Here is a 57,671-nt window from a genome sequence, read left to right as displayed (position 1 = left end):
GGTCAGCGCGGTCAGCTCCGCAGGGGATGCCACAACCGCCTCACATGCCGCAAGCCGCTCGAAGATGATGCGTGCCAGATTTTCTGCCGTTGGATTCACCCCATCGTGAAACGGAGGAAGATCGTTCAGATAGTAGTGATCGAACTCGTCCAATATTTCGGCAAGTGCCTTTTTCGCAATCTTGAAGTCGATCAGCATTCCGAGTTCATCGAGCTGCGTTCCCTGAAACGTTGCCTCAACCACCCAGTTGTGCCCATGCAGGCGGTCGCATTTGCCTGGATAGTTCACGACACGGTGCGCGGCCTCGAATGCGCCCTCGACGCATAATGTATACATAATTGTTCTCCTTTTATTGAAAAGAGACTGCTGCACTCATGCAGCAGCCCCTTTGTTATTTCACGTCGCTCATGACCTCATCCATGCTCATGGCGCGCGTATGCTTCGTATGGCTCCACTCGTGCTCGTTGCGGTGGATGAATCCGAGGAAGATGATCGGAATCCACGAATAGATGAACACCGGGTAGAGCAGCAGATAAAACCATGCCTTCAGCTTCGCACGCACCTTGATGAGGATAATCATGGGCAGGACGTACTGCCCGATCATAATCGCGGTCATGAGCTGCGACGGCAGGAACTTATAGATGCTCGTATAGAACGGCGGGAATGCCAGCTGCACATAGCTGATGATGATGAAGAACGTCGACATCATCAGGAAATGTGGCTGCAGCAGATAGATGCAGCCGTCCCAGATGCGGATGTCGCGACGCTTCCAGCCCTCGCGGATCATCGTCGGGATGAAACGGTGCGCCACGTCAAACTGCCCCTGTGCCCAGCGGCGGCGCTGATTCCACGCCTGCTTGAACGTCAGCGGCTTTTCATCATAGACGATGGCATCATGTGCCCATGTCGTCTTGATGCCCTCCGCGAGCAGCTTCATCGTGAACTCCATGTCCTCCGTGAGACAGGTCGCACGCCAACCGTGCCGTTTCAACACATCTGTCGTAATGCACATGCCCGTGCCGCCAAGACACGCCGAGAGCCCGATGTTCGTCTTGGCGAGATGGGAGATGTGGTCAATGACCCAGAACGCAATTGCAAACGTCCCCGCAACCCAGGTGTCGTAAGGGTTCTTCGCATCGAGAAACCCCTGAATGACCTTGTCGCCCTTGAGCAGGCGATTATTCATCTCCTTGAGAAAATTCGGATGAACGAGGTTGTCTGCGTCGAAGATCGCAATCGCATCATATTCCTTGTCCATCTCGAAGAGACGTTCAAACATCCATTCGAGGGCAAAGCCTTTACTTTTTTTCGTCGCATGTGTACGCACACACACGATTGCACCGTGCTTGCCCGCAATCTCTGCCGTTTCATCCGTACAGTTGTCTGCGATGACATAGATGTCATACAGCTCCTTAGGATAGTCGAGACGGTTCAGATTCTCGATCAGCTGACCGATGACCGCCGCTTCATTGTGTGCGGCAACCACAACGGCAAACGTCTTTTCGGGGGTCAGGATCTTCTGCTCCCTCCGCCGCCAGAGACAGCAGAAGCCGATACAAAAGAAATAGAGGGTAAAAAGTAGAAGAATAATCTGCATCGGCACCATAATGATGTCGAAGATATGTGCCGGAAGATAGTGCGAAACAAATTGAACGAACTCAGTCATGTGGGTTCAGCCTTCCTTTGCACGCGCCATAACGGCAATCGCATGATTAACAATCCCAAAGAGTGCATAGGTCGCAAAGATGCCGGCAAAGACAGAGGGCAGGATCGCTGCGCTGCCGAAATAGAGGATTGCAACGAATATGAGAAGCGCAAAAATTTTGGAGACCATATAGATTTTCTCTCCGCCCCCCTTGAAATCAGGATAGTGCACATGACTGACCATCAGATATGCAGTCACAGCAACGGCGATCGGGTAGACCAGTCCGAACGAGGTCGGATCGACCTTGAGCTCGAGAAAGAGCCACGTCGACATGGCGACGAGATTGCCGCCCGCCGGAATCGCAAGCCCCATAAAGTAGCCGTGCACAACACTCGCATTCACGTTAAAACGCGTCAGCCGCCACATGCCGCAGACAGCGAAAAAGATCGTTACGGCGATGCCGAGAAAACCATAGTTATGCAGGGCAAGCGTCCATGCAAGGATCGCGGGCGCAACGCCAAACGAGCCGAGGTCACAGAGCGAGTCCATTTCCTTTCCGAATTCGCTGGACACGCCGAACGCGCGTGCAATACGCCCGTCCAGACCATCTGCGATGAGCGCGCAAAAGATGAAAATTGCGCCCCAGTCAAGATGTCCCTCAACCGTCGAAAGAATCGAGCACATACCAAAGACAAGATTCATTGCCGTACACAGATTCGGCAGAAACCGTCTGTAATTCATTCGCTTTCGAGCCTCCCCAGAACGGTCTTGCCGCCCTGCACCTTTTCGCCCTTTTGCACCAAGATCGCTGCGCGCTCGGGCATGACGATCTCAAGGCACGAGCCGAAACGGATCATGCCGTAGATATCCCCCTGTCTAAGCTTGTCGTCGAGCGTCACCCACGAAACGATGCGGCGCGCAAGAATGCCCGCAATCTGCTTCACCGTGATGCGCAGATCGCCGCGGTCAATGCCGATCAGGTGGTGCTCGTTCTCAAAGCCGACCTCGTCCTTATACGCAGGCTGAAAACGTCCGCAGTAGTATCGCTGCAGCTTGATCTCGCCATTGATGGGGCTGCGGTTGACATGGACATTGAACACCGACATAAAGATGACGATCTTATTGCACTTCTCCCCCACGAAGTCGTCCATCCCGACGGATGAGATCTCCGTGACCGTTCCATCCGCAGGTGAGAGAATGTGGTTCATATCCTGCACAATCTCACGCGCAGGACTGCGGAAGAAATATGCGAAGTAGCACGCGAGCACGACAAATGGAATCGCCGCGTACGGATGTGCAAAAAATCCGAGAATAACAGCCAAAATAAGCGCCGCGCCGATAAACTTATAGCCCTCGCTTACAATGACCATGCGCATCCGCCTCCTTATAAAAATTCTGAGCCAGATTGTACTCCTAAGCAAACCCTAGTGAAGCAAACGGGAAAAGTACACGTTCTGCCCCCTGCGGATTTTATTCGTTCAAGCGAAGCGCGTTTGGAATCCGCAGGTATTTAGGCAGATAAGTGTACGACCGTTTGCGTAACGAGGTGTTTGCGAGGAGTACATAGGCGTGTTACACTTGCATCAATTATAATGGAAAGCCTATTCTTTGTCCACAGATACGGCTTTTATTTTCGCGAGGCGTGTACCTTCAGCACGAATTTCGGCAGAGCAAGCAATCGCCCCGCACGCTTCGGCTGAAGCATCCCGCGAAAGAGCCATTCGAGCTTCGCCTTCTGCATCCAGCGCGGCGCGCGCTTCATCACGCCCGCCATCACGTCGAGCGTCCCGCCGACACCGATGGCAACGGGCACGCCAAGCTCCGCCAGATGTGAGGCAATCCACTTCTCCTGCTTCGGCACGCCAAGTGCCACAAGCAGGAGGTCAGGCTTCGCCGCCTTGATCTCCTCGATGATTGCCGCATTGTCCTCCGGCTTGAAATAGCCATCGCGCACACCAACAATCTCGATGCCGGGGTACAGCTTCTCTGCCTTTGCCTTTGCCTTCTCCGCAACGCCGGGCGCAGAGCCGAAGAAGTAGACGCGCCGCCTCTCTGAGGGTGCCGCACGCAGCAGTTCCTGCGCGAGATCATAGCCCGCCACACGCTCGGGCATCCGATGCCCGAGGTGGCGCGCCGCCCAGACCGTCCCCGCCCCGTCCGCCACGACGAGTGCCGCAGCATTGAGGATGTCGCACAGTTCGGGGTCATGCGTCGCACGCATAATCATCTCCGCGTTCGCCGTGGCAATCATCACACCCGCACGCTCGTCCATATAGGAACGCACGGCGGCAACCGCCTCCGTCATCGTGACCGCATCGACATGCACGCCCAGTATATTGACACGCTCGCTCAAGGGCATTCCCCTCCCACATCGTGAAAAGAGAGCGTCTCTCTCCGGACGCCCTCTATTTTTACTCGTTACTGCGCGGCATTATCCGCCTTTTTCTTCGGCACAGCCGTACGGATATAGAGCTCACGCAGCTGCTTCTCGTCGACCGGCGACGGTGCTTCGCACATGACATCCGACGCACTCTGCGTCTTCGGGAACGGAATGACATCGCGGATACTGCGGCGTTTCGCCATAATCATGACGAGGCGATCCAGACCGAACGCAAGTCCGCCATGCGGCGGCGTGCCGTACTCGAATGCATTCATCATAAAGCCGAAACGCTCACGCGCCTCCTCCGGTGCAAAGCCGAGCGTCTCAAAGACCTGCTCCTGCAGATCGCTGCGATAGATACGCAGGCTGCCGCCGCCGATCTCGACCCCGTTCAGCACCATGTCATAGGCATTCGCCTTGACACGCCCGGGATCGGTCGTGAGCAGCGGAATGTCCTCGTCGCGCGGTGCGGTGAACGGATGGTGCATCGCCTTGTAGCGCTTCTCCTCCACACTGTACTCAAACATCGGGAAGTCCACGACCCAGAGGAAGGACAGTTCATCGGGATTCATCAGATTGCGGCGGCGGCCCATCTCAAGGCGCAGTTCGCCGAGTGCCTGTGCCACGACGGCGGGCTGGTCGGCGACAACGAGCAGGAGGTCACCCGTCTTTGCCCCAACAGCGTTCTTGATCGTCTCGAACGTCTCATCCGAATAGAACTTCTTGAAGGGCGACTTTACACCCTCCTCTGTGTACTGAATCCACGCAAGCCCCTTCGCACCGTAGTTCTGCACATACAGCACGAGCTCATCGAGCTCACGGCGCGGGATGTTCGCATAGCCCTCGACATTGATGACCTTGACGCGTCCACCCGCCTCCATGACGGCGTTGAAGACCTTGAACTCCGATCCGCCGACGTAGTCCGTGATGTCCTGCAGCTCCATGCCAAAGCGCAGATCGGGCTTGTCTGAGCCGAAACGCTCCATCGCCTCGTCCCAGCCCATGCGGCGGAACGGTGTTTCAACCTTGATGCCCATGCTCTTCTCGAAGAGCTCCTTTACCATCTCCTCCATCAGCGTGAGGATGGAGTCCTGATCCATAAAGGACATCTCAATATCGAGCTGCGTGAACTCGGGCTGACGGTCGGCACGCAGATCCTCATCGCGGAAACAGCGTACAATCTGGAAATACTTCTCGAAGCCCGAAACCATGAGGAGCTGCTTGAAGATCTGCGGCGACTGCGGCAATGCGTAGAACTCGCCCGCATTGAGGCGGCTCGGCACGAGGAAGTCACGTGCGCCCTCGGGCGTGCTCTTGCAGAGCATCGGGGTCTCGATCTCAAGGAAGCCGTTCCGATCGAAGAAATCGCGCATGATTTTCGTCACGCGGTGGCGCAGCATGATATTCGCCTGCATCTCGGGACGGCGCAGGTCGAGATAGCGATAGCGCAGACGGATCATCTCATCCACGTCAATGCCGTCCTGAATGTAGAACGGCGGTGTCTTCGCCTTGTTCAGAATCCGCAGCTCATTGACAACGACCTCAATCTCACCCGTCTCCATGTTCGGGTTCACCGTCTCCGCGCTGCGAGCGCGCACCGCACCGCGCACACAGATGACGAACTCCGAGCGCAGCGTCTCCGCCTCGTGGAACGTCCCCGCTGCCATCGCTGCCTCGTCAAAGACGATCTGCACAAATCCCGAGCGGTCGCGCATATCGACAAAGATCAGCCCGCCATGGTCACGGCGGCGCGACACCCAGCCGCACAGCGTTACCTCTCCGCCGACCTGCTCCTTGCGGAGCGTGCCGCAGTCATGTGTCCGTTTAAGTCCCTGCATCGTTTCCATCTCAGCCCTTCACCTCAGAAATCAATCGTTTTACCATATCTTCAAGAGTATATGTCTCCTGCGTACTCTCAGCCATGTTTCGCACGACTGCCTCATGCCTTGCAAGCTCGTCCTCGCCGAGAATGACGGCATAGCCCGCACCGGACTTGTTCGCCTGCTTCATCTGCGCCTTCATGCTGCGCCCCGCATAGTCCATCAGTGCACGCACACCGCCCTGCCGCAGTTCGTGCAGTAACGGAAACGCAGCCGCTGCCGCAGCCTCCCCGAGTGCGATGAGAAACACATCCGCCGCAGGGGGACGCTCGGGCAGAAGATTCTGCTGTTCGAGCGCGAGCAGAACGCGCTCAAGCCCTGCCGCAAATCCGACCGCAGGTGTCGGATTCCCGCCGAGCTCCTCGACAAGACCGTCATAGCGTCCACCGCCCGCAACGGCACTCTGTGCACCGAGGGGCGGATAGGCGATCTCGAACGCCGTCCGCGTGTAATAGTCGAGCCCGCGCACGAGACGCGAATCGAGTTCATAGGATACGCCGGCCGCCCGCAGATGATTCTGCACCGCCTCAAAATGTGAGGAACATTCCTCGCAGAGGCAGTCCGTAATCGCAGGTGCTTCCGTCATAAACGGCTGCTCCGCATCCGCCTTGCAGTCGAGAATCCGCATGGGTCTCACGGTATAACGACTTTGGCAGTCATCGCAGAGCGACGCCAGATGCTCCTTGAAATACGCCTGCAGACGCTCCCGATAGACGGGACGGCAGGTCGGACAGCCGACCGAATTCAGCTTCAGCGTCAACCCCGTAAGACCCAGTGCCGTGAGAAAATCGTACGCGAGGAGAATCGCCTCGGCATCCACAGCAGGGCTCTCCCCACCGATTGCCTCCACACCGAACTGGTGAAACTCGCGCATACGACCCGCCTGCGGGCGGTCATAGCGGAACATCGAGCCGATGTAGAAGAGCTTTTGCAGCCCTCCATCCGCATAGAGCTTGTTCTGCAGGTAGGCACGCACGGCGGATGCCGTATTCTCCGGGCGCAGCGTCAGACTGCGCTCCCCACGGTCGGTAAAGGTATACATCTCCTTGTCCACGACATCCGTGCCGTCGCCGATGCCGCGCTGGAAGAGCTCCGTGTGCTCGAAGACAGGCGTGCGGATCTCATAATAGCCATAGCGGGCACAGAGCTCGCGGATGACATTCTCCACATATGTCCACGCCCCCACCGCATCGGGCAGTATATCCTTTGTCCCCCGTGGCGCATTCGTCAGCATCAGGGTGTTTCCTCCTCGTATTCCGCGTGCAGAAGCGCACGGCGTTTTTCAATGTAGATATCAATATCGCGCAAATAGGTCACAAGATCTTTTGCGTTGAATACAGAGCGCATGCGGCCGGTGCGAATACCGAGCACCTTCGTCGTGGCGGCACCGCCGATGCCAATGATCGTCTGGTGCTCCTCCATAATCTGAATGTTGTAGATACTCTCGGCACCTGCGCGGGCATAGCCGACGTTCTCGAGATCGCCGCTCATATAGCCCTGCCGATAGAGATAGTACGGACGATAGCCCGCCTCCTCCACCGCGCATACAGCAGCTTCACTCATGCGCCTGGTCTCCGCATCGGACGGCAGTTCGACGTGCTCCGTCTCCATTTTCAGCCGAAGATTCGAGCCGCGCTTCAAAGCAAGTGCATGGAGCGTGATATCGTCAGGCGCAAGTGCCGTCACCGCCGCCATCGTCCGCGCCACATCCTCTGCTGTTTCTCCCGGCAGCCCGAGGATCACATCCATATTGATGTGCACGTTCATTGCCGCGCGAATCTCATGCACCATACGCACGATGTCCTCGGGGCTGTGGTGACGACCGATGCGTTCCAGCGTCGCCACCTGCATCGACTGCGGATTGACGCTCACGCGCGTTACCGCGTGCTCTTTCATCGCAGCAATCTTCTCCGCACTCATGCTGTCGGGACGCCCTGCCTCTACCGTGAACTCCGCGATATGCGATCCATAAAACGCATTATATACCATTTTGAGCATTTCGGCAAAAAAATCATTTGGAAGACTGGTCGGCGTTCCTCCGCCGATGTAAATGCTCTGCACCGTAAGCCCTAAAGTACGCACATCCTCCGCCGCCGCATTGAGGTCGCGCGCGAGCACATCCATAAAGGCGCGCAGCTTCTTCTCCGAGGGAAGCAAATTCGACGGAAACGAGCAGTACAGGCAGCGCGAAAGACAGAACGGAATGCCGACGTAAATGCTCACAGTCCGCGCATCCCCCTGCGCGAGAAACGGCAGCTGACGCACGGCAACATCCGTAATAAGACGCGCTTTGTCCGCACTGCAATCGTAGTCCTCGCCGAGACGCGCAACAATTTCCTCGGAGCTCATGCCGCTGCGCAGCCAACGATGCACAATTTTCGTCGGACGCACCCCGTGGAGGATGCCCCACGGCGCAGGCGGCACAGCGAAGCGTATGCGAAAGAATGCGTAGACATTCCGCTTGATGGCACGATGAACAGCGGCACGCGGCACTTCATCCTCCTTGCCATCTGAAACAAAATAAAATTTTTCGCACGCGCCATCATGCGCAAAAAGAAAAACCTCGGTCATGACAGAAGGCGGCTCACAGCCCGACTGCCGGTTCACCACCGATAGCTGGGCGTAATCCGCCTCCCCAGTCCGCCCGACGATCTCCACCTTGAAGAGCGTCAATACCTCGCGGACAATTTTGACTATGACCTCGGCTCTGCTGTTGATCGTAAGCGACCGAACCTTCACGCCTTTTACTGCTTCTCCTGACATTTCCTGCAGACGCCGAAAAATTTCGCCTGATGATTCTCAACCTTGAAGCCCGTCTTCTTAAAGATATCCTCTTCCAGATGATCGAGCATATCCTCCTCGAACTCCGAGATCTCCTTGCACTCCGTACAGATAAGATGGTGGTGAAAGTGCTGGTTCGGATCAATCGGGTTCAACTCGTAGGAGTACGAGCCCTTGTTGCGCTTGTCAAACTCCTTGCCGAATTCGATCTTCTGCAGGATCCCGAGTGACACCAGAATCTCAAGGCTGCGGTAGACCGTCGCAAGCCCGATCTCCGACTCCGTGCCGCGCAGGATGTCGTAGATCTTCTCCGCGCTCAGATGCTCGCTCGGATGATCCAATATTACCTGCAGAACAATCTGACGTTGCGGCGTCATCTTGCGCTGCGTTGCCTGCAGACGTTTTTTCAGATCTTCCATCGTATAGGTCTCTGCCATACTTTTCCCTCCGCATGTTATTATATAATAACTCTCCAATATATAATCACAATCAATGAGAATAGTATAGCACAGTCCACAACTTTTTTCTATAGAGATGAAAAACTAATTGAGAATATCCGTTTATTCCTTCTCCTGTGCAATACGGCGCAGGGTTCCCATCAGCAGTTTTGCCTCCGGCACAATCGTCGCGACCTCGACACGCTCGGCGGGTGTGTGAATGCCCGTCGTCGTCACGCCGATGGACACCATGTCCAGCTCCGGATTCTTCGCTGCATGCCAGCTGGTCTCAAGGCCTGCGTGGATGCTCTCAATCTTCATCCCCGCACCGCCATTCTGCGCGGCATAGACCTCGCCCATGAGCTTCGCGAGGACGCTGTTCTCGCGCTCACGCCATGCGGGCGACTGCGAGCCCACCGTGAGGTTGAAATTCGTACGCTCTGCCATCGTCCGCGCCATCACAATGATTTCGTCCAGACGCTCATTCACCGAGGAGCGCGGGAAGAACTGAACGTGCACATCGTTTTCGTCCATACGGAGGACGCCGAGGTTTGCCGAGGTCTCCACCTTATCCACATGCAGATGCGACATATCATGCACGCCCGTACGCAGGAGCGTGAGCAGGTCGATGAGGTCACGTTCCTCTGCTTCGCCGATGACGCGCCCTGCATTCTCCACCGTAGTAAATGCAAACTTCATTCCGGGATCGGCCGTGCCATAGAGCGCATGGAAACGCTTCTCCTCCGCGACCAGTACATTGACAATCTCACGCTCGTTAATACCTGTCCGAATGACCGCCTCTGCCGTCGGAGGGATGGCGTTGCGTGCCGTACCGCCCGTGAATGTGACAATCTCAATTTTACCATGTGCCTCAAGTGCCTGCAGTGCAAGGGCAAGCGTGCGGATCGCGTTGCCACGCCCGTCGCCGATGCGCTCCCCCGAATGTCCGCCGAGCAGGCCCTCCACCGCGATACGGTAGGCGGGCAGCTCCGACTCCCTGCGCGAGAGCGTACGTGAAAAGTCAAGGTTGACACTGCCCGCACTGCCAACCGTCATGATATGATAATCTTCCGAGTCACAGTTGATCAGAAAACGCGCCTCCGCGAGATGTGCCGCATCCAGACGGCGCGCTCCCGTCATCCCTTGCTCCTCATCGACCGTGATGATGGCGCGCAGTGCGCCGTGCTCCTCCGTGTACTGCATTGCTGCGAGGATTTCTGCAACACCGATGCCGTCGTCACCGCCGAGGCTCGTACCGTCCGCCGTCAGAGACTCCTCCGTGCGCAGCATTTTGATTGGATCGTTCAGAGGATCGTAAGTCACACCCGGATTTGCGACACAGACCATGTCCATGTGCCCCTGCAGGATCGTGCGCGGCGCAGCCTCGCAGCCCTTCGTTGCAGGAAGTTCCGCAATGATGTTCAGGGATTCGTCCTGCGTCACCGTGCAGCCAATCTCCTCAAATCGTTTCTTCAGATAGTCGCTGACGGCTTTCTCATGTCCCGACGGACGCGGAATGTGCGTCAGTGCCTCAAACTCGGTAATGACCGTCTCCAATAATTTTGCATCGTCTATCATATGATTGCCTCCTGAGTCTAACTATCTTCCCTATTGTACCACAGACAAAAAGAAGTCGCCATACAAGATGTATAACGACTTCCATTTTATCCGTATACGATTTACTTCTTCGCCGCTTCGACCGCCTTTGCGACCGCCTCGTTAAACTGGTCGTAGCTGACGGTTGCGCCCGCGATGGCGTCGACCTTCGCGAGATCTTTCTTGCTCTCAAGCTGGCTTGCATAGGAGTTGATCGCCTTGTAGGCATTCTGCGCCTTCTTGCGAACGCCCTCGGGCTTATCCGCGCCGTAGTTCTCGTCCTTCTGCTTGCCGTCCTTGTCAAAGCCCGTGTGGACGACCTTCGTGATCGCACCGCTTTCAATCGTAAGCTCTACGTGCGAATAACCAAGCTGGTCATGCTTGGCACTGTCCGCCGCAAACGTGCCGTCCTTCGCGCCCGTCAGATCGACGGACACCGCCTGTGCAGCGGGTTTTGCCGCATCCTTCGGCGCCTCCTTTTTCTCATCGCCGCAGCCGACGATCATAACGCCGATCGAGAGGAGCACCGCGACTCCCAGAACTGTTTTCTTCATGCTCATGCCGTCCTTTCACGCATACGCCCGTGCTCGATGATGACGCAGCGCTGCGCCTCATCGCCGACCTCGGCGGAGTGGGTAACAGTCAGGATCGTATGCCCCTCATCGTGCAGCTCATGGAAGATCTTCATGACGAGCTTCTGGTTCTGCTCGTCGAGGTTGCCCGTCGGCTCATCTGCAAGGATGAGGACGGGATAGTTGATGAGGGCACGCGCGATACAGACGCGCTGCTGCTCGCCGCCCGAGAGCTGGCTCGGCAGATGACTCGCGCGGTCAGCAAGTCCGACGCGCTCGAGTGCCGCCATCGCCTCGTCACGGTCGGGCATACTGTGGTAATACTGCGCAACCATGATGTTCTCGACCGCCGTGAGATACGGGATCATGTGGAACTGCTGGAAGACGATGCCGATCTTATCGCGGCGGTAGCGCGTCAGCTCCTCCGGCGTCGCATCCGTCAGCACCTCGCCGTCGAGGATGACCTCTCCGCCCGTCGCACTGTCCATGCAGCCAATGATATTCATGAGGGTCGACTTGCCCGAGCCGGAGGGCCCCATGACCGCAAGCCATTCGCCTTTTTCAACCTTGAGATTGACATCGTCCAGAGCAAGCACCTTTTCATTGTATGCCTTGGAAACGTGCCGCAGTTCAAGCAGACTCATTCGTTATACCTCCTCATTCGCCGCGCAGGATGATCGCGGGATCCACATTCGTCGCAATGCGCACGGGCAGGAGCGATGCAAGCCCCGTCACAAAGACGGACATGACGAGTGCAACGACAACAATTGTCGCCGAGAACTCGATGCCGCGCCCGAACACGTTGACGCTGACACTCTGGGCAAAGAGATAGCCAAAGCCCGAGCCGAGCACGCCGCCAAGCGCACCGAGCAGACAACCCTCGCCGAAGAACTCCGCAACAATGTGGCGGTTGTCCGCGCCAAGTGCCTTCTTGAGACCGATCTCGCGGCGACGCTCCGTCACAATTGCCATCATTGTCGTCGAGACGCAGATAAGCGTGAGAACAAGAACGACGATGGTAACAATCAGCACGAGTGCTTGGAGCTTTCCGAGCACCGTCCCCTCGGACTGTGCGATCTGCTTGACCAGCTGCGGCTCAACGCCGGGCACATCCGTGCGGATCTTCTCCTCCGCACGCGTCAGCTCATCCTTCCCCGCGACAACGGAGACCTGTGCGAGGCTCAGCTCGCCGGGGCGCTCCTTCATCTCCTGCAGATTGGGCAGCGAAACGAAGACAAAGTTTTCCTCGTTCCCGCCCGTGCGGACAATGCCGGACACGCGGTAATCGCTCACAATCGTGCCCTCACCGCCCGAGACGGTGATTGTATCGCCGGGGTTCACACGCAGCTTCGCCGCGAACTCCGCGCCGAGCAGGATCTCCTTCTCCCCTGCCGTCGGCCATTCACCGCGAATCTGCCAATACGGGCTGACCTCCTGCAGCACGGCAAAGTCCGTGCCGCCCGCCATCACCGTCTGATGGTTAATGAGAAGCGTATCATAAAGGAACGGTGTGATGCCGACGATCTCATAGCCTGAGAGCGATTTACGCACAGCGGCAATCGAATTCTCCTGAATCATGCCCGTGTCCGTGCCCGGCAGGATGAGAAGGTTCGCCCCGTACGCGCGAAACGCGCGTCCCATCTGCTCGGGGACTTCCTTGTAGACCGTAATCATGCCCGAGATGATCGTCGCCCCGATGGCGACGGCGAGCAGAGCGATTGCCATACGTGCACGCCGACGCAAGAGGGAATTGGCGACCATGATAAAGAACATTTTATATCGATTCATCATTCATCACCTGCCATAGAGAACCTCTGCCGGCTGCAGCGACAGAAGCATACGGATCGCGGGCACACTCCCGATGATCAGCACGAGCGACATGAGCACGGCAATGATCGGAATGACATACGGATTGACCGCAATGCCCGAGCCAAAGACATTCTCGCCGATGAGCTGCGCAAAGCCAAGCCCCACGACATAGCCGAGGATGCCGCCCATAATCCCCGCGATAAAGATCTCCGCAAGCACGGAGAGCACAACCGCAAGATTCGTCGCGCCGAGGGCCTTGAGAAGTCCCAGCTCACGGCTGCGCTCCATGATGTTCGCACTGATGAGATTGCTGACACCGAGGCTCGAGGAGAGCAGCGACAAAACCGTAATCAGCAGCATAAGGAGCTGCGTCTTGCCGAGAATCTTGCCCTCGGACTCTGCGATCTGGCGCACGGGATGCGCCGCCGCATTCTGCATGACCTCCTCGATCTGATAGGCGATCGAGCCGACATATGAGGTGCAGTACCAGATGTCATACTCCGCCTGTGAGAGCGACTTCGGGTTCTCTGCCGCCTTGCGCGCAAGATCATTCTCCGGTGTCGTCATCGCACTAACCTCAACCTGATCGATCTTCCCCGCAGCGTTTGCAAGATTCTGCGCGAGAGCAAGTGAGCCGACAATCTGATTCTCCTCATCGCCGCCGCCCGAAAGGATGCCGGTGACCGTCAGCGTGCCATCCGAGCCGTCCGGCTTCTTGTACGAGAGTGTACTGCCCGCCGACACGCCGAGCTTCTGTGCAAGCTTCGTACCCACGAGTACCTGATCCGTCTGCGTATCGTCCGCCCAGTCACCATCGACGTGCCACCACGACTTCATGAACTTCACACCTGTGGTGTAGACCTCATCCGTCGGCAGCGTGAGCGTGTGCTCAAACCACGTGCCGAAGAGCGGAACGGTCTCACCGTCCGCAAGCGTCATATTCGTCGTCAGTGATGGCGCAAATGCAACGATGTTGTTCGTCCAAAAAATCGTCTTGATATTGCCGAGATCCGATTCTTCGAGGTATTCACGATGTGTACTCTTCGTGGTTTCCACGCCGTAAAGATCCTTGAGCACCATTGAGTTGCGCGGTGTTACGGTGATGTTCGCACCGAATGCCTTCAGCTCCTGATTGACCTTCTCGCCGATGTCGAACATGACATTCAGCATGGCAGTCGCGAGCGAAACGCCAAGGGCGACCGTCAGGGCGATGAGGATGAACCTCCCGCGCTGACGGATGAGCGCCCCTTTTACCATTTGCCAAAACATGGCTTTCCTCCTCTCATGCTGTCAGCGGAAGTGAATGCGCGCCGCTTCAAGCGTATCCCCTGCGATCTGCACCGCACCGTTTGCCACGCGGTACTCCACGGGGATCGGGTTACACCCGCCGGGAAGGCCGATCGTCGCCTTGTTCATGACGACATCGCAGAGGCGGCAGACGATCTGTCCGTCGCGCTCGAAATACCCCGTCGGTCCGCAGATCTCACACGCATCAAGCCCCACGCCGAATGCAGAGCCGCCCTTCTGTACGATGATGACACGCACCTCCGTCCCATCTGAGGCACGGAAGGCATAACGGTGAAGATGTCCGTCCGAAACCTCCTCGAGCGGAATCTGCACAAGGCCGTCCTCCGCCTTGACTGCAACAGCAGGCACAAGAGATTCCTTCTTGTTCGCATACCAACCGCCGACGCTCGATATGAGGATTGTCAAGACGAGCATTGCAAGAAGTCCCGATCCCCAGCGCTTGCGCCGAATCGCGCGAGCGAGCAGCTGGCGGTACTGCGCGGGATTTGCCCAAGCGGGACGCTCGGGACGCGGCTGCAGAAAGAGCGTGACAGGCACGAGAATCGACACAAAGTAAATCGCATAGATGATCTTGTTCTGGTTGTCGATGAACGATGCCATGAAAGAGATGAGGCTCTCTGCACCGAACACCTGCCGCGCCATCAGGACCGTCATGACAAATATAACCTGCTGCACGGCCGTCGCCGCAATCTGCACAGTAAAGACGAAAACAAGACGTCCGTGGTTGAGTGCTGCAGCCGCATGGTACGCCAGATACCCTGAGAGGAAGCCGAGGAAGATCCCGCTGAAAAAGCCGAGCATCTTCACGAAGAAGGTCAGTGTGAAATAATCCCCCATCGCAACCTGAACCGTAGCAACAGGAATCAGCCAAAGCTCCAACCCATGATAGAGGAAGATGCCAAGCGCGAGCGCCCCGGTTCCAAGGCGGAAGACGCGTTCCTCCCCCGCCGTCCATTCGCGGTGCAGGCTGCGCAGGAGGATCGTACATAGAACGAGCGCGCCCACGAGATCGACACCGATTGCCATGCTCTCGAAGATCTCGCGGTTGACTGCGGACTTTGTGCCGACACGCACGGCAGTCATAAAGAGCGAGAGGAAAAAGCCCCATTTCAAAACGCGCACAAACGTATGGCGGATGCTTTGATTCGGCAGGGGCAGAATGATTGCAAGCAGAATACCGAGCGGCACGGCGAGCTTGATGCTCTCTTCGAGCGCCGGTACCAATTGTTGTAGAAACGCCTGTAACATTGTAATAACCCTTTCCTACTAGAAAAGCCGCCGTCCCCGAAGGACGGCAGCCATTCTAATTCCGGCAGGACAGTGTGCGGCACAGGAATCCCGCGCCGTCATTGTCCGGGAGTAGCTGAAATTACCACTTACGCGGAACGTAGTTGAACACCCAGCTCATCTTGACCGGCTCGGTCCAGAGATGACCCGGAACGCCCGTCTCCTTATCGGTGTGGAGCATGTAGTTCTGACGTGCGGGGCTGTCGATCGAGAACTCGCAGTCATAGATGCCCGCGCCGAGCATCTTGACATTCGCGCCGTAGTGCGGGCCGTCGTCTGCGCTCATCGGCATGAATACGCCCTCGAGGCTCTCGCCCGTCTCACGCTTCGTGAACTTGTAGTGCACCGTCAGATAGGGAATCCACTCGCCGACACCAAAGCCGCACTCGTTGCCCTCGGTTGCATGGATATCCGTCTCAATGTGGATATCCGCCTGATCTGCCGGGAGGCTCATGCCGGCAGGCTCCATCGTAACCGGCTGGAAGTACACGAGCGCAACCTTGAAGTGGTTCGTCGTATCCTCAATCTCGTCGCCGATCGGGAACTCCTCGAACGCAGCTTCGCTGACATTCGCATTGATCGCAAACGTAGAGAATGCGACGGCGCCAACGGCAAGCGCCTTCTTGAGCATGCTGAGACCGGATTTCTTCATGGGATAATCCTCCTTACAAAGATGAAACACTGCTCCCTCTTGCGGGGAAAACTCACGCCTCTGCCGCAGCAGAGCGTTTTCTATATGATACCATCGCAACCGCCGCTGCAATCAGCAGAATCTGCGGCACAATGGTTTCATAGGTGGGATAAAGCCCGAGCAAGTCGATGCTCGGCACGGGAACCGCCTCGATGACCGAGGTGGAGATCACATCGGCCTCCTGTAGTTCCTTGAGTCCGCCGCCAAGGAACGTAACGGCGAGAATGAACATGAACGCGCTCGTCACCTTGAAGAACGGACCGATCGGGATGCGCAGCGCACCACGCTGCATGAGGAAGAAGAGCAGGGCAAGCGCAGCACAAGCAGCGACAAAGCCGCCCCAAATCATATCGACATCGCCGATGGCGTTGTTGAAAAGTGCCTGATAGAAGAGGATAACCTCTGCACCCTCACGATAGACGGCAAGGAATACGGCAAAACCGAGCGCACGTGATTTCCCCGTCGAGAGTGTCAGCTTCACCTGCTTGTCAATGTAGGATTTCCACGCCTTCGCGTTGGACTTTCCGCCCATCCATGCAGATGTGCCGAGGAGGACAAGCACGGCGAAGAGTGCCGTACAGCCCTCGATGATCTCACGTCCGGAGCCCGTCGTCGCCGTATTATCAAGAACTTCAACGAAGAGATAAGCTGAGATAAAGCTTGCAATAACGCCTACAATCGCCCAGTTATAGACCGTGGAGAGTTCCTTCTCATGTCCGGCACGCCCAAGGTAGGCGATGATGCCGACGAGCACGAGGATCGCCTCAACGCCCTCACGCAGAAGGATCAGGAACGCCTGCAGGAACATGCCCCAACCGCCCGACTGCACGCCCGCTGTCTCAAGGGTTGTCACTTCTGCCTGAACCATGTCGAGAAGTTTTTTTCCCTCGGCTTCTACCTCAGACTGCGGTGCACCCGAGCGGATCGCCTTTTTCAGTGTGTAGAACTGGTACTCCGTGAGGTTCGCGCTCTTGGAGGAGATCCCGCTGCGCACAGCACTCTCCAGACCGTCCTTTTCATAGATACCGTAGTAGATATCATTGACGGCATCCTTTGCCCCCTCCGCATTGCCTGATTGGTAGATCGTGTAGACATTATTCATCTCAGCGGCAATATGGTCGTGGATCTGCTGCCACGTCTGCGCAGCATTCGTGGATGCTGCAGGCAGGAACAGAACGAGTGCCGCAATAAATGCAAAGAGTTTTCTCATGAGATTGCTTGTTTCCTCCCCTTCTCATACGCGCTATTTAATCTTGCGCGTGGGTTTCATATTGAAATAAACAGGACACTGCATATCGGATTCCATCGCCTGTCCGTTGCGATCCTTTGCAGGTTCAAATTTCCACTGTTTCTCGACAATACGGCGTGCCATGCGGTCATAGAGCATATTGCCCGACGAGATCTGTATCTTCGTCCACATGACCTTTCCATCCGCTCCAATATGTGCTGAAACGGCGATACGCCCCTTGAAGTCAATCACACCGTAGGGCGGCTGCTCCGCATGGAGAATCTTGCCGGGCTGACCGATCTGCTTGCCGGAGTCCGAGGTAAGCACCTTCGGCTCTTCCTTTTCCGGTGTCTCCTCGACTTCCTTCAGAATCTCCGTGATGGCTTCCTCCGGGATCTCTGCCTCAACTACCGCAGGCTCTTCTTCGACCTGTTCCGGTTCAGGCGGCGGCGGTGGCGGCGGAGGAGGTTCCTCTGCCTGTTCCTCCTCGGGAGGCCCCGGATCATCCGCGAGTTCGACCCACTCCATCGGCTCCTCCTGCGAAGGTGCTTCAAGTGCTTTGAACACGTGTGGAATCAGGATCGTTAGAAAGAGCCACGCAATGATGTGAAAGAAGAACGCGAGAACAAAGGCGAGGCGCCAATGTGTCTGATACTGCACTCAGACCCCTCCCGTCTCCGTTGCGATGGACACATGGCGCGTCCCCGCCTCCTTGAGCGCGTCAAAGACGGTGACAACAAACTGATAGTCTGCCTTGCGGTCGCCGCGTACGACAAAGACCGTATCGGGATCATCTTCGAGCTGTGTCTTGACCCGCGCTGTGAGTTCCCGCGTCGGTTCCTCATCGCGGTCGAAGAGAACCTTGCCGTCCTCTGTCACCGTGATGGAGACAATGTGCGGACGCGTATCCTGCTTGGCGCTTGCCGCTTGTGGGAGACTGACCTGCACTGTGCTCGCGTTCACCATATACATCGTACTGAGCATGAAGAAGACGAGCAGGAAGAGCATAATGTCGATCATCGGGATAATCATGACGAGCGGTTCGCGCACATCATGAAAGTTACGACGCATGAGAACGCCCTCCATCATTTGCGGCAAAGCCCGCAAGCATGGTATTCATCGTCTTTTCGAGCAGCGTCAGCATCGTGTCCATGCGCTGTGCATAGTAGGTGTGCACAACAAGCGCAAAGATCGCGACGAGAAGGCCCGTTGCCGTTGCAATCAGAGCCTCGCCGATGCCGCCTGTAATCGCCATCGGCTGACCCGCCTGCAGGTTGAACACGCTGAACGACTGAATCATACCGGAGATCGTACCCAGAAGCCCGAGCAGAGGAGCAAGTGTGACGATCGTCGAGAGATAGTTGAGACGTGCGCGCAGAAGCATTGCCGCCTCACCATAGGCCGCCTCCAGCGTCATGGGGACATCCTCCCCCGCCGCACGCGCATCGACCGCGCTCTGTACGAGGTGGGCGACCATGTTGTCCTTCCCCTTCACGGCGGGTGCTACCTCATCCAGCTTCTTCTTGCGAAGCGCGGCGGCAACATCCGCCTCAAGTGCGCGTGCCCCCTGCGACGCACGTCGATAGAGCAAGAAACGGTCGATGGCAATCGCTGCCACTGTGAGTGAGCACAGGAGCAGCAGGTACATTACCGGTCCGCCTTTTTCAAAGAGTTCAGCACTGGTCAAAAAGAACACCTTCCTTATCAAACGCACGAAAACGCGCGTAATTCCCGATAGACTCGTGGTATATCATTCGATAATGATAACCCTTGCAATGTGTAAATCGATATTAAGTATAGCTCTGAGGAGAGTGATTGTCAATATAGATTTTAACGAAATTGTTATTATCGAACTTCATTCATGTATTTTATTATATGATTCTGCAAGTTTCCGAAAATGCGGCAATGCGCGTTCAATCATCGCCGTGCGTACACAGTATGCTGCGCGGAAGTAGCCAGGGCAGCCGAAGTCCGCGCCCGGTACAAGGAGCAGATCGAACTCCCGCGCGCGTGCGCAGAACGCCGCATCGTCCTCCTCCAATGCCTTCGGGAAGAGATAGAACGTCCCCTGTGGACGCATACATTCAAATCCCGCTGCCGTCAGGCCGTTGTAGAGTAGGCTTGCATTGTGTGCGTATGTGCTCAGATCTGCGGATTTTCCCGCACAGCGTGCAATGACGAGCTGCCAGAGGGAGGGTGCATTGACGTGTGTAAGGACACGCGCTGCGCCCGCCATCGCACCGTAGACGCGTGCAAAATCTGCAACGCTGTCCGGCACAACGATGTAGCCGATGCGCTCGCCCGGCAGGGAGAAGGATTTGCTGTAGGAGTAGCAGACAATTGTGTTCTCGTAGAGCAGAGGAATGCACGGAACGCTCAGACCATCATAGACAATTTCACGATAGGGCTCATCGGCGATGATAAAAATCGGGTGCCCGTACGTCTGCTCCTTTGCATGCAGGAGTTCTGCAAGCTGACGAATGGTCGTCTCACGGTAGACCGCGCCGCTCGGATTATTCGGCGAGTTGATGATAACGGCTTTCGTGTGCGGCGTGATTGCCGTCTCAAGTGCGGCAAAGTCAATCTGAAAATCATCCGTCTTTGCAGGCACAACGACAAGTTTCCCGCCACACGCCTCAACAAAAACACGGTACTCGGGGAAGAACGGTGCAATCGTGACGAACTCATCTCCCGGCTCCGCAAGTGCCTTGAACGCAATCGTCACGGATGCCGCCGCGCCCGCCGTAAGAAAAAGATTTTTTCCCGAGAGTTCCATGCCGAATCGCTTTTTTAGGTCCGCAGCAAGGATCTCGCGGACCTGCGGTTTTCCGGGCGCAATCGTGTAGCCGTGCACCTCCATCGGGTCGCTGTGTGTCAGGATGTCCACCGCCGCGTCCCGAATGAAGTCGGGGGTCGGCACACTCGGATTGCCGAGGCTGAAGTCAAAGACATTCTCCGCGCCGACCTCCGCCGCACGCTTCTGCCCGTATTCAAAGATCGTGCGAATCGTGGATTTCTTTGTACCGAGAGTATACATCTGTTCCGATACCATACCTGTACTCCCTTTCCTAAAAGAAATGATGTCCCTGCCGCCATCTGACGGCAGGGACATACAATATTTTCAATCCCTCACGCATTCCGCAGGAACACGTCATAGCCCTTCTTCATCTCGTAGATGTCAACCTTGCTCGTGACCTCCCACGGTGCGTGCATACTCATCACCGCAACACCGTTGTCGATGACATCCATGCCGTAACGTGCCATGATATAGGCAATCGTGCCGCCGCCGCCGAGGTCGACGCGCCCAAGTTCCGCGAGCTGATAGCTGACGCCATTTTCGTCCATCATGCGGCGCAGCTCGCCGAGGTACTCTGCACTCGCATCGCTCGATCCGGACTTGCCGCGTGCACCCGTGAATTTGTTGAACACCATGCCGCGCCCGAGATATGCGACATTTTTCTTCTCGAACGCATCCGCATAGAGCCCGTCGTACGCGCTCGACACATCCGAGGAGAGCATCTTTGAGCGTGCAAGTGTGCGGCGCAGGGCGATCTCCGTATACTGCCCGCAGGCAGAGAGCACCTCTGCGACCATGTTCTCGAAGAAACGCGACTGCATCCCCGTCGCGCCGACGCTTCCGATCTCCTCCTTATCCACGAGAAGACAGCACGCCGTGCGCTTTACCGCTTCCGTCTCGAGCATAGAGCAAAGTGCAGTATAGGAGCAGACGCGGTCATCCTGCCCGTAGCCGAGCACCATGCTGCGGTCAAAGCCGAGCTCGCGTGCACGTCCCGCCGGAACGAGCGTCAGCTCCGCCGAGTTGAAGTCCTCCTCGGCAATGTCATAATGCTCTTTGAGGAGCGCGAGAATCCCGTCCTTGACGGATTCCTTTTCGTCTTTTTTCAGCGGATATCCGCCGATGAGCACATCCAGCTTCTCCCCCTCGATGACCTTTGATGCCTTTTTCTCAAGCTGTTCCTGCGAGAGATGTACGAGGAGGTCCGTCACGCAGAAGACGGGGTCGTCCGCCTTCTCCCCGATGGTGATCTCGACAACCGTGCCGTCTTTCTTCACGACAACACCGTGAAGTGCAAGCGGGATCGTCACCCACTGATACTTCTTGATGCCGCCGTAGTAGTGCGTGTCAAAATACGCCAGACCATTGTCCTCATACAGAGGGTTCTGCTTCACATCAAGGCGGCAGGTGTCGATATGCGCGCCGAGGATGTTCATGCCGTGCTCCATCGGCTCCGTCCCGATATGAAAGAGTACGATCGCCTTCTTCATATTGACGGCGTAGACCTTGTCCCCCGCCGCAAGTGTCTCCCCATTCGCGATGACATCCGCAAGGTCACGGTAGCCCGCTGCGCGTGCGCGGCGCACTGCCTCCGTCACGCTCTCGCGCTCCGTCTTGCAGTCCGAGAGGAAATCAATATAGCCGTGCGCAAGTACATCGACTGCGGCACGTTCCTCCATTGTGTATTTCGACCAGATCGAGGTCTTCTTATCGTCACTCATAATAGTTCCTTTCATATCTCCCACGCTTCGCGCAAAATGCATACAAACTCCTCACGCGATGCCGCACGATTGAATCGCTCGCGCAGCTCCGCACTGCCTTTCAGCCCGCGTGTATACCATGCCGCGTGCTTTCGCATCTCGCGGATGCCAATGTATTCGCCTTTATAGCCGACGAGGAGATCCAGATGCCGCAGGATGATCTGTGCACGCTCCGCGAGGGTCGGCGGGGGCAGTTCCTTCCCCGTGTGCAGCCAGTGAATGAGCTGCGGAAAAATCCACGGATTCCCCTGCGCCCCGCGTCCAATCATCACCGCATCTGCACCTGTGATGTCGAGTGCACGCGCAAGATCGGCGGGACGGCGGATGTCACCGCTCACAATCACGGGAATATTGACGGCACGCTTCACCTCGGCGATCGCCGCATAGTCCGCATTGCCGCTGTAGAACTGCTCACGCGTGCGCCCGTGCACGGCAACGGCATCAACACCGACTGCCTCTGCCATCCGCGCAATCTCCACGGCATTGCGCGAGGTATCGTCCCAGCCAAGCCGCATTTTCACCGTAAACGGCAGCTTCGTTGCGCGGCGAATCGCGGTTAATATCTCCTCCGCCTTTTTCGGCTCGCGCATCAGTGCCGAACCCTCGCCATTCTTCACAACTTTCGGCGCGGGACACCCCATGTTGAAGTCCAGAATGTCCGCCGTCCCGATCTCCTCGATGTAGGCGGCAGCCTCCGCCGCCATCGACGCAGATTTGGCAAAAATCTGCATCGCAATCGGACGCTCGCCCTCCTCCGTGCGGAGCATCTTCATCGTATGTTCGTTGCGGTAGTGAATGCCCTGACTGCTCACCATCTCTGCAAACGCGAGCGGACAGCCCATGTCGTGCGCGATCACGCGGTATGCCGTGTCCGTCACCCCCGCCATCGGTGCGAGAAAGACGGGATCATCGAACGTGAACGCTCCTATTTTCATTGGCTTCACGGCTGGTTTCGCTCATAGAGAACGCGCAGCCCCGTGAGCGTCAGGAAGTGATCGACCTTGTCGATCGTCTGCGATTCCTTTGCTACCATGCGTGCAAAGCCGCCCGTCGCGACCACCTTCATCTCCATTGCAAGCTCCGCCTTGATGCGTCGAACGATCTCGTCGATCTGCCCGACGTAGCCGTAGATGATGCCCGCCTGCATGCCTTGGATCGTACTGCGGCAGACGACCGTCTTCGGCGGTACAAGCTCGATACGCGGCAGCTGCGCCGCACGCTGAAAGAGCGCCTCTGAGCTCGAGCCAAGCCCCGGCGCGATCACACCGCCAAGGAAGTCCCCGTTTTCCGCCACAATGTCGAACGTCGTCGCCGTCCCAATGTCGATGACAATAAGTGGCCCGCCGTATTGCTCATGCGCGCCGATGACGTTCACAATGCGGTCCGCACCAATCGCACGCGGATTTTCATAGTTCAGGCGTATTCCGGTACGTATGCCGGGTCCTACAATCAACGGACGGATGCGGAAATACCGTTCGCACATCTTGCGCAGGGGCACGACGAGCGGCGGCACAACCGACGAGATAATGATCGCCTTGATATCGGACATCTCAATGCCCTGATAACGAAACAATTCATTGAATAAGATGCCGTATTCATCGCCCGTCTTCTGCCGATCCGTCGAGATACGCCAATGCCGCAGAAGTTTTTTCCCCTCGTACGCGCCCATGACGATGTTGCTGTTGCCAATGTCAAGTACTAGTAGCAAGTTCTTTCCTCCGTACTATCTCTTCGGGCGGATGGACACATCCCCCGCCAACACACGCCGCTGCCCCTGCTCCGTATCGATGAGCAGTGCGCCCTCCGCATCGATGTCTGCCGCGACTCCTTCGAACTCCTCGCCCGCAGGCGCAATCACGCGGACGATCTGGCCAAGTGTCACAGCGTATTCCCGCCACGCTGTGAGCACAGAAGCGAAGCCATCGCACTGCACGTCCGCATAGAGCGCATCCAGTGCACGCAGGAGTTCCTGCAAAAAATCCACGCGCGACAGCGGCTCGCCCTTCATCTGCATCAGCGAAGTCGCAACTGAACGCAGCTCCTCGGGGAAATCCTCAGGTGCAATATTCACGTTAATACCGATGCCAATCACAACGTAGTTCACGCGATCCATCTCCGCGCTCATCTCCGTGAGGATACCGACCAGCTTACGCCCATCGTACATGATGTCGTTCGGCCACTTGATCGCCGCACGCAGTCCGAACTCCTCCATCGCACGCGCCACCGCGACCGCCGCCATCAGCGTACATTTCGGGGCGTCCTGCGGCAGGAATGTCGGACGCAGGAGGATGCTCACCCAGATCCCCTTGCCGGGCGGCGAGAAAAACGCACGCTCCATGCGCCCGCGCCCCGTCCCCTGACTGTCGGCGACCACCACCGTCCCGTCCTCCGCTCCCGCACGCGCGAGATCCTTGAGGACAAGATTTGTCGAGTTCACGGCATCATAGCAGATCACCTTTTGCCCGATGAGCCGTGTCGCGAGCCCTCGTGTGATTTCTGTCTCGATCAGACGGTCGGGAGACGAACGCAGCACATAGCCACTGCGCGGCGCACTCGAAATATCATAGCCTGCGTCGCGCAGTGCCGCAATCTTCTTCCACACCGCCGCACGCGTCACGCCGAGCCGCTCCGCCATCTTTTCGCCCGAGATATAGCCGCCCGCCGCACGCAGGAGCTCCAACACATCGCTGCTCATATACACCATCCAATCGAAAAGCCGTTATCTGCCCCATTATAGCGCAGATAACGGCTTCCTGCCACAAAAAAAAGAAAAATACAGAGAATCGCTGATATGTGTGCCTTATTCACGTATTGCACGGAGCAGCCACTGGAATGTGTCCAGATCTTCCGGATTTACATGAACGCTGCGGAGTGAGAGAATTTCTTCACGGAATTGCATCCCTTCTTCAGCAAGGGGCAATGTCTTTGATCGCATCTCATCAATGATAAGATCCGCTCCTTCAAACAGATTGATAATCTCATATTTCGTAAAGAAACGGAGATGTGTGCGGTCAAGCAGACCCATATCCTCATACGTCCAGCGTCCGCAGAGCATTTTGTAAAGATTGCTGATATGTGCCACATTCGGGATGCTTGTAATGATCGATCCTCCGGGGACAAGGAGTTCCCGCATATTCCGCACTACCGTCCATGGTTCCACGAGATGTTCGATCACATCCCCCATGATGATATAGTCGAACCGCTCCGGAATATCCGCAGGGTCAAGATGTTCCACATTCGTCGTAAGAATCTGTGCAAATGGAGCGGCAATCGCCGCAGCGTTCTCGTTCAGCTCCACACCGTAGAGTTGTGCTGTGGGATTTCGACTTCCGATCTCACGCAGCGTCCCACCACACGCACAGCCAATCTCAAGAACGCGCAGCCCCTCACGCGACAGATCCATCAATGGGAAAAGATCCATGCGTATATCGAAAGAATACTTGAGCGAAACTCCCCATTTTGCATGAAAAAGATCCAAGTCCCCCCGCTCCTGTTTTTTACAAACATGGAAATCATTTACGCTCTCATCGTGATGCACATAGACATTGGGCAGTGACGCAATTCCATACCCCGCACGTGTCATGCGAACCGTATAGTCATATGAGGCAAGTACCGGCATCTGATACTGCTCATCCAGAAATCCCGCTTCCTCAGCGACATCCCGACGAACCATCAGTGCAATCATCTCAGCAAGGATCTCCGGGTGTGGCTTTCCCCCACCTGATCGAATCTCATCTGCTACAGCGACAAACTCAGCCCATGACCGGTAATCCTTCGTTGGGAGAAACTGCGCCCACATATGGGTGCGCGGAGCAACGGCAGTCACGGCACCTGCCATGGGATGCTCAATCAGTGCATCCAGCATATCCTCTACGGTATGCCGCGCAAGCAGGATATCTGCATGGAGGAAGAGCAAAACCTCCCCCGCAGAGGAGCGAATGCCCGTATTCACTGCATGAGAAAAGCCCCGATGCGCCGCACTCCGAATCACGCGGACATCATCCCCCGCTGCGGAGACTTCGACGCGCTCATCTGCCGAGGAGCCATCGTCAACGATAATCACCTCATACGGCAGCCGCACAGTCTTCCGTATCGTCGACAGACATTGATTGACCTGCGCGTTCATGTTATATACGGGGATGATAATACTCAGCTTTGCCATATACTTCTCATCTTTCTACAAAATGAAGACCATCGTCCCTATGAGCACTTGATGACTACCACAGCTTCCATGGGGCATTTCCCGTTTCCCAGCGCTGTTCCAGCCGGAGCTTATCCCGCTGTGTATCCATGCACTGCCAAAACCCCGTATGTTTGTAGGCATGAAGGCCACCACGGCGTGCTATCGTCTCAAGCGGTTCCGTCTCAAAGACGCACAAGTCATCATCACGCAGATACTCGAATACCGCCGGCTCTACCACCATAAAGCCGCCGTTGATCCAGCCGCCGTCCTCCTTCGCCTTTTCGACAAAACGGCAGACCTCATTCGTCGAGGATTCGATATCCAGCACACCAAACCTGCCGCCGGGTTGAATTGCTGTCATTGTGACAATCGCCTGTCCCTTTTTCGCCTCATGCGTGGTGATGAGCGCATTCAGATCCACATCGCTCACGCCGTCACCATAGGTCAGCAGAAAGGGCTCATTTCCTATGTATTTCTGAACACGCTTGATACGGCAGCCCGTCTGAGCATGAAGGCCTGTATCGACGAGCGTCACCTTCCACGGCTCCGAGACATTGTTGTGTACCGTCATGTTGTTGCCCTGTGTGAAGTCAAAGGTGACATCCGAAGTGTGCAGGTAGTAGTCGGCAAAATACTCCTTGACCATATAGCCCTTGTAGCCGAGACAGATCACAAATTCATGAAACCCATAATGCGAATAGATCTTCATGATGTGCCAGAGAATCGGCTTCCCTCCGATCTCAATCATGGGCTTCGGGCGGAGCGCGGATTCCTCGCTGATCCGTGTGCCAAGACCACCCGCTAAGATAACAACCTTCATCTGTCTGCTCCCTTCGACATCATGCCCACATAATGATAATGGGTTTCTCCTACATCTCCCTAGGTTTTCGCTCCAACCCCGGTAAAATCCTGCCAACACGCCACAGAACGATAATTTCACTCTTTCGGTAGGGATGCCGCTCCAATCGACAGGCATCTTTTTGCCCAAACTTTGCTCTCAAGACTCCACATAGTCCTTGCAATACGTTCGGCTTACCTCCTTGTACGGACGAAAAATTTTACGCCAATCGGAGGGTCTGTTTTATCCGTGATTCCTATGCTTTATGTATGCAGAGGACAACAACGTCCCCAGAAAAAAACTGTTGCAAATAAACACGATCATTCTCCATTGTCCCAAGAGCAGCACAGATACTCATGACAACACTTTCCTCGTTGGCAAAATGATGTACACCTGTTATATAGCCGACCTGCACTGCCTCTTCGCTAAATTGCTTACGTAGTGCCGGGACAAGGCGCGCTACAGGGTATGTCCGTCGTCCGTCGAGCGGCATGACAGTATCATAGGCAAGATGCGGAATCGAGTTCGGCAAACTCTCCATCGTATGCTCAAGGCTGTTGTAGTTGCGTAGCGAAGCATAGACAAAACCATACGGGCGCAGATACTCATGACAGCTTTGGAAGAATGGGAGGATGCGGCGGATGGGCAGGTTGTTAAGCGGTGCACCAACGATGATGATGTCATAGGGCTCATGCACATCCTCTGCGAGATGATCCAAGGTATCTGTCTGTAAAACATTGTCTGCCATAGAACGTACATCCAACAGATAGCGTGTATCGGTCACAAGAGCATCAATCGCCACCTTTTGCTTCCGTTTGCGAAAATAATTACGAATGGACAGAAGCCCCTCGCCAAACATCGGCTCAATGACGAGAACGCGCACAGGAGAAGAATCTGCCGGCAGTTCCTTCAAGAACGCATCCATAAAGTGCAGATGTCCACGCGACTCCCATGGGTCGACCTTCCACTTTCCGTGGAACACAGGACGCATGGAAACGAGACTCTTATAGTTCCCGCGCTTCGTTCGTACCTCATTCAGTGTCACGCCGCCAAAGTGATGGACAAAGGTATCCTTTGCAAGAATCTGACGAAAGCCCGCGCGGCGGAGGGTTGCTGAGAAATCATCATCCTCGAAATCGCACATGATGTAGCGGTAGTCCGCACGAATCTCTGGCACATCGAAGAGATTCGGCACGACACTCACAAACGGCATCAGAACAGCCCGCTCCTCCCAGAGAAGCGGGTTCGACACATTGTTGCGGGCGGCAAACACCTGCATCTTCGCCATATCTTCGAATGTATTCTCATAGTCCACAGGAATCCCCTGATAGTTGGAAATACACTCTTCGTTGCAGGTCGGCACGACCCAGAAGACATCCTGCTCCGCTGCGTGAACGGCGAGCAGATTCTCAAGCCAGTGCTCTGTCGCAACGGCATCGTTCGAAAAGTAGACGACGTATTCCCCCTCGGCGATGTGGCGTGCAATCCCCCAACCGAGGTGGTTATAGACGTTGTGCTTCAGATTGATCTTCTTCGTGTGCGGGAGGCTGTTAAAATACGCCTCCGTCTCGTCGGACGAGCCGTCATTGATCGTGATGAGCTCAATGTCTCCACGCGAAAAATCCGTATAACGAAAGAGGCTCTCGATCGCACAACGCGAAAACTCCACCTTGTTGTAAGCAGGTACGATGATTGAAACGCGATACTTGAAGTCTGTGCGGCGCGGACGTTTACGCGCCACCTCGAATGTCGCCAGCGTCTCGGTGAGATACGCCTCCTCCCGCTCCGGATGCTGGAGGATATTATATTCGAGATCAAGCTGATAGCGCAGATCGAGAACAAGCGGGCGCACTTCGTAGGAAAAAAGTTGTCGCGCCTCTTCCGGTGTATGCGCGGCGAGCGTTTTGTCTGCCGAATGTGCAGCGTTCAACGCGTAGCGGCGGCATTTCTCGACGAGTGTTCCCTTCTCGCGTGACAGATAGTCAGCAATGCTGTCCATCACCGCACCAAAATCAGAAAGCACCTGCCGCGCCTCATCTGTAAATGTCCCCGCATCCAGTACGGAGCCGACATAGTCAACTGCCGTCTGCGCTGTCTCCATGATCCCCTCATACCACTGCATAGGAACTCCTCTTTGCATCTCTGATCGTCCTGTATGACACAACAAATCTCTTAAGGAATCGCTGATAAAATGAAGTCTGTCAGATTGGCGTAGATTTTTTCGTCCGAACAAGGAGGCAAACCGGATGCATAGCCAAAGCTATGTGGAGGATCGCAGGCACAGTGCGGGCAAAAAAGATGCGCCAAGATGACGGTGCTGAATTTATCAGTGCTTCCTTAATCATATCGTCAAAAGATTGCTGTCCCTAAAGAAAAGGCACTGCCGCATTCTCACTCCTGCGGCAGAGCCTTCGTCTTGTCTCCTATTTATTCCACTGGGTCACGTTGAATTTCGGCTCTGTCGTCGGAACAGGCGCAGGGCGTTCCTCAGCAGCACGCTCCGCCTCCTCGCTCGTCTGCGTGGAGTCGTCAATCACGACATCAACAGGGATCGGCAGAGGCTTTCCTGTATCATCCGACTCGTCATCCTTCGTGTCCTTACCGCTGATCGAGCCTTTCGTCATCAGTTCCTCAAGCTCCGCCGCATTCAGCGTCTCACGCTCAAGGAGGGCTTCGGCAATCCGATCGAGTTTTTCGCGATTCTCCGTGATGAGGACACGGCACGCCTCGTACGCCTCCTCGATGTAGCGGCGCACCTCGCGGTCGATCTCGCCTGCGACCTCCTCGGAGTAGTTGCGGTCACGGTTGAAGTCGCGCCCGAGGAAGACCTGATGATTTTCCTCACCGTAGGCAATGGGGCCGATCGTCTCGCTCATACCGTACTGCATAATCATGCTGCGGATGATCTGTGTCGCCTGCTGAATGTCACTCGATGCGCCCGTGCTGATCTCGCCGAGCACGACCTCCTCCGCGACGCGTCCGCCAAGCGCAACCTTGATGCGGTCAAAGAGCTCGGAACGCGTACGATAGGAGCGATCCTCCTTCGGCAGAGACAGCATGTAGCCGCCCGCACGCCCGCGCGGGATGATCGTGACCTTGTGCACAGGATCGGCATGCTTGAGCAGCAGCCCGACAAGCGTATGCCCCCCCTCGTGATAGGCCGTGAGACGCTTCTCCTCGTCCGTCATGACGTGGGACTTGCGCTCGGGGCCTGCCAGCACACGCTCGATCGCCTCCTCCATCTCCGCCATGAAGATTTTCTTCTTGTTGCGGCGTGCGGCAAGAAGAGCCGCCTCGTTCACAAGGTTGCTGAGATCTGCGCCCGTAAAGCCGGGCGTACGGCGTGCAAGCACGTCCAGATTCGCATCCTCCGCGATGGGCTTTCCCTTCGTATGCACCTTGAGAATCGCCTCGCGTCCCCGCACGTCGGGCTTGTCCACGACAATCTGACGGTCGAAACGGCCGGGGCGCAGGAGCGCAGGATCGAGCACGTCGGGGCGGTTCGTCGCCGCGATAATGATGATCCCTTCGTTTGAAGCGAAGCCATCCATCTCGACGAGCAGCTGGTTGAGCGTCTGCTCGCGCTCGTCGTGTCCGCCGCCGAGCCCGGCCCCGCGCTGGCGTCCGACCGCATCGATCTCATCGATGAAGACAATGCACGGCGCAGACTTCTTCGCCTGTTCAAAGAGGTCGCGCACGCGCGACGCGCCGACACCGACAAACATCTCGACAAAGTCCGATCCGCTGATCGTGAAGAACTGCACGCCCGCCTCACCTGCAACTGCCTTTGCAAGGAGGGTTTTGCCCGTACCCGGAGGACCAAAGAGCAGGACCCCCTTCGGAATCCGCGCTCCGAGTTCGTTGAATTTATCCGGCGTCTTCAGGAATTCGACCACTTCTTCGAGTTCCTGCTTCGCCTCATCCGCGCCCGCAACATCGGCAAACGTCACCTTTTTCTTGTCGCTCACCATCAGGCGTACACGGGATTTTCCGAAGTTCATCATGCGCCCGCCGCCCATCTGGGATTGCTGCATGATAAAGAACCAGAAACCAATGAGGATCGCAATCGGGATGAGTGAGGTCAGCATCGTCTGCCACCACGGCGGCTCGGGCGGATTCTCCGCCGAGATATTGACCCCCTTGTCCGCGAGACGCGCATAGAGTTCCTGATCGCTGTTCGGCGCATCGGGCGCAATGGTCGTGAACTCCGTCCCATCCGTCAGCGTGCCGCGAATGTTGTTCTGGACGAGGACAACCTTATCCACCTCACCCGCCTTCACCTTCGCGTTGAAGTCACTGTAGCTGAGCGCCGTCGCCTGCGGTGGCTGATGGCTGCCCGACATATAGTCGGCGACCGTCCACACGACAAAGAACATAAGCGCATAGAACGCAAGATTTCTAAGGATTGATTGATTCAATTCTTCCCTCCCGTTTATTCGTACACAGAACGCTTAAGCACCCCGATATAGGGCAGGTTCCGATATTTCTCCGCATAGTCCAGTCCGTATCCCACGAGGAACTCATCGGGAATCTCGTACCCAAGATAGTCGATCTCCACAGGTGCAACACGGCGCGAGGGTTTCGACAGGAACGCACAGATCTTGATGCTCTTCGGGTGTCGTCCCATGAGCATCTGCTTCAGATAGTGCATGGTTGTTCCCGAGTCGATGATATCTTCGATAATGATGACGTGCTTGCCCTCGATCGAAAAGTCGAGGTCCTTCAGAATCTTGACCTGTCCGCTTGAGACGGCGGCATCGCCGTAGCTGGAGACGATCATAAAATCAAAAGCGACGGGATGGTCGATGGCGCGGACAAGATCCGTGAAAAAGACCGCGGCCCCCTTGAGTATCCCAACGCAGTAGACCGTCTCGAGAGCATCGCCGTAATCCCGCGCAATCTCCGCACCGAGTTCCTGCACACGCGCACGAATCTCATCAGCGGAAAAGGTGATGCGCTCAATATCCGTGTTCATCATTCGACTGTCGTCTCCTTCACATATACAATACGCAAAATATCCGTACAGGATTCTGTCACAGGCGCAAGCGTACTGCGCCGTCCGCCTGCAATCCAGAAAATCTCCTGTGTATCCGCAAGCGCAAGCAGGGGAATGGCGTCCCGCTCTTCACGCGGAATTTTGTCGTCAATCAGGATGTCCTTGATTTTCTTTCGTCCGATCGGGAGCTGCATAAAATCTCCCGCGCGTCGGGTTCGCAGTACGAGCGGCGGCAGCTGCGCACGATCGGCATAGACAGCTGCATGGTGCTCCATTCGCACGCAATCGTCCGCCGTCATACAGGACAGATGTCGGAACTCAAACTGTATGCCCTGAAAATTTATTATACCATATTCGGCGGTGAAAGAAAGTATAATTTCTTTATTTTGTGCGCTTGCCTGTGCGGGGCGCATCAACGTCAGTACGCCACGGCGCACGGCAGCATACCATCCGCTCTGCATCTCGGCGCGTGCTGCACCCTCGGCAAAGATGAGCGCACGCATCCGCTCCTCGTGGAGATAGGAAAAATCCCGCACCGCGCCTGTCTTCTGTGCCCAGAAGAGACGCAGAACACGCCGCTGCATGGCGGGATGAAGCGTACGCAGAACAGCAAGTAAAAGTCCCTCGGGATGTGCGGCACGCTCAAATTCCGTGCGTGCAAGCGCACTGAGGAAGTCATCCTCCTCGGCGGCAAGCACACTCAGACGCGTGAGTGCATCGCGCACGGCAGGATTGTATGTACGTACAAGCTGCGGCAGGAGCTCATGGCGGATGCGGTTGCGTCGTGCGTCCATCACATCGTTCGTCACATCGTGGCGCGGCATCAGCCCCCGCTCAGCTGCATACTGCTCGATCTGTGCACGCGTGACAGTAAGGAGCGGCCGCAGATGCCGACCGTCCCATTCCCGCATTGCCGCAAGCCCCTGTGTCCCTGTGCCGCGCAGGATACGCAGGAGCACCGTCTCCGCAAGATCATCCGCGTGGTGTGCAAGGACAAGCGCATCACAGCCATGTTCCGTCTGCACGCGATGGAGAAAGTCATAACGGCAGACACGCGCCGCCGTCTCAAGCGAAAGTCTATGTGCACGCGCATAGACGGGTACATCCCCCGCCTCGCAGACAAAGGGAATCACACGCGCGGCACAGAACGCTTCGACGAAACGCGCATCCGAAAGGGAATCCGCACCGCGCATCCCATGCTCGTAGTGTGCGCAGACGAGCTCTGCTCCACCCGCCGCCCGCAGGATATCCAGGGCATCCAGAAGGGCAAGCGAATCCGTCCCGCCGGAACAGGCAACAAGGAGTGTACGCGCGGGGCGAAAAAAATCATGCGCACGCAGAACGCGTTCCACAAGTTTCTGCACAATCATCTCCATGAAAAAGGGCACTCCGAACGGAGTGCCCTTTGTTATCCTCATATGGACAGGTGCGCTGCGCGCACAGTCACTTTGGCATCAGCACATCCCTGTTTCAGCCACGGCGCGAGCCGCGTCCGCCGCGCTTGGAATCCGTCTTGCGGCGCAGATCGGTCAGCCGCTCATCGCTGTCCTTCAGGAAGCGCGACAGCTTGTCCTCGAAGGAAGGAGAGCCCATCTGCCGCGAAGCAGCTGTGCGGCGCAGGTCGCGCGGGGGGCGCGGCGGACGTGCAGGAGCGGCAGCCGCCTGTGCCGATACTGCCGGCTTATCCTGAAGAGCCTTGATCGAAAGTCCGATCTTTCCACGGTCATCCACGGTCAGCACCTTGACCTTGACCGTATCCCGCTCACGCAGGAAATCGTGCACATCGTTCACATAGACATCGGCAACCTCTGAGATGTGAATCAGTCCCGTCTTTCCCTCGGGGAGTTCGACAAAAGCGCCAAAATTGGTGATGCCCGTTACGACGCCCTCTACTACACTGCCAACTTCGATGGCCAATACAATTCTTCCCTTCAACTACAAACCGACGGGGTTGCCCCCAGTATCATTACCCGCTCATTATACAGGGGAGATGTACGCTATGTCAAGGAGTTCTCAGTTGCTGTTTGCACGCTTTCCGGGCGCATACGGAAGCTCGCCCGCCCCCGTCATCCCCAGCTCCTCGCGTGCCAGCTTCTCGATGTAGGGCAGCTCGCCCAGCCGCTCCTTCTCCTTTCGCAGTCGATCATTCTCCGCCTGTGCCGCCGCGAGCCGATCCGACGCGAGTCGCTGATCCTCATGCACGTGGGAGAGATAGAGCCCCTGCGATACGATCATCGATCCGAAATACCCCAGAATGAGCAGAACCGTGATGACAAACCAACGCGGCCTCCTAGCGTTCCTTCTCTGTGCCATACGCGACGCCTCTCTTCCTTGTCAGGATCTCTGTCAGACGTTCCGCCACATGCTTCGCCGCATCCGGGCGTGCGCAGTCATGTGCGGCCCTGCGCATTTCCGGAATGCGGTGTGCGAGGATTTCCTCCACCGCAGCTGCCATGTCCTCTCCGGGGTGCAGCCACACGGCAGCCCCGCGCCGCGTTGCATAGACGGCATTCTCCGTCTCAGGTCCCGGGATGGGGTCATGCAGGAGGAGCGGCAGTCCTGCCGCAAATGCCTCACTGATCGTCAGTCCCCCCGGCTTCGTGATGAGGAGATCCGCCGCGCACATCAGCGCGGGGATCTCATCGGTGTAGGCAAAGACGTGGATCTCGTGGTGCGATGTATGCGCTACCGTGCGTGCGTGTTCCTCAAGTACGGCATTGCGCCCGGCGACAACAAGGATGGCAAGTCGCCGCTCGACCTGTTCAAGAGTCGCGAGCGTCCGATCCATCCCCCCAAGCCCCAGACCTCCGCCCATGAGAAGGAGTGTCGGCAGATCCTCGGTCACCCCCGCACGCTCCTGCGCTGCACGACGCTCCAACCCATAGTCCGCGTGCGCGATCGGTATGCCCGTCGCGTGCACCATACGCGCATCAAAACCGCGTGCTGCCATTCCCTCCGCCATCGCCTCCGTCGCAACAAAGTAGACATCCACGCCGGGGACGAGCCAGATGGCATGCAGGGCATAGTCCGTCAGAAGCGCGGCAAGCGCAAAGCCCGCGCCGTGCCGCGTACGCCAGAGTGCCGCTGCCCCCTCGGGGAACGGATGCGTTGCTATGACGAGGTCAGGGGTATAGGCCCTGATAATCCGTCCCACCGTACGCACCATCACCTGTGCGAAGGCATTGCGGACGATGCCGCCGCCCGTCTTCCTGCCCGCAATGCGAAAAAACACGTCGTAGAGATCAGGAACAAAGCGCAGCATCAGGAGATAGATCCGCTTCATCAGATAGTGAATGACAGAGACTTCACGCGCCATAAAGTCCACCACATCCACCTGCATCAGCGCTGCCGCAGGATGCTCCGCAAGTGCTGCGCGGATCGCCTCTGCCGCACGCGTGTGTCCGGAGCCGATGGATGCCGTCAGGATGAGAATACGGACGCGCTCCATACTCCACCTCCTCACACAGTTATGCCTATTTTATCACAATTTCAACCGATGGACAAAAGTTTTTTACGCCATCAGTCCGCCGTCGACACAGTAGATGCTCCCCGTCACCCACGAAGCCGCAGATGAGGCGAGAAACGCGATGACCGCAGCAATTTCCTCGGGGCTGCCGATGCGCCCCATGGGATAGTGCGCCGCCATTTCTCTCAGCTGCTCCTCGCGCGGCAGATGTGGTGAGAACTGCCCCTCCGTCAGCGGCGTCAGCACATCCGCAGGTGCAACGGCGTTGACGCGCACATGATCGCACGCGAGCTCCAACGCAAGCGAACGGGTGAAGGCAATGACCGCCCCCTTCGTCGCCGCATACGCCGCACAGAAATAATTGCCATGCAGCCCTGCATCCGAAGCAACACTCACAATATTGCCGTGCGTCTCCCGCAGATGGGGCAATGCCGCCTGCGTCAGATAAAAGCTCCCCTTGACGTTCGTTGCAAGCAGATCCTCGAGAGCATCCTCCCTAAGATCATCGAGTGCCCCCTCCGCATAGATTCCGGCAGAGTTGATGAGCACATCGAGCGTACCAAACGCACGGATTGTCTCCTCCACCGACCGTGCACAATCCGCACGTCTGCGCACATCAGCGGACACAAAGAGAGCACGCTGCCCCGCCGAAAGTACGGCGAGCGCGTCGTGTCCGCGTGCCTCCTCACGCCCGATAAGAACGACGCATGCCCCCCCCGCAAGGAAGAGTTTTGCACAGGCAAGGCCAATCCCCGAAGTTCCGCCCGAGATCAGTGCCGTTTTTCCGGCAAAGGCATCGGCAGCGAAAATACTCTTTTCCATATCCATCGTACCAACAGACAAAAAACCGGACTCCTCATGGAAGTCCGGTCTCATGTGCAAGAGAAAACTCAGTTCACAGAATCCTTCAGAGCCTTGCCAGCCTTGAACACAGGCGACTTCGACGCCGGGATATCAATCTCCTCGCCCGACTGCGGGTTGCGACCCTTACGAGCCTTACGCCCCTTCACCTCGAATGTTCCGAAACCGATCAGCTGAATCTTGTCGCCCTCGGAAAGTGCATTCTTGACCGTCTCGAAAACGGCATTGACCGCCTTCTCTGCGTCCTTCTTTGTCAGACCTGCCTGCTCTGCTACGTTTGCGACCAATTCCTGCTTGTTCAAAGTAGCATCCTCCTTTAGATATTTTCCATTTACTTGACGACCACGGGGGTCGCACTTTCATGAGAGAATTTAACAGAATTACCTAGAAAAATCAAGCCCAAAAACAAAAAAAGCTCTTTTTTTCCCTAAAAACCTGCGATTTTTTACCCATTTTCCCAAAAAGCGGGCGTGTACGGGATGAAAAGTGTGGTCAAATGATCGATGTCTTCCTGCCAATCAAGCTCAAAGAGAGGAATCCGTGTGACCCGTTCATCGGGCAGCCCCAGATGATGCAGATAGATGACCTCCTGTGCGTCGGGGAAATGCTCCATGAGAAGGATTTTACGATCCGAGGCAAGCTCGCGTGAGTAGAGCTGTGTGATGATGAGATCCTGTGTGGGCGGAGCCGCAACTGCGTCCTCATCCATTGCATCAATGATGGAAACTCCGTTCACGGGGTCGATGCCAAGTGCCGCAAAAAGCGGCTCCAAAAAGCTCATCGCGGGCAGAATCTCGAGCGACATCCCCTCCTCCATCGCGCGTTCGCGCAGCAGCTGAACCGTACGCTCGGCAACAAAGGGACTGCCCGGAACGAGATAGAGTACATCGCTCTTCGCGGCACGCGCAAAGAGATCGTCCGTAATCGCTTCATAGAGCTCGTCGAAATCGTCCGCACGCTCGTAAAAATCGTCGTAGGTCTCGTAGGAAATCCCCGCCGCATCCAATGCCTCCACCGTCGGATGAATGCGCGTGCGCAGGAGAATCTGCTCTGCCGCCTCAATGCGCGCCCATGTGCCGCGCGTCATCAGCTCCGCACCGGCGGGACCAAGGCCCGCCACCGTCAATTGATATGCCATGTCTCACTCTCCACTTGCCATCTTCACAATCTGCAGTGCTGTATCCAAGATCTCCCTGCGCTCCTTCGGCTGAAGGCGGATGCGGTAACCGTCGCCCTCGGGCAGAGACCCGACACGACGCCCGAATGCACGGTCAAGCCGCATAAGTACCGGCAGAGGCAGTTTCTCGCCCTCCCCCAGTGTGATATCCAGAGCATCTCCCTTCGCCGCAATGCTGCGTGCGCCGAAACTGCGTGCACCGTTCTTGATACGCGCGATGTCGAGGAGTGCGAGCACGGGCTTCGTCGGTTCGCCGAAGCGGTCGATCAGCTCGTCGAGCAGTATCTCCAAATCCTCGTTTGTGCGCACTGCGGCGATCTTTTGATAGATCTCGATCTTGTGCATCGCATCGTCGATGTATCCGCCGTCGAGATATGCCTCCACAGGCAGGTCGATGACCGTCTCCACAGGCGGCGGCGCAGGTGCCTCGCCCTTTTTGCGTGCGACCGCCTCCTCGAGCAGTTTCACATACATCTCGAAGCCGACGCCTGCAATATGTCCGTGCTGCTGCGCACCAAGGAGGCTGCCCGCCCCGCGGATCTCAAGGTCTCGCATCGCAATCTTGAAGCCCGAGCCGAGACGCGCGAACTCCTTCATCGCCTGCAGACGCTTCTCCGCCGTCTCACTGAGCACCTTGTCACGCCGATAGGTGAAGTAAGCGAATGCCATCTTTGCCGAACGTCCGACGCGCCCGCGCATCTGATAGAGCTGCGAGAGACCGAAGCGGTCGGCATCGTAAATGATGATGGTATTTGCATTTGCGACATCGATGCCGTTCTCGATGATGCTCGTCGCGAGCAGGATGTCATAATGCCCCTCATAGAAGTCCATCATGACCTGCTCAAGGATGTCCTCATTCATCTGCCCGTGTGCCGAGGCAATGCGCGCCTCGGGCACGAGACGCAGCAGATGCTCGCGCATACGGTCGATGCTCTCCACGCGGTTGTAGATAAAGTAGATCTGTCCTCCGCGCGCCAGTTCGCGTTCGATCGCGCCGCGCATCATTGCATCGCTGCTCTCCACGACGTAGGACTGCACGGGCAGACGATCAGCGGGCGGCGTTTCGATGATGCTCATATCGCGTGCCCCCGCAAGCGACATATGCAGCGTACGCGGGATGGGTGTCGCCGAGAGGGTCAGCACATCGACCCCCGCTGCAAACTCCTTGATCTTCTCCTTCTGCGTGACGCCAAACCGCTGCTCCTCGTCCACAATCAAGAGACCGAGATTCTGAAAGCGTACGCGCTTGCGGTTCAGAATCGCATGCGTGCCGATGAGGATATCCACACGTCCGCGCGCCACCTCGTGCAGCGTCGCCGCCTGTTCACGCACAGAGCGGAAACGGCAGACCACATCCACCTTCGGCGCAAAATCCGCAAAGCGCGCGGCAAACGTCTGATAGTGCTGCTGCGCGAGAACCGTTGTGGGTACGAGCACCGCCACCTGAAAGCCGTCCATTGCCGCCTTGAATGCGGCGCGCACGGCAACCTCAGTTTTGCCGAAGCCCACATCGCCGCAGAGGAGGCGATCCATCGGCTTCGTCTGCTCCATGTCACGCTTGATCTCCGCAATGGCACGCAGCTGATCCTCCGTCTCCTCGTAGGGAAACGCCTCCTCGAACTCACGCTGCATGGCATCGTCGGGCGTAAAGGCATGCCCCTGTGCCATCTGACGCGCAGCATAGAGTTCGAGCAGATGGTCGGCAATGTCCTCCACGGACTTCTGCGCCTTGGCTCGTGCGCGTGCCCAGTCCGCCGTCCCCATGCGGTGCAGGCGCGGCGCAGTTCCCTCCGACCCGATGTATTTCTGCAGCAGCCCGACCTGATCCGTCGGCACAAAGAGCTTGTCGTCCCCGCCGTACAAAATCCGCAGATAGTCGCGGTGAACACCCGCGACCTCGAGCGTCTCCACGCCGAGATATTTCCCGATGCCATGCGAGGCATGGACGACGTAGTCGCCGGGTGCGATCTCGCGAAAGTGGCGAATGCGCTCCCCCGCCGATGCTGTACGGCGCAGCTTTGCCTTGTGCCGTCCAAAGATATCCTGCTCCGTGAGCACGGCGATCCGCGCCGCACTCAGCTCAAAGCCCGCGCGCGTACTGCCCGAGGCAACGGCGACAGCACCGTCCTGGGTGTCTCCCTCCCTGCGTACGAGGACGGTGGGGAGCTTCCATCCCATCAGCATATCGCGGATGAGATTCGCCCGCTCCACCCCGCCCGCGAGCACGAGCACCTGCATTCCATCCGACAGATAGCGGCGCAGCTCACTCTCAAGAAGGTGGAACTGCCGCCCGAATGCCGTCATGGGAATCATTTGAAAGGCAATGAGGGCGGTAGGCGTACACGCAGGAAAGGAGCGGCTCATCAGTGCGGCAAAGACCTCGTGGCCCGTCATGCCCGCCGCAACGAGCTCCTCCCACGAGAACAGACGTGCCGCCCGCCCCTCATCCTCCTGCACCGCATCCGAAAGCGCAGAGATGAGGCGCGACGGTTCATCAAACACCGTCACCCCCTCGGCACCAAGGTACGACAAAAAGCACGCCTCCCCCTCGTCATCCGCTGCACGCAGCGGCATGACGGAAGCCGTGCCAATATTCTTGATGGATCGTTTCGTCAGGGGATCATACTCGCGCATGGAGTCGATCTCCGTATCAAAGAGTTCTACGCGAATGGGTGAGAGCGCATTGATCGGAAAGATATCAACGATGCCGCCGCGTACGCTGAACTGCCCAACGTGCTCCACCTCGGGCGCATGCTCGTAGCCGAGTGCCGACAATCGCTCGATCAGCACCTCGCGTGGCAGCTGTTCCCCAAGCCGCAGGGAGAGTGCCGCACGCGAAAACTCCGCCGTGCTCAGCCCCTTTTGCACGGCCGCCCCGATCTCCGCAAGCACGATGATCGGCTCGCGGCGCAGGAGACGTGCGAGGATGTTCATGCGCTGCGCCGAGCGTTCCAGCCCCTTTGCCGCTCCCGGTGCAGCGAAGTCCATGCGATCCAGTTCGGGCAGCTCATAGATATCCGCCTCGGGCAGCAGTGCCGTCAGATCCTCCTGCCACGCGCGCAACGCCTCGCGCCCGCTCGTAACAATGGCGAGCGGGCGCGGATTGCTGTCATAGGCGGCTGCAACGGCGGCGTGCTTCATCGAGCCGGCAAACCCGTATGCGAGGGTCTGCTGCGGAGCAGCGGTCAGTGTCTCCACGAGCTGCCCGACCGCACGATCCGCGCGCAGGATAGAAAAGAGTGCGTTCATTTGGGAGCTGCGGCAAGTGCCGCGCGTACAAAGCCCGCAAAGAGCGGGTGGGGGTGGTTCGGGCGTGACTTCAGCTCCGGATGGAACTGCGAAGCAACAAACCATGGATGATCCACGATCTCGACAACCTCCACGAGGCGATTGTCCGGGCTTGTCCCCGCAATGACCATCCCCTTCTCCTCAAGCTGTGCGCGGAATGCGTTGTTGAACTCAAAGCGGTGACGGTGACGCTCACTGATCTCCCCCTCACCATACTCCTCACGCGAACGAGAACCGTCTGCGAGGACGCAGGGATAGGCACCGAGGCGCATCGTTCCGCCCTTCTCCTCGACATCCTGCTGATCCTCCATCAGCGCGATGACAGGGTGCGGTGTCTCCGGCGCGAACTCCGTGCTGTGCGCATTTGTGAGTCCTGCGACATGGCGCGCAAACTCGATAACGGCGCACTGCATTCCAAGGCAGAGCCCGAGGAACGGAATCTGATGCTCGCGCACGTATTGGATGGCGCGGATCTTCCCCTCGACGCCACGGTCGCCGAATCCGCCGGGCACGAGAATGCCCTTGCACCCGACAAAGAGCTCGTCGAGATCCACGTTCGGGTTCTCAAGCTCCTCCGCATTGACCCATGCAATTTTGACCTGCGCATCGTTCTCGATACCGCCGTGGTGCAGAGCCTCCGTCACCGACATATAGGCATCGGGGAGGGCGACGTATTTACCAACGACGGCGATCTTCACCTTCTTCGCGGGATGATTGATCTTAAAGACCATCTTCTCCCACGCCTCCATGTTGGACGGATCGAAGGTCATTGCCATCTTCTCAAGCACAATGCGGTCGAGCCCCTCCTGCTGCATCATCAGGGGGACTTCGTAGATCGTCGATGCCGTGCGGTTCTCGATGACCGCATCCGCATCCACATCGCAGAACAGCGCAATCTTCTCCTTCATGTCGCGCGGAATCGGCTGCTCCGTACGACAAACAAGGATGTCCGGCTGAATGCCGATGGCACGCAGCTCCTTGACGCTGTGCTGCGTCGGCTTCGTCTTGAGTTCGCCCGCCGCACTGATATAGGGGAGCAGCGTCACATGGATGTAGAGCGCATCGTTCTTGCCGACTTCCTTCTTGACCTGACGGATCGCCTCCAGGAACGGCAGGCTCTCGATATCGCCCACCGTACCGCCGATCTCCGTGATGACGACATCGGCGTTGTCCGCCTTTGCCACATCGTAGACGCGCTGCTTGATCTCGTTCGTGATGTGCGGAATCACCTGCACCGTCGAGCCGAGATAGTCGCCGTGACGCTCCTTGTTGAGCACCGACCAGTAGACCTTGCCGCTCGTGATGTTTGACCGCTTCGTGAGATTGATGTCGATGAAACGCTCATAGTGCCCGAGGTCGAGATCCGTCTCCGCACCATCGTCGGTGACAAACACCTCGCCGTGCTGGTAGGGGCTCATCGTGCCCGGGTCGATGTTGATGTAGGGATCAAATTTCTGGATCGTGACCTTCAGCCCGCGATTCTTGAGCAGACGACCGAGCGATGCCGCCGTAATGCCCTTTCCGAGCGATGAGACCACGCCGCCCGTGACGAAAATATACTTTGCCATGCCGTTCCTCCGCACGTTAGTTTTGAATGCTCTCGAGCTTCTTCTTGCGTGTCGCCTCCTTCGTGATGGCGGTCTTTGCCGTCCCTCCGGACGAGCGGGATGAGGAGCGCTTGACCTCGGGCGGAACCCACTCGGTCAGCCCCCATTTGCTCTCGCCCTCATAGTGAAAACGACTGTCCATATTCATCATCGTATAGATCTCGGAAATTGCCATTGCAAGCGACTGCACAGGCTTGTGCTTCGTCTCGATGACCTCGGTGATGAGCTCCTTGTAGTGCATCGGCGTTTTTTTCTGCGTGAGGATATGATGGGCAATGTCCGTTTCCGCCATTTGTTCAAAATCCATGAATACGCTCCTTTCAGAGAGTTACGGAAGCACTGATGATCAGCGAATTCTTACATCTTCTCCGGTGCCGAAACACCGAGTACACTGAGGCTGTGACGGATCACGCGCCCCGTTGCCAGCACGAGGGCGAGACGCGCCGAGGCGAGCGGCGGCTTCTGTCCGACAATGCGGCACTTATTGTAAAAGGAATGGAATGCACCTGCCAGCTCGTGACTGTAGCGCGCAATGCGCTGCGGTGCGAACTCTGCCGCCGCGCGTGCAATCTCCTCGGGATAGGCAGCGATCTTCTTGATGAGTGCAATCTCCGTCTCGTCCGTCAGAAGTTCCAGCTCCGCTCCGTCCCGCACAGAAATTCCCGCCTCGTCCGCCTGGCGGAAGATGCTGGAAATGCGCGCGTGTGCGTACTGAATGTAGTACACGGGATTTTCGTTCGACTTCTTCGTCGCAAGGTCAAGATCGAAGTCGAGCTGGCTGTCCAGTGAGCGCATAAGGAAGAAATAGCGCGCCGCATCGACGCCAACCTCCTCCATCAGCTCACGCAGCGTGACCGTCTCACCCGTGCGCTTGCTCAGCTTCACGAGCGCACCGTCCCGATAGAGGCTCACCATCTGCAGGAGCAGCACCGTCAGTTCCTCGGGATCGTGTCCGAGTGCCGCCATCGATGCCTTGACGCGCGCGACATAGCCGTGGTGATCTGCGCCCCAGATGTTGATGAGGCGACCGTAGCCGCGCCTGTATTTATCATCGTGGTAGGCAATGTCCGCCGCGAGATAGGTCGGAACACCGTTGTCGCGGAAAATGACGCGATCCTTGTCGTCGCCGTAGTCCGTCGAGCGCAGCCAGACCGCCCCGTCCTTCTCATATGCCGTACCGCGTTCGAGGAGTACGTCCACAACGCGCCGCACAGCATCGGGATGCAGCCTTCGCTCGCTGTACCAGCGATCGAACGTCACGCCGAAATCCGCAAGATCCTCCTCAAGTGCCGCGAGCTTCTCACGATAGGCGACATCCTGAAACAGCTTCAGACGCTCCTCCTCAGGAAGGGAAAGATACTTGTCCCCGTCACGGTCGATGATGCGCTGCGCCGTCTCCACAATGTCTGCCCCGTGGTAGCCGTTCTCGGGGAACTCCACGGGCTTTCCCAGCAGTTCCAGATAGCGCGCATTCACCGACACGGCAAGCAGATTCATCTGATTGCCCGCATCGTTGACATAGTACTCGCTGTCCACAGTATAACCAGCCGTACGCAGGAGTTTCACAAGTGCCGAGCCGACTGCTGCCCCGCGCCCATGCCCGACGTGCAGAGGCCCTGTCGGATTCGCGCTGACATACTCCACCTGAATGCGCGGTGCGCCGTTGGGCGGCAGTGTGCCGAATTCCTCCCCCGCCGCAAGCACAGTGCGCAGGGTGTCCGAGAGCACCGTCTTTTTAAGGTAGAGATTGAGGAAGCCGGGACCTGCGACCTCCGCATGATCGAGCCAATCGCCCGTAAGGCGATCCCGAATCACCGCAGCAATCTTCTGCGGAGACTGACGAAAGACACGTGCCGACTGCATGGCAAAGTTCGTCGCAAAGTCGCCCAGCTCCTTTTCCGGGGGCTCTTCCAGAAGAACAGGCGGCAGTGCCGCGCCCTCGGGCAGGACGCCCTCCGCTGCAGCCGCTTCCACGGCGCGTATGAGTGCCTGTTCAATCTGCTGTTTTATATCCACCTTGATTGATTCTCCTTTACATCGGCTCAATTCGTATTTCCAACGTATTGTCGCTCTGCCGCACGCCGTCCACATAGAGCGTATAGAAGATATACGCCTCCTCGCGCCCATCCGGGAACACGCGGAGACGGAGGCGGCGCGTCAGCGTCTTGATGAGGAATGTGCCGTACGGCGTACGGTAGTTGCTCGTGCGTTCCTCCCCTGCGGCGAAATGCTGCGCATAGCGTACAACACCGCGCCGCTGGAGCATGATGCCTGCGTCACTGATCCGCAGCACAGAGGGAACGACAGCCCCCTCGATGAGCTCACTATCGTCATAGCTCACATAACGGCTCTCTCCACGCAAAAAACGCCGTCCGGTAACGGACAGCGCAATGCGGCTCTCCTCGCCAGCAGCATCCACCTGTCTCCCGTCCAAGAAGACACGCACCTGCTCCGCACCCTTCATCGAATACTCCCTCCGATAAAAAGTGTGTCCTGCACAACCTAGGGAAGCACTGATAAATTCAGCCGCGCCGTCTTAGCACATCTTTTTCGCCCTGTCTGTGCCCTAGAATCCTCCACATAGTCTATGCTATGCGTCCGGTTTGTCTCCTTGACAGGACAAAAAATCTGCACCAATCCGACGGACTTCATTTTATCAGCGATTCCCTAATTCTGATCAACAGCGATCGCCAAATCCACCAGCTGACCGCTCAGATTCATCTCCACGACGAGATACTGCCCGTCGCTGATCTTGACCTCGAAGTCCTTTCCGACCGTCAGCGACGGTGTAGAAATATCCACATCCAGACCAAGTCCCGTGATGTTCGTCGCCGTGTGCGCCGTCAGCATATTACTGAGCTCCGAAATCGCGCTCTGCGCCATCTCGTCGAACGTCTCGACCGGCATCCCCATCATCATCTGAGACGCAATAAACCGTGCCGTATCTTCACTCATATTGTAGACGACATTCCCACGGATCTGCTTTGTAAATCCGACCAGCATTGACACACCGAGACTCTTGACCCGCGTCGAAGCGGCGTAGAGCTTCGTTCGTGTCGGCTCCGGAAACCCCAGCATCGGCATCACCGTTGTGAAGGCATCCACAAAAGGATTGATCAGTTTTGCATCCATTGATTACTCTCCCTCTGCAAAGCCCACATTCATCCGCACCATTCCGATTGGCAGATGTATACTGATACAGAATGTCGTCATACGGGGGCTGACAATATGCACCTGGGAGCCGCGTATCGTCCCCGGCGGCGTCAAGCGCAGTTCCTTTCCCTCAAGTACGTTGTTGATCTTCGAGACGGCGCGCCCTGCCAGAATGTTCGCGGCCTCCTCTACGGCATCCACAGCCTCATCGTCATCGAGCTCTTCCACAGACGAACGCCCGAGCATGTGCATCGCAAACAGCTTAATCATCGGCTCATCCACGTAGAGAATTGCACGTCCCGTCGTGAATCCCGTGATGCCAATGATGACCGCCACACCGCTCACATCAAGCGAGCGCGGCTCATATGGCTCAATCTCGGTCTCTCCCTCCATGCGGAGAAGCCCCGCAATGCCCTGTTGGAGGCCGCGTGCAAACGGCTTGGCATAAAGCTCACGAAAGACCGACTCCTGGCTTGCCGCCGACTCACAGATCAGATGGAGCGTATCCACCAGATCGGACTTGGCCGCCGGCTTTTGCAGAAACGCACGAATCCCGACCGCCTTTCCCTGCGTGATGAGGTTCAGATCCTTCATTGCACTGATCATCAGGATCTTCGCATCGGAATCTATGGTCAAAATCCGCCTACTGCATTCCAGACCATTCGCATCCGGCAGATTCATATCCATCGTCACGAGATCTGGGTGCAGCTCTGCGTAAAGACGGAGTGCCTCCACCGCATCCGCCGCCATTCCGCAGACCTCGAAATCCGTATCCCTTAAATTCTCGGCAATCATCACGCGGCTGATCTTGGAGTCATCCACGATCAGCACCCGTAATTTCCCCATACAACTTCACCCTCTTTTACGGATCACTTTATCCATCCGTTATTATAGCACGAAACAATGGCTTTCGTCACATGTTTTTTGGCAAAACTTCAACCCAATATCCATCCGGATCCTCGACGAAATAAATCCCCATCGCCGCGTTCTCATAGCAGATAATCCCCATCTCTGCATGTTTTTCCCGCGCCGCCGCATAATCGTCCGTATAGAGCGCGAGATGGAACTCCTTTTCCCCGAGATTGTACGGCTCTGTCCGCTCGTGCAGATAGGTCAGTTCCAGCTCAAAATCCGTTGCTCCGTCCCAGAGATAGACGAGCGTGAATCCCTCCGCCGCAAGACGTCGCTTCTCGCGAAAGCCAAATGCCTTTGCATAGAAATCCATGCTGCGCGTGAGATCAAGCACGTTAAAGTTCACATGCGTAAATGTAAATGCCATGTTCTCCTCCCCAAAAACATTGTATTACGGAAAAAATACAAATGCAGTAACAAATGTAAAACTATGCGCGATTCACGCGGTCAAAGAGCTCCGTCACCTCATGCGAAGGCTCTGCGTCCAGCTTGCTCACAATGTAAATCGCGAGAAGGCCAAGAACGAACCCGGGGACAATCTCATAGAGCCCGAACAGTGCAAACTGCTTCCAGATCAGTACCGTCATACCGCCCGTCACAATCCCTGCAAGCACGCCGCGCTCCGTTGTACGCCGCCAAAACAGGCACATGAGGAGTGCCGGGCCGAATGCAGCACCAAACCCAGCCCATGCGTACGCCACCATATCGAGGATAAAATTGTCGGGGCTCATGCCGAGGTAGATCGCCGCCGCTGCAATCGCAAGCACCGAGAGACGGCTCACCCAGACCAACTCCACCTGCTGTGCGTGTGGACGGAAGCTGCGCCGATAGATGTCCTGCGCAAACGCGGATGCCGCCACAAGCAGCTGCGCCGACGCTGTACTCATGATCGCCGCCAGCACCGCCGCAAGAATCAGACCGGCGATGACCGGAGGGAAGAGCTCCCCCGCCATCGCGAGAAAAACCGTCTCTGCTGCCGTTCCCTCAAGTGGAGTTTTCAGATAGACCGCGCCGACCATACCGACCAGAATTGCGGCAGAAAGAGAAATCACCACCCATGCCATTGCAATCCGCGTCGCCTGCGGCAGCTCCTGGGCATGGCGGATCGCCATAAAGCGCACGAGAATATGCGGCTGCCCGAAGTAACCGATGCCCCACGCCATGAGCGAAACAAACTCGATGAGCCCGAGCGTGGAGCCGTCCACCTTCGTGAGCGGCGAGAAAAATGAGGCGTGCTCCGCGTAGATCAGATCCGCCGTCGCGCTGAAGCCGCCAAGCATGATTGCCGCGCCCACAGGCACAACGAGGATCGCAAAGAACATCATCACGCCCTGGATGAAGTCCGTGCGCGAGACGGCGAGAAAGCCCCCGACGAGCGTGTAGAACACAACAACGCCCGCCCCCGCAAATAGAGCCGTCAAATATGGCAGGGCAAAGATCGTCTCGAAGAGACGTCCTGCAGCCACGAAGCCCGAGGACGTATAGAGAATAAAGAAGATCAGAATGAAGATCGCCGGCACAATACGCAGTGCCCCCGATGTCGCAAAAAAACGATTCTCGAAGAAATCCGGTAGCGTCAGCGAGTTGTTTGCCAGCTCCGTATAGACGCGCAGTCGTGCCGCGATGAACTGCCAGTTCGCCCACGTCCCGAGCGCAAGCCCGAGGGCAATCCAGCCCGCATTCAGCCCTGCTACGTATGCAAACCCCGGCAGCCCCATAAGCATCCAGCCCGACATATCGGATGCCTCTGCACTCATTGACGTGACCCACGCACCGAGTTTGCGGTTGCCGAGGAAGTAGTCGCTCATATTGCGCGTACGCCGGTAATAGTAGACACCGATCCCCATCATCACAAGCATATAGACAAGGAAGATCACACTGATTTCAATTTTTTCTGCCAAATGTACGACCCCTTACAAAAACAATATGTCGCTTATTATACGGGATTTTCTCCTGAAAAGCAAAGACATTTCAACACACTCTCGTATTGGGGCATAAAAAAACCCCGCATCGGCGGGGTTGCTCTTCAAAACCGCAGCACTACTCCTGCTGCTCGAACAGAGACTTGTCCACGCCGCAAAGCGGGCAGACAAAATCCTCCGGCAGATCCTCGAATACTACACCTGCTGCCAGATCGTAGTCGGCATCTCCTGCCGCCTCATCATAGACCCAGCCGCACACCGAACAAACCCATGTCTTCATGGGAAGCCCTCCTTTGAATATCATACACCGTATTGATTATAAATAATACACAGACGTATCGGGAGATTTGACTCACAAAGAGTTACTACCCAATAACAATTATTATATTACACTATTTTTTTAAATTTGGCTAGGGGTTTTGAAAAAATTTTTATGACGATACTCCGTCGGCTTGACCCCCATATGTTTTTGAAAAATTTTGCTGAAATAACGCGTGTCCTGATAGCCGCACGCTGCGGCGACCGCGTAGATCTTCTCATCGCTCTCGCGCAGCAGCTGCCCCGCACGGCGCAGACGGCAGTCCGTCAGATATGCACTGAACGAGGTTCCGCAGCGCGCAAAAAGCTTGTGAACATAGCTTACACTGAGACCGAGCTCATCCGCGACCTCACGAACGGTAATCGGCTCGGCCATATGCTCCTCCATGTGACGCACGGCATGGAGCAGATAGCCACGGATCGGCTCCTCTGCGGGCAGAGCAAGATGGACGCAGCCCGCATCCGCTGCGTCAGGTGATTGCAGGTGCAGACGCCGCGCTGCGATATGATCTGCCGCGAGACGCACGGCAGCAGCCAGCTCCTCATCGTCGAGCGGCTTCAGGAGGTAGGCACATACCCCGAGAGAGATCGCCTGCTGGGCATATTCAAACTCGCTGTATCCTGAGAGAATGATGTACTCCGCATCCAGCTCCTCACGCAGACGTGCAATCACCTCGAGCCCCGAAAGCCCCGGCATCTTGATGTCCACAATCAGCACGTCGGGACGTCGCTCACGGGCGAGGAGAATCCCCTCCATCCCGCTGCCCGCCGCCCCAATTACCTCCGCACCAAAATCCTCCCACGGTGTCAGGCGCACAATGCCCTGCCGCTGCATGGGTTCGTCGTCTATAATAAGCACTTTAATCATAATGAGGAGCCTCCTCCATGCGCTTCAGCGTCAATATTACCTCCGTTCCCTTCCCCTCTGTGGAGTGCAGCGTAATTCCGCAGTCCTCATCCCCGTTCAGCACTGCACGCATATGCACATTGTAAAGGCCAAAATGATTATCGTCGCGCCGCTCCAGCACTTCCTTCTGCCGCTGCGGCGACATTCCCTGTCCGTTGTCCTTCACGCGAAAGACAAGATGGCCGTTCTCCCGCATCCCCGTGATTGTGATACGCCCGCCGCCCTCCGCCATCTCAATGCCATGCCGGATCGCATTCTCGACGAGCGGCTGGAGAATCAGCTTCGGCACATAGCAGCCATAAACGCGCGTCTCCACACGCACCGACACCTTCAATCGCCCTTCAAAGCGCCGCTGCTGAATCTTCAGATAGGTGCGGAGAAAGCTCAGTTCCTCCGCCACCGTCACAAAGTCCTTCATACTCACCGAGGCGCGCAGCAATTTTCCGAGCTGGACGGCAATATCAGCCGCCCCCTCACTGTCCCCGAGCTTCGCGCTCCATTTGATGAGATTCAGCGTGTTATACATGAAATGCGGTTTTATCATCTCCGTCAGCGATTTCACCTGTGCCACGCGCAGCGTCCGCTCGCGCTCCCTGTTCTCCGCAAGCAGCGTTCGCATATGCTCGATCAGGCTGTTGAACGTCAGTGCGAGCTCACCGATCTCGTCGGTGCGGCGGACATCCACCTGCACGGAGAAATCATCGCAGCTGCGCACGCGGCGCATCGCCGTCGCAAGCGTATGCAAAGGGTGCCAGAGACGACGGCTCAGACGATAGGCAAGATATGCCGTCACACCAAGCGCAATCGCATCCACCATCAGCACAAGACGAAAGAGGTAATCCAGCGGCGCAGAGTCCAGACGCTGTCGCAGGTGCACAACAAAGCCCGTATCGGACGAAGCGTACGCATAGTCGCGAAACACGGACTCCATCGGCTCTGCGTCCGTCTGCGGCAAAAGAGTCGCAGAAAAGCCCTCGCGGTGATGGTCAAGCATATCCATCATCACATAGTGATAGCGATCCGCCAGGATGATCTGCCCCTCGTTGCCATCCTGCACACGTTGAATGAGTGGTACAAGAGCCTCACGCCGCACATCAATGACGACAAATCCGAGGAGTTCATCCCCCTCCCGAATCGCACGCACCATCGAAAAAACCGTCTCCCTGCGATCTGCCTCATAGCGATCTGCCGATACGAGTGCCCAGCCCTGCTCCTTTATGGCACGCCCAAACAGTCCCCAGTAGAGATTGCCGGGCAGACGGTAGTCACGTGGCAGATCGTCCGTCGCAATCACCTGCGCGCCGTCTGCAGAGAGGAGGTAAATCGTCGCCTCCCCCGTACGACCCGCGAGAGTCGCGTAGAGATCACCGTAGATATGCTCCACATCGTCGCGTGCACCGCGCAGAAATGCGAGTATCTCCGCACGCGCGAGCAGAGGGCTCATCAGCCGCTCATAATTGCCGACAAGGTTGTCAATCTCTCGTGAGATGCGCTGCACCTCCGCGCGTCCGCTCTTTGCCTGCGTATTCTCATAAACACTGTCCGCAGCATAGAGAATCATCGCAGAGGCAAGCAGGAGAGGAAACAGTCCGCCAAAGAACAAATAGGTCAGCAGACGCTTTTGATAACTAATCCGATATCGCTCCATAACAAAGACAGCCCCTCTCCTGGTGTGACGTGCACAACAGAAAAAACGAGGAAAAGAGCACTATTCCCTAATCTTCAGATTATAAAGAAAGAATACGGATAAATCCCATTTCTGTCAAGTGAAATTATAAAGAAATCATAATGTATATTTTTACGTTCAGACAAAGGAAAAACCGCCACACAGAGTGACGGTCTTGGAAGGGGAAAATATGGGAATGGGGGATGGGGGGGAAATGGGGATTTATTTGATAACCGCTGCGCGCCATTTGCTTAGGAACTCGTCCCGAAAGGAGACGGCGCGCTGCGTATCAAACCGAGTGTAATGAATCTCCGACAATGGGCGAAGATTCGGTGGTGCCGAGACATCGGCACGGGTTGAGCGAAATTCATAAGAGCCAAGACGCTCATGAACCTGACGGCTCATCGCAAAATCAAGAAATTTTTTTGCATTGTCTGTGTGCGGAGCATTTTTGATGATTGCAATACCGGTCGAGGAAACAGTCGTCCCCTCCTCTGGATAGACAATCTTCATATGCGCATCGCTTGTGATGTATTTGAGCACCGGCTCTTCAAACGTCGCAGTGACCGCACACGCTCCATCTGAGAGTGCCTTGATCTGTTCCGCCGAACTGCCAATGATGCGTCCATTCAGCTGATCCGCCATCTGCCCAATGACCGCAGTGTCATTGCCTAGCGCATCCATCATCGTGAGAAGCACAATGTAGGCATGGGTCGATTTAGTAGGATCTGCAAGTGCAATGCGTCCGTGAAACCTCGGAGCGAGAAGATCCCGCCACCCCTTCGGGGCATCCGCCTCACTCACCAGATCGGTATTATAGGCGATGACGTAAGGATCCATCGTCATGTTGTAGAAAGCATTGTCCCTGCGTACAAAATCAGATTGAATTGCAGACTTCTCGGGAGACACATACGGTTCGAGATAGGATGCGAGTGTAGCATAAGCATCCGCTGTACCGCCCCAGATGATATCGCCACGCGGTTTTTCCTGCTCTGTACGCACACGCGCCATGAGTTCATCCGAAGTCCCGCAGACAAGCTGCACCTGTATGCCGGTCTCTTCCTGAAACTCCTTGGCAAGCGACGCCGTCCAGTCCTCCGCGCTACAGCTATATACCACAACGATGTTGCCGTCCGACCGAGCTGGCTGCGGTTCTGCAGCGCAGGCCGTAAGGAGAAGTGCCACGGCGAGGAGAAGCGCCGCACCCCACATCTGCATACGTTGAAAGATGATCATCGTGCGACACCTCCTCAACGAGATGTCATCAATTTCAAATCTTTTTTGTTATTATAGAATTATCAGAACTAATCCGCAATTAGGCAATTCATCAATTTGGTATGATAATCCTATCTTCTATTGTTTTCCCCTCAATTCACGCTGTGCTTCAAAGAAATGAACCACCGCCTCCGCCGAAGGGCGATTCATTCCGGGGACACTGGCGAGTTCGTCGACCGAAGCCGCCTTAATCTTGTCCAGCGTTCCGAAGTGCGTCCAGAGTGCCTGCCGCCGCTTCGGACCGACACCGACAATATGATCCAATACAGAAACGAGGTTGCGCTTGCCGCGCAGCTTGCGATGAAACGTGATTGCAAAGCGGTGCGCTTCGTCACGGATGCGCTGGATCAGATAGAGGGACGGGCTGCGGCGCGGCAGCTCGACCGGCTCGGAGTTTCCCTCCGTAAACACCAGCTCAAACTGCTTGGCAAGGCCGACGACAGGAACATTTTTGTGTCCCGCCTCGTTACGGATGATCTCAAGTGCGGAGGAGAGCTGTCCCTTCCCGCCGTCGATAATGATGAGATCGGGCAGTTCCTCTTCGGGAAGCCCCACATACCGCCGCGTTGTCACCTCGCGCATGGAGAGGAAGTCGTCAGGCTTGCCCTCCGCACTCTTGATCTTGAAGCGACGGTAATCTGACTTCTTCGGCATACCGCCCTCGAAGACAACCATCGAGGCAACAGTCTCCTGTCCCTGATTGTGCGAGATATCGAAGCACTCCATGCGATGCGGCGGCTTCTTGAGCCCGAGATAGCGCCCGAGCTCCGCGACCGCGCCGATCGTCTGCTCATCGGCAAGACTGCGGCGCGTCTCCTCGTCCGCGAGGAATTTCTCTGCATTCCCCGTCGCCATCACGACAATATCGCGCTTCGTCCCGCGCTGCGGTGTGAGGAGAGCGACCTTTCCCCCACCCTTCTTCTCCGCAAGCCAGCGTTCGATGATCTCCTGCCCCGCCGCATCAATCGCACACGGGAGCAGAACCTCACGCGGCACAAAGGTTGCCTGATTGTAGTACTGCTCGAGGAATGCGCGCAGGATATCGGCGTCGCCCTCCTCCTCGCTCCCGCGCAGGAGGAAGTGCTCACGCCCGATCATCTTGCCGCCGCGGATGAAGAAGATCTGCACACAAACCCCCGCTGCCGAGCGTGCCATGCCAATCGCATCCTGATCGCCCGCACCCGTCACGATGTTCTGCCGCTCCGCCGCCTTGCGCACCGCAGCGAGCTGATCGCGCAGGCGAGCCGCCGTCTCGAAATGATAGGCTTCCGCCGCAAGCGTCATACGGTGTTCCAGCTCACGCTCCACATCGTCCGTCCGCCCCTCCAGAAAGAGGAGGACGGCGCGGATCATCGCACGGTAGTCCTCCTCCGTCACCTTGCCCACGCAGGGCGCAAGGCATCGCTTGATGTGGAATTCAAGACAGGTGCGGTCGGGCATCGTCCGACACGTACGCAGAGGAAAAAGGCGCTTCAGGAGCTTCAAACTGTCCCGCAGCGCCGTCACATTCGTATAGGGGCCGAAGTAGCGCGCTCCATCACGCACGACACGCCGCGTGATGAAGACGCGCGGATATTCCTCCTGCACCGTCACCTTTACATAGGGGTAACTCTTATCGTCCTTGAGCCTGATATTGTAGCGCGGACGATGTTTTTTGATCAGGTTTGCTTCCAAAATCAAGGATTCGACTTCGTTCGCAGTCATGATCGTCTCGAAGTCGGCGACGTGCGAGACCATTGCCCGCACCTTCGGGGCTTGATTTCGGCTGCTCTGAAAATACTGCCGCACGCGGTTCTTGAGGACGATTGCCTTACCTACATAGATAATCTTCCCACGTGCGTCCTTCATGAGGTAGACCCCCGGCGAATCGGGCAGCAGTTTCAGTTTTTCAGCAACGAGATCTGTCACGCTCAGTGTCCCGCCTTCATGCGGTTGATCGCACTGAACAGGGCAAGGATGGACGAGGTGATGATATCCGTATCCAGTCCCGCACCCCAGTAGACATTGCCATCCTCCCCCGTGATGCTGATGTAGGAGATGGCGCGCGAGGTCTGTCCGATCTCAAGCGCGTGCTCGCTGTAAGTCAGATTCGTGTAGTGGAGACCGAGATTCGCCTGCAGTGCATTCGAGATCGCGTCAAGACGGCCGTTTCCACGCGCCTCATAGGTGCGGTCCTCGCCGTCCACCTTGAGGTGCACATCGCCCATGCGCGAGCCGTCCGGCTGCTTTTTCAGATGGAAGTCCGAAAGCTCGAACGGGAAAATGACATTGACATAGGTGTCCATGAACACCTTGTAGATCTCGTCCGGCAGGAGTTCTTTGTGCCCGCTGTCGGACACGGCCTTCACGCGGTAGCTGAGATCCTCGCGCATCTTCTTCGGCATGCTGATGCCATACTGCTGTTCCATGATGTAGCCAACTCCGCCCCGTCCCGACTGGCTGTTGATGCGGATGACATCGCCATCGTAGGTGCGTCCGATATCCTTCGGGTCGATGTAGAGGTATGGCAGCGACCAGTGCTTCGGCTTGTTCTCCTCCCAGTGCTTCATCCCCTTGGCGATCGCATCCTGATGCGAGCCGGAGAATGCGGCAAAGACAAGCGAACCCGAATACGGCTGACGCGGGTTGACCTGCATGCGTGTCACCTGTTCGTAGACCTCGACGAGATGCGGCAGATTGGAGAAGTCGAGATGCGGATCGACACCGAGTGCGAACATATTCATCGCGACCGTGATGATGTCGACATTGCCCGTGCGCTCCCCATTGCCGAACAGCGTTCCCTCGACGCGATCCGCACCTGCGAGCAGCCCCATCTCCGCATCCGCTACGCCGCAGCCGCGATCGTTGTGCGGGTGGAGCGAGAGAACGACGCCGTCGCGGTATTTCAGGCGCTCGCTGACATAGGCAATCTGCATGCCATAGACGTGCGGCATCGACATCTGTACCGTCGAGGGAAGATTGATGATCGCCTTGCGGTCGGGGGTCGGCTGCCACACGTCGAGCACTGCGTTGCAGACCTCAAGCGCATACTCCGGCTCTGTGCCCGTGAAGCTCTCGGGCGAGTACTCGAAGCGGTAGTTTGCACCCGCCTCATCGGTCAGCTGTTTGAGGCGCTTCGCACCGTCCACGGCGATCTGGAGGATCTCCTCCTTCGAGCGCGCAAAGACCTGCTCGCGCTGTGCCGCAGACGTGGGGTTGTAAACGTGCACGATTGCATTCTTCACGCCGCGCAGTGCATCAAAGGTCTTGCGAATGATGTGCTCACGCGCCTGTGTCAGCACCTGCACCGTCACATCATCGGGGATGAGATTGTCCTCGACGAGACGGCGCAGGAATTCATACTCCGTCTCCGACGCGGCAGGGAAGCCAACCTCGATCTCCTTGAACCCCACGCGCACGAGAAGATCGAAGAACGCGAGCTTCTCGTCCAAGCTCATCGGGATGATAAGTGCCTGATTGCCGTCGCGCAGATCGACCGAGCACCAGATCGGTGCCTTGTCGGGTGCGTCCTTGCGCAGCCAGTCCAGACGGATCTCGGGCGGCATATAGTAACCCTTGGTGTACTTCGTGTGATTCATGATCGTTCCCCCCGCATTGTCAAAATACCTTTTATAAAACAAGAATGTCCTTCGCCGCGCATGTGGGGCGAAGGACGAGCCTACGTTATCCTAGCGTTGTGCTATCTTACCATATTCACGGGCAGTTTGCAAATATTTGGCTGCCAACGAGCATGGAGTGATGTCCCAAAGCGAACCCTAGTGGAGCAAGGGAGTAAAGCGTGCGACTCGCCCCCGGCGTACTTCTTTCGTTCAAGCGCAGCGCGTTTAAGAAGTACGCCGGTATTTAGGCGAACGAGCACGCGATCACTTGCGTAACTAAGCGTTCGCGTGGGACATCACCCGAGACACAGCGTCGCATTAAATTTCTCAATCAACTTCTCGGGCTTGTAGGACTCCTTCGCCTTGCGCAGCCCCTCGATCCCCATATCCTCCTCGCGGTTGATGTAGGTCAGATGGCTCCATGCATGCTCCACGAATCCCTGATTGATCGCGGGATATGCGCCGCGCAGCTCAGGATCTGCTTTCTCGACGTGAATCACCGCCGTATCCGTGTTCAGCTGCTCCCCGAACGTAAAGGCAATGACACGTCCCCCGAGGAGGATTGCGCCGCCCTTTAGCCCGAAGTCCTCAAAATTGTTCAGCACCTCAAGGATCGCCGTACGCTCATAGCCGATGAACGGATCGACCGTTCCATCCTCCTGCTTGTGCTGCTTGTACCAGCTGTTCAGCTCGAGTTTGCACAGCGTTACAACTTCATCCGTAATCGGCACGAACTCTGCGTCAGGGTGCTCCTTGCGGAACGCATTCAGATGATTCTTCTTCGAATGCAGCTTGCGTCCCGCGAGACTGATGAGTTTTTCCGAAAGATACACATAGTCGAAGTTATCGCGGTCGGCAACCACCTCGAAGTTCGCGCAGGTGCAGTCACGCAGAAAATCCGCATAGCCGCGCTCCATATCGTAGACGTGAAAGGGCTGCTCGATGTCCTCGAAGTACGCGAGCAGCTTCTTTGTCGCTGCGGGGTAAAGTGCGGGATCACAGAACGGCTGCAGCGCCGACACACGTGCCTTCCACTCGCTCACCACATAGAGGACGTTATCTTCCTCCGCGACGTGGACGTGGAACGGCTCGCGCCACATATAGAGGTTTGTAAAGTTAAAATGCGAATTCTCATAGTAATTCGCACGGAAATAGCGATCAAGCAGGGGCTTGTCTTCCTTTGTTAAGGCATGAAATTCGATAAGTCTCACCTTCCCTTTGGGTTTCCTAAAAAGTTCTCCTAACGGTTTCATTATAACAAAGCCGTCAAGCCCTGCTTAAGGAATCGCTGATAAAATGAAGTCCGTCAGATTGGCGTAGATTTTTTCGTCC

Annotated in this window: 54 protein-coding genes (1 of these 54 running past the window's edge); all 54 read right to left on the bottom strand. The window is 56.8% G+C overall.

Annotated elements, in window-relative coordinates:
* Window positions 1-336, bottom strand: the 5' portion of a protein-coding gene (gene queD / locus ACO6BQ_RS00780; protein WP_489118708.1) for a 6-carboxytetrahydropterin synthase QueD. It extends 45 nt beyond the left edge of the window; 336 of the gene's 381 nt are visible here — the first part of the coding sequence; it begins with the start codon at window positions 334-336; its stop codon lies beyond the left edge, outside the window.
* 55 nt (window positions 337-391) lie between these two features.
* On the bottom strand, window positions 392-1,666 hold the full coding sequence (locus tag ACO6BQ_RS00775; protein WP_489118705.1) for a glycosyltransferase family 2 protein: 1,275 nt from the start codon (window positions 1,664-1,666) through the stop codon (window positions 392-394).
* A 6-nt stretch (window positions 1,667-1,672) separates the two neighbouring features.
* Window positions 1,673-2,386 carry a CDP-diacylglycerol--serine O-phosphatidyltransferase gene (pssA, locus tag ACO6BQ_RS00770; protein ID WP_489118703.1) on the bottom strand — a complete coding sequence of 238 codons (714 nt, stop codon included), beginning with the start codon at window positions 2,384-2,386 and terminating at the stop codon, window positions 1,673-1,675.
* Complete coding sequence (locus ACO6BQ_RS00765; protein WP_489118701.1) at window positions 2,383-3,015, bottom strand: phosphatidylserine decarboxylase family protein; 633 nt, start codon at window positions 3,013-3,015, stop codon at window positions 2,383-2,385. Before ACO6BQ_RS00765 ends, pssA begins: the two co-directional genes overlap by 4 nt.
* Before the next feature lie 257 nt (window positions 3,016-3,272).
* A complete protein-coding gene (locus tag ACO6BQ_RS00760; RefSeq protein ID WP_489118699.1) occupies window positions 3,273-3,998 on the bottom strand; it encodes a WecB/TagA/CpsF family glycosyltransferase in 726 nt (241 codons plus the stop codon).
* Window positions 3,999-4,063: 65 nt separating this feature from the next.
* Complete coding sequence (aspS, locus tag ACO6BQ_RS00755; RefSeq protein ID WP_489118697.1) at window positions 4,064-5,872, bottom strand: aspartate--tRNA ligase; 1,809 nt, start codon at window positions 5,870-5,872, stop codon at window positions 4,064-4,066.
* Window position 5,873: 1 nt separating this feature from the next.
* Entirely contained in the window at window positions 5,874-7,139 is a 1,266-nt protein-coding gene (gene hisS / locus ACO6BQ_RS00750; RefSeq protein ID WP_489118696.1) for a histidine--tRNA ligase, read from the bottom strand.
* The gene (hemZ, locus tag ACO6BQ_RS00745; RefSeq protein ID WP_489118695.1) at window positions 7,139-8,644 is read right to left on the bottom strand and encodes a coproporphyrinogen dehydrogenase HemZ; all 1,506 of its coding nucleotides are present in this window, start codon (window positions 8,642-8,644) and stop codon (window positions 7,139-7,141) included. Before hemZ ends, hisS begins: the two co-directional genes overlap by 1 nt.
* Window positions 8,645-8,649: 5 nt before the next feature.
* Window positions 8,650-9,123 carry a Fur family transcriptional regulator gene (locus ACO6BQ_RS00740; RefSeq protein WP_489118693.1) on the bottom strand — a complete coding sequence of 158 codons (474 nt, stop codon included), beginning with the start codon at window positions 9,121-9,123 and terminating at the stop codon, window positions 8,650-8,652.
* A 123-nt stretch (window positions 9,124-9,246) separates the two neighbouring features.
* Complete coding sequence (pepD, locus tag ACO6BQ_RS00735; RefSeq protein WP_489118691.1) at window positions 9,247-10,701, bottom strand: beta-Ala-His dipeptidase; 1,455 nt, start codon at window positions 10,699-10,701, stop codon at window positions 9,247-9,249.
* Between the two features lie 101 nt (window positions 10,702-10,802).
* Window positions 10,803-11,273: an FMN-binding protein gene (locus tag ACO6BQ_RS00730; protein ID WP_489118689.1), complete on the bottom strand. Its 471-nt coding sequence runs from the start codon at window positions 11,271-11,273 to the stop codon at window positions 10,803-10,805.
* A gap of 2 nt (window positions 11,274-11,275) precedes the next feature.
* Window positions 11,276-11,935 (bottom strand): ABC transporter ATP-binding protein, encoded by a 660-nt coding sequence (locus ACO6BQ_RS00725; RefSeq protein WP_021685770.1) that lies wholly within the window; start codon window positions 11,933-11,935, stop codon window positions 11,276-11,278.
* Window positions 11,936-11,948: 13 nt separating this feature from the next.
* Entirely contained in the window at window positions 11,949-13,082 is a 1,134-nt protein-coding gene (locus ACO6BQ_RS00720; RefSeq protein WP_489118686.1) for an ABC transporter permease, read from the bottom strand.
* Window positions 13,083-13,085: 3 nt separating this feature from the next.
* A complete protein-coding gene (locus ACO6BQ_RS00715) occupies window positions 13,086-14,369 on the bottom strand; it encodes an ABC transporter permease (RefSeq protein ID WP_009441807.1) in 1,284 nt (427 codons plus the stop codon).
* A gap of 21 nt (window positions 14,370-14,390) precedes the next feature.
* The gene (locus tag ACO6BQ_RS00710; protein WP_489118684.1) at window positions 14,391-15,656 is read right to left on the bottom strand and encodes a Fe-S-containing protein; all 1,266 of its coding nucleotides are present in this window, start codon (window positions 15,654-15,656) and stop codon (window positions 14,391-14,393) included.
* 121 nt (window positions 15,657-15,777) lie between these two features.
* Entirely contained in the window at window positions 15,778-16,347 is a 570-nt protein-coding gene (locus ACO6BQ_RS00705; RefSeq protein WP_489118682.1) for an iron transporter, read from the bottom strand.
* Window positions 16,348-16,399: 52 nt separating this feature from the next.
* The gene (locus ACO6BQ_RS00700) at window positions 16,400-17,596 is read right to left on the bottom strand and encodes an FTR1 family iron permease (RefSeq protein WP_489118680.1); all 1,197 of its coding nucleotides are present in this window, start codon (window positions 17,594-17,596) and stop codon (window positions 16,400-16,402) included.
* 33 nt (window positions 17,597-17,629) lie between these two features.
* Window positions 17,630-18,274 (bottom strand): TonB family protein, encoded by a 645-nt coding sequence (locus ACO6BQ_RS00695; RefSeq protein ID WP_489118678.1) that lies wholly within the window; start codon window positions 18,272-18,274, stop codon window positions 17,630-17,632.
* Window positions 18,275-18,685 (bottom strand): ExbD/TolR family protein, encoded by a 411-nt coding sequence (locus tag ACO6BQ_RS00690; protein WP_006693508.1) that lies wholly within the window; start codon window positions 18,683-18,685, stop codon window positions 18,275-18,277.
* The gene (locus ACO6BQ_RS00685; protein ID WP_489118799.1) at window positions 18,675-19,262 is read right to left on the bottom strand and encodes a MotA/TolQ/ExbB proton channel family protein; all 588 of its coding nucleotides are present in this window, start codon (window positions 19,260-19,262) and stop codon (window positions 18,675-18,677) included. The genes ACO6BQ_RS00690 and ACO6BQ_RS00685 overlap by 11 nt, the downstream gene beginning before the upstream one ends.
* Window positions 19,263-19,469: 207 nt before the next feature.
* On the bottom strand, window positions 19,470-20,666 hold the full coding sequence (locus ACO6BQ_RS00680) for a pyridoxal phosphate-dependent aminotransferase (protein WP_489118675.1): 1,197 nt from the start codon (window positions 20,664-20,666) through the stop codon (window positions 19,470-19,472).
* Between the two features lie 77 nt (window positions 20,667-20,743).
* Entirely contained in the window at window positions 20,744-22,132 is a 1,389-nt protein-coding gene (locus ACO6BQ_RS00675; RefSeq protein ID WP_489118673.1) for an aminopeptidase, read from the bottom strand.
* A gap of 11 nt (window positions 22,133-22,143) precedes the next feature.
* Window positions 22,144-23,106, bottom strand: a complete 963-nt coding sequence (gene dusB, locus ACO6BQ_RS00670) for a tRNA dihydrouridine synthase DusB (protein ID WP_489118797.1) — start codon at window positions 23,104-23,106, stop codon at window positions 22,144-22,146.
* A gap of 5 nt (window positions 23,107-23,111) precedes the next feature.
* Window positions 23,112-23,879 (bottom strand): type III pantothenate kinase, encoded by a 768-nt coding sequence (locus tag ACO6BQ_RS00665; RefSeq protein ID WP_489118672.1) that lies wholly within the window; start codon window positions 23,877-23,879, stop codon window positions 23,112-23,114.
* 15 nt (window positions 23,880-23,894) lie between these two features.
* A complete protein-coding gene (locus tag ACO6BQ_RS00660) occupies window positions 23,895-24,866 on the bottom strand; it encodes a biotin--[acetyl-CoA-carboxylase] ligase (RefSeq protein WP_489118670.1) in 972 nt (323 codons plus the stop codon).
* 105 nt (window positions 24,867-24,971) lie between these two features.
* Window positions 24,972-26,333: a glycosyltransferase gene (locus ACO6BQ_RS00655; RefSeq protein WP_489118668.1), complete on the bottom strand. Its 1,362-nt coding sequence runs from the start codon at window positions 26,331-26,333 to the stop codon at window positions 24,972-24,974.
* Between the two features lie 55 nt (window positions 26,334-26,388).
* Entirely contained in the window at window positions 26,389-27,174 is a 786-nt protein-coding gene (rfbF, locus tag ACO6BQ_RS00650; RefSeq protein WP_489118666.1) for a glucose-1-phosphate cytidylyltransferase, read from the bottom strand.
* Window positions 27,175-27,448: 274 nt separating this feature from the next.
* Complete coding sequence (locus ACO6BQ_RS00645; RefSeq protein WP_489118664.1) at window positions 27,449-29,314, bottom strand: glycosyltransferase family 2 protein; 1,866 nt, start codon at window positions 29,312-29,314, stop codon at window positions 27,449-27,451.
* 301 nt (window positions 29,315-29,615) lie between these two features.
* A complete protein-coding gene (gene ftsH, locus ACO6BQ_RS00640; RefSeq protein ID WP_489118662.1) occupies window positions 29,616-31,610 on the bottom strand; it encodes an ATP-dependent zinc metalloprotease FtsH in 1,995 nt (664 codons plus the stop codon).
* A gap of 14 nt (window positions 31,611-31,624) precedes the next feature.
* Window positions 31,625-32,170, bottom strand: a complete 546-nt coding sequence (hpt, locus tag ACO6BQ_RS00635; RefSeq protein WP_489118660.1) for a hypoxanthine phosphoribosyltransferase — start codon at window positions 32,168-32,170, stop codon at window positions 31,625-31,627.
* Window positions 32,167-33,564 carry a tRNA lysidine(34) synthetase TilS gene (gene tilS, locus ACO6BQ_RS00630; protein WP_489118658.1) on the bottom strand — a complete coding sequence of 466 codons (1,398 nt, stop codon included), beginning with the start codon at window positions 33,562-33,564 and terminating at the stop codon, window positions 32,167-32,169. The genes hpt and tilS overlap by 4 nt, the downstream gene beginning before the upstream one ends.
* Window positions 33,565-33,658: 94 nt before the next feature.
* Window positions 33,659-34,105 (bottom strand): S1 domain-containing RNA-binding protein, encoded by a 447-nt coding sequence (locus ACO6BQ_RS00625; protein WP_489118656.1) that lies wholly within the window; start codon window positions 34,103-34,105, stop codon window positions 33,659-33,661.
* 96 nt (window positions 34,106-34,201) lie between these two features.
* A complete protein-coding gene (locus ACO6BQ_RS00620) occupies window positions 34,202-34,501 on the bottom strand; it encodes an FtsB family cell division protein (RefSeq protein WP_489118654.1) in 300 nt (99 codons plus the stop codon).
* The gene (locus ACO6BQ_RS00615) at window positions 34,479-35,636 is read right to left on the bottom strand and encodes an MGDG synthase family glycosyltransferase (RefSeq protein WP_489118652.1); all 1,158 of its coding nucleotides are present in this window, start codon (window positions 35,634-35,636) and stop codon (window positions 34,479-34,481) included. The genes ACO6BQ_RS00620 and ACO6BQ_RS00615 overlap by 23 nt, the downstream gene beginning before the upstream one ends.
* 63 nt (window positions 35,637-35,699) lie before the next feature.
* Window positions 35,700-36,476 carry an SDR family NAD(P)-dependent oxidoreductase gene (locus tag ACO6BQ_RS00610; protein WP_489118795.1) on the bottom strand — a complete coding sequence of 259 codons (777 nt, stop codon included), beginning with the start codon at window positions 36,474-36,476 and terminating at the stop codon, window positions 35,700-35,702.
* Window positions 36,477-36,544: 68 nt separating this feature from the next.
* Window positions 36,545-36,817, bottom strand: a complete 273-nt coding sequence (locus ACO6BQ_RS00605; RefSeq protein WP_489118650.1) for an HU family DNA-binding protein — start codon at window positions 36,815-36,817, stop codon at window positions 36,545-36,547.
* Window positions 36,818-36,960: 143 nt separating this feature from the next.
* Window positions 36,961-37,653: an SAM-dependent methyltransferase gene (locus ACO6BQ_RS00600; RefSeq protein WP_489118648.1), complete on the bottom strand. Its 693-nt coding sequence runs from the start codon at window positions 37,651-37,653 to the stop codon at window positions 36,961-36,963.
* Window positions 37,654-37,656: 3 nt separating this feature from the next.
* Window positions 37,657-40,941 (bottom strand): transcription-repair coupling factor, encoded by a 3,285-nt coding sequence (gene mfd / locus ACO6BQ_RS00595; protein WP_489118646.1) that lies wholly within the window; start codon window positions 40,939-40,941, stop codon window positions 37,657-37,659.
* On the bottom strand, window positions 40,938-42,548 hold the full coding sequence (gene pyrG, locus ACO6BQ_RS00590; RefSeq protein ID WP_489118644.1) for a CTP synthase: 1,611 nt from the start codon (window positions 42,546-42,548) through the stop codon (window positions 40,938-40,940). The genes mfd and pyrG overlap by 4 nt, the downstream gene beginning before the upstream one ends.
* Before the next feature lie 16 nt (window positions 42,549-42,564).
* Window positions 42,565-42,894 carry a DNA-directed RNA polymerase subunit delta gene (rpoE, locus tag ACO6BQ_RS00585; protein ID WP_489118642.1) on the bottom strand — a complete coding sequence of 110 codons (330 nt, stop codon included), beginning with the start codon at window positions 42,892-42,894 and terminating at the stop codon, window positions 42,565-42,567.
* A gap of 50 nt (window positions 42,895-42,944) precedes the next feature.
* The gene (gene argS, locus ACO6BQ_RS00580) at window positions 42,945-44,603 is read right to left on the bottom strand and encodes an arginine--tRNA ligase (protein WP_489118640.1); all 1,659 of its coding nucleotides are present in this window, start codon (window positions 44,601-44,603) and stop codon (window positions 42,945-42,947) included.
* A 16-nt stretch (window positions 44,604-44,619) separates the two neighbouring features.
* Window positions 44,620-45,051: a YwiB family protein gene (locus tag ACO6BQ_RS00575; protein WP_006693485.1), complete on the bottom strand. Its 432-nt coding sequence runs from the start codon at window positions 45,049-45,051 to the stop codon at window positions 44,620-44,622.
* A 38-nt stretch (window positions 45,052-45,089) separates the two neighbouring features.
* Window positions 45,090-45,239: a secretion protein HlyD gene (locus ACO6BQ_RS00570; RefSeq protein ID WP_489118638.1), complete on the bottom strand. Its 150-nt coding sequence runs from the start codon at window positions 45,237-45,239 to the stop codon at window positions 45,090-45,092.
* Between the two features lie 15 nt (window positions 45,240-45,254).
* Window positions 45,255-45,719: a chemotaxis protein CheX gene (locus ACO6BQ_RS00565; RefSeq protein ID WP_314664855.1), complete on the bottom strand. Its 465-nt coding sequence runs from the start codon at window positions 45,717-45,719 to the stop codon at window positions 45,255-45,257.
* 3 nt (window positions 45,720-45,722) lie between these two features.
* Window positions 45,723-46,586, bottom strand: a complete 864-nt coding sequence (locus ACO6BQ_RS00560) for a response regulator (RefSeq protein ID WP_489118635.1) — start codon at window positions 46,584-46,586, stop codon at window positions 45,723-45,725.
* 67 nt (window positions 46,587-46,653) lie between these two features.
* Window positions 46,654-47,019 carry a VOC family protein gene (locus ACO6BQ_RS00555; RefSeq protein ID WP_489118633.1) on the bottom strand — a complete coding sequence of 122 codons (366 nt, stop codon included), beginning with the start codon at window positions 47,017-47,019 and terminating at the stop codon, window positions 46,654-46,656.
* A 61-nt stretch (window positions 47,020-47,080) separates the two neighbouring features.
* Window positions 47,081-48,553, bottom strand: coding sequence for a sodium/proline symporter PutP (gene putP / locus ACO6BQ_RS00550; protein WP_489118631.1), 1,473 nt, complete (start codon window positions 48,551-48,553; stop codon window positions 47,081-47,083).
* 139 nt (window positions 48,554-48,692) lie between these two features.
* A complete protein-coding gene (locus ACO6BQ_RS00545) occupies window positions 48,693-48,854 on the bottom strand; it encodes a rubredoxin (RefSeq protein WP_489118629.1) in 162 nt (53 codons plus the stop codon).
* A 120-nt stretch (window positions 48,855-48,974) separates the two neighbouring features.
* Window positions 48,975-49,760 carry a response regulator transcription factor gene (locus tag ACO6BQ_RS00540; RefSeq protein ID WP_489118628.1) on the bottom strand — a complete coding sequence of 262 codons (786 nt, stop codon included), beginning with the start codon at window positions 49,758-49,760 and terminating at the stop codon, window positions 48,975-48,977.
* On the bottom strand, window positions 49,753-51,447 hold the full coding sequence (locus ACO6BQ_RS00535) for a sensor histidine kinase (protein ID WP_489118626.1): 1,695 nt from the start codon (window positions 51,445-51,447) through the stop codon (window positions 49,753-49,755). The genes ACO6BQ_RS00540 and ACO6BQ_RS00535 overlap by 8 nt, the downstream gene beginning before the upstream one ends.
* Window positions 51,448-51,687: 240 nt before the next feature.
* Window positions 51,688-52,701, bottom strand: a complete 1,014-nt coding sequence (locus tag ACO6BQ_RS00530) for an extracellular solute-binding protein (RefSeq protein ID WP_489118624.1) — start codon at window positions 52,699-52,701, stop codon at window positions 51,688-51,690.
* Between the two features lie 117 nt (window positions 52,702-52,818).
* Entirely contained in the window at window positions 52,819-54,648 is a 1,830-nt protein-coding gene (uvrC, locus tag ACO6BQ_RS00525; protein WP_489118622.1) for an excinuclease ABC subunit UvrC, read from the bottom strand.
* 2 nt (window positions 54,649-54,650) lie between these two features.
* The gene (locus tag ACO6BQ_RS00520) at window positions 54,651-56,318 is read right to left on the bottom strand and encodes a 2-isopropylmalate synthase (protein WP_489118620.1); all 1,668 of its coding nucleotides are present in this window, start codon (window positions 56,316-56,318) and stop codon (window positions 54,651-54,653) included.
* Between the two features lie 317 nt (window positions 56,319-56,635).
* Entirely contained in the window at window positions 56,636-57,550 is a 915-nt protein-coding gene (locus ACO6BQ_RS00515; protein ID WP_489118618.1) for a DUF2156 domain-containing protein, read from the bottom strand.
* Between the last annotated feature and the right edge of the window lie 121 nt (window positions 57,551-57,671).

The sequence above is a fragment of the Centipeda sp. (in: firmicutes) genome (assembly GCF_057271695.1).
The sequence above is the reverse complement of the archived record's forward strand: the minus strand, read 5'-3'. Positions and strand labels throughout refer to the sequence as shown.

Coding starts and splice junctions, on each gene's coding strand:
- ACO6BQ_RS00570 (WP_489118638.1), bottom strand. CDS start 45,239: ATGAAGTCCGTCGGATTGGTGCAGATTTTTTGTCCTGTCAAGGAGACA.
- tilS (WP_489118658.1), bottom strand. CDS start 33,564: ATGGAGATGATTGTGCAGAAACTTGTGGAACGCGTTCTGCGTGCGCAT.
- pssA (WP_489118703.1), bottom strand. CDS start 2,386: ATGAATTACAGACGGTTTCTGCCGAATCTGTGTACGGCAATGAATCTT.
- ACO6BQ_RS00645 (WP_489118664.1), bottom strand. CDS start 29,314: ATGCAGTGGTATGAGGGGATCATGGAGACAGCGCAGACGGCAGTTGAC.
- ACO6BQ_RS00575 (WP_006693485.1), bottom strand. CDS start 45,051: ATGAAGGGTGCGGAGCAGGTGCGTGTCTTCTTGGACGGGAGACAGGTG.
- ACO6BQ_RS00655 (WP_489118668.1), bottom strand. CDS start 26,333: ATGGCAAAGCTGAGTATTATCATCCCCGTATATAACATGAACGCGCAG.
- ACO6BQ_RS00615 (WP_489118652.1), bottom strand. CDS start 35,636: ATGGAGCGCGTCCGTATTCTCATCCTGACGGCATCCATCGGCTCCGGA.
- ACO6BQ_RS00680 (WP_489118675.1), bottom strand. CDS start 20,666: ATGGTATCGGAACAGATGTATACTCTCGGTACAAAGAAATCCACGATT.
- ACO6BQ_RS00600 (WP_489118648.1), bottom strand. CDS start 37,653: ATGGCATATCAATTGACGGTGGCGGGCCTTGGTCCCGCCGGTGCGGAG.
- ACO6BQ_RS00705 (WP_489118682.1), bottom strand. CDS start 16,347: ATGAAGAAATCCGGTCTCAGCATGCTCAAGAAGGCGCTTGCCGTTGGC.
- ACO6BQ_RS00725 (WP_021685770.1), bottom strand. CDS start 11,935: ATGAGTCTGCTTGAACTGCGGCACGTTTCCAAGGCATACAATGAAAAG.
- ACO6BQ_RS00740 (WP_489118693.1), bottom strand. CDS start 9,123: ATGGCAGAGACCTATACGATGGAAGATCTGAAAAAACGTCTGCAGGCA.
- hisS (WP_489118696.1), bottom strand. CDS start 7,139: ATGCTGACGAATGCGCCACGGGGGACAAAGGATATACTGCCCGATGCG.
- ACO6BQ_RS00720 (WP_489118686.1), bottom strand. CDS start 13,082: ATGATGAATCGATATAAAATGTTCTTTATCATGGTCGCCAATTCCCTC.
- ACO6BQ_RS00555 (WP_489118633.1), bottom strand. CDS start 47,019: ATGGCATTTACATTTACGCATGTGAACTTTAACGTGCTTGATCTCACG.
- ACO6BQ_RS00530 (WP_489118624.1), bottom strand. CDS start 52,701: ATGATCATCTTTCAACGTATGCAGATGTGGGGTGCGGCGCTTCTCCTC.
- ACO6BQ_RS00535 (WP_489118626.1), bottom strand. CDS start 51,447: ATGGAGCGATATCGGATTAGTTATCAAAAGCGTCTGCTGACCTATTTG.
- ACO6BQ_RS00730 (WP_489118689.1), bottom strand. CDS start 11,273: ATGAAGAAAACAGTTCTGGGAGTCGCGGTGCTCCTCTCGATCGGCGTT.
- ACO6BQ_RS00675 (WP_489118673.1), bottom strand. CDS start 22,132: ATGAGTGACGATAAGAAGACCTCGATCTGGTCGAAATACACAATGGAG.
- ACO6BQ_RS00520 (WP_489118620.1), bottom strand. CDS start 56,318: ATGAATCACACGAAGTACACCAAGGGTTACTATATGCCGCCCGAGATC.
- dusB (WP_489118797.1), bottom strand. CDS start 23,106: ATGAAAATAGGAGCGTTCACGTTCGATGATCCCGTCTTTCTCGCACCG.
- ACO6BQ_RS00690 (WP_006693508.1), bottom strand. CDS start 18,685: ATGCGTCGTAACTTTCATGATGTGCGCGAACCGCTCGTCATGATTATC.
- ACO6BQ_RS00545 (WP_489118629.1), bottom strand. CDS start 48,854: ATGAAGACATGGGTTTGTTCGGTGTGCGGCTGGGTCTATGATGAGGCG.
- ACO6BQ_RS00685 (WP_489118799.1), bottom strand. CDS start 19,262: ATGTACCTGCTGCTCCTGTGCTCACTCACAGTGGCAGCGATTGCCATC.
- hpt (WP_489118660.1), bottom strand. CDS start 32,170: ATGATGAACACGGATATTGAGCGCATCACCTTTTCCGCTGATGAGATT.
- mfd (WP_489118646.1), bottom strand. CDS start 40,941: ATGAACGCACTCTTTTCTATCCTGCGCGCGGATCGTGCGGTCGGGCAG.
- ACO6BQ_RS00620 (WP_489118654.1), bottom strand. CDS start 34,501: ATGGCACAGAGAAGGAACGCTAGGAGGCCGCGTTGGTTTGTCATCACG.
- ACO6BQ_RS00660 (WP_489118670.1), bottom strand. CDS start 24,866: ATGAGCAGCGATGTGTTGGAGCTCCTGCGTGCGGCGGGCGGCTATATC.
- ACO6BQ_RS00560 (WP_489118635.1), bottom strand. CDS start 46,586: ATGGGGAAATTACGGGTGCTGATCGTGGATGACTCCAAGATCAGCCGC.
- rpoE (WP_489118642.1), bottom strand. CDS start 42,894: ATGGATTTTGAACAAATGGCGGAAACGGACATTGCCCATCATATCCTC.
- ACO6BQ_RS00610 (WP_489118795.1), bottom strand. CDS start 36,476: ATGGAAAAGAGTATTTTCGCTGCCGATGCCTTTGCCGGAAAAACGGCA.
- pyrG (WP_489118644.1), bottom strand. CDS start 42,548: ATGGCAAAGTATATTTTCGTCACGGGCGGCGTGGTCTCATCGCTCGGA.
- ACO6BQ_RS00710 (WP_489118684.1), bottom strand. CDS start 15,656: ATGTTACAGGCGTTTCTACAACAATTGGTACCGGCGCTCGAAGAGAGC.
- ACO6BQ_RS00565 (WP_314664855.1), bottom strand. CDS start 45,719: ATGGATGCAAAACTGATCAATCCTTTTGTGGATGCCTTCACAACGGTG.
- ACO6BQ_RS00765 (WP_489118701.1), bottom strand. CDS start 3,015: ATGGTCATTGTAAGCGAGGGCTATAAGTTTATCGGCGCGGCGCTTATT.
- aspS (WP_489118697.1), bottom strand. CDS start 5,872: ATGGAAACGATGCAGGGACTTAAACGGACACATGACTGCGGCACGCTC.
- pepD (WP_489118691.1), bottom strand. CDS start 10,701: ATGATAGACGATGCAAAATTATTGGAGACGGTCATTACCGAGTTTGAG.
- ACO6BQ_RS00775 (WP_489118705.1), bottom strand. CDS start 1,666: ATGACTGAGTTCGTTCAATTTGTTTCGCACTATCTTCCGGCACATATC.
- ACO6BQ_RS00715 (WP_009441807.1), bottom strand. CDS start 14,369: ATGTTTTGGCAAATGGTAAAAGGGGCGCTCATCCGTCAGCGCGGGAGG.
- rfbF (WP_489118666.1), bottom strand. CDS start 27,174: ATGAAGGTTGTTATCTTAGCGGGTGGTCTTGGCACACGGATCAGCGAG.
- ACO6BQ_RS00700 (WP_489118680.1), bottom strand. CDS start 17,596: ATGAGAAAACTCTTTGCATTTATTGCGGCACTCGTTCTGTTCCTGCCT.
- ACO6BQ_RS00540 (WP_489118628.1), bottom strand. CDS start 49,760: ATGATTAAAGTGCTTATTATAGACGACGAACCCATGCAGCGGCAGGGC.